Annotated in this window: 47 protein-coding genes and 1 pseudogene (1 of these 48 running past the window's edge); 20 read left to right on the forward strand and 28 right to left on the reverse strand. The window is 72.2% G+C overall.

Going from position 1 to position 56,542, the window contains the following annotated elements; translation table 11 throughout:
• From PSEJ35_RS0111625 to hemH, 3 genes are all read right to left on the reverse strand, one after another.
• On the reverse strand, positions 1–511 hold the 5' portion of the coding sequence (locus PSEJ35_RS0111625) for an NAD(P)-dependent oxidoreductase (RefSeq protein WP_028917945.1). Its footprint begins 500 nt before the window's first position; the window shows 511 of its 1,011 coding nt (coding positions 1–511); it begins with the start codon at positions 509–511; its stop codon lies off the left edge, out of view.
• 78 nt (positions 512–589) lie between these two features.
• On the reverse strand, positions 590–1,438 hold the full coding sequence (locus PSEJ35_RS0111630) for an alpha/beta hydrolase (protein ID WP_051412662.1): 849 nt from the start codon (positions 1,436–1,438) through the stop codon (positions 590–592).
• A 4-nt stretch (positions 1,439–1,442) separates the two neighbouring features.
• The gene (gene hemH / locus PSEJ35_RS0111635) at positions 1,443–2,402 is read right to left on the reverse strand and encodes a ferrochelatase (RefSeq protein WP_028917947.1); all 960 of its coding nucleotides are present in this window, start codon (positions 2,400–2,402) and stop codon (positions 1,443–1,445) included.
• Between the two features lie 143 nt (positions 2,403–2,545).
• On the opposite strand from hemH, the gene PSEJ35_RS0111640 reads away from it, so the two are divergent.
• The 4 genes and pseudogenes from PSEJ35_RS0111640 to tatC all read left to right on the forward strand — a co-directional run bounded on the left by PSEJ35_RS0111640 (position 2,546) and on the right by tatC (position 4,879).
• Complete coding sequence (locus PSEJ35_RS0111640) at positions 2,546–3,418, forward strand: lipid-binding SYLF domain-containing protein (protein WP_028917948.1); 873 nt, start codon at positions 2,546–2,548, stop codon at positions 3,416–3,418.
• 44 nt (positions 3,419–3,462) lie between these two features.
• Complete coding sequence (gene tatA / locus PSEJ35_RS0111645; RefSeq protein ID WP_028917949.1) at positions 3,463–3,681, forward strand: Sec-independent protein translocase subunit TatA; 219 nt, start codon at positions 3,463–3,465, stop codon at positions 3,679–3,681.
• A gap of 21 nt (positions 3,682–3,702) precedes the next feature.
• Positions 3,703–4,023, forward strand: a pseudogene (gene tatB, locus PSEJ35_RS16130) (Sec-independent protein translocase protein TatB); the annotation flags it as partial.
• A gap of 100 nt (positions 4,024–4,123) precedes the next feature.
• The gene (tatC, locus tag PSEJ35_RS0111655; RefSeq protein WP_028917950.1) at positions 4,124–4,879 is read left to right on the forward strand and encodes a twin-arginine translocase subunit TatC; all 756 of its coding nucleotides are present in this window, start codon (positions 4,124–4,126) and stop codon (positions 4,877–4,879) included.
• A 9-nt stretch (positions 4,880–4,888) separates the two neighbouring features.
• On the opposite strand, the gene PSEJ35_RS0111660 is transcribed toward tatC, so the two are convergent.
• Positions 4,889–5,779: a BPSS1780 family membrane protein gene (locus PSEJ35_RS0111660; RefSeq protein WP_028917951.1), complete on the reverse strand. Its 891-nt coding sequence runs from the start codon at positions 5,777–5,779 to the stop codon at positions 4,889–4,891.
• A gap of 93 nt (positions 5,780–5,872) precedes the next feature.
• Complete coding sequence (locus PSEJ35_RS0111665) at positions 5,873–6,625, reverse strand: glutamine amidotransferase (protein ID WP_028917952.1); 753 nt, start codon at positions 6,623–6,625, stop codon at positions 5,873–5,875.
• Between the two features lie 106 nt (positions 6,626–6,731).
• Between PSEJ35_RS0111665 and glyQ the strand changes: the two genes are divergently transcribed.
• The 7 genes from glyQ to PSEJ35_RS0111700 all read left to right on the forward strand — a co-directional run bounded on the left by glyQ (position 6,732) and on the right by PSEJ35_RS0111700 (position 20,739).
• Positions 6,732–7,631 carry a glycine--tRNA ligase subunit alpha gene (glyQ, locus tag PSEJ35_RS0111670; protein WP_028917953.1) on the forward strand — a complete coding sequence of 300 codons (900 nt, stop codon included), beginning with the start codon at positions 6,732–6,734 and terminating at the stop codon, positions 7,629–7,631.
• A 118-nt stretch (positions 7,632–7,749) separates the two neighbouring features.
• Positions 7,750–9,846, forward strand: coding sequence for a glycine--tRNA ligase subunit beta (gene glyS, locus PSEJ35_RS0111675; RefSeq protein WP_028917954.1), 2,097 nt, complete (start codon positions 7,750–7,752; stop codon positions 9,844–9,846).
• Between the two features lie 53 nt (positions 9,847–9,899).
• Positions 9,900–11,672, forward strand: coding sequence for an autotransporter assembly complex family protein (locus PSEJ35_RS0111680; RefSeq protein ID WP_028917955.1), 1,773 nt, complete (start codon positions 9,900–9,902; stop codon positions 11,670–11,672).
• Entirely contained in the window at positions 11,669–15,457 is a 3,789-nt protein-coding gene (locus PSEJ35_RS0111685; protein ID WP_028917956.1) for a translocation/assembly module TamB domain-containing protein, read from the forward strand. The genes PSEJ35_RS0111680 and PSEJ35_RS0111685 overlap by 4 nt, the downstream gene beginning before the upstream one ends.
• A 69-nt stretch (positions 15,458–15,526) precedes the next feature.
• A complete protein-coding gene (locus PSEJ35_RS0111690; protein ID WP_028917957.1) occupies positions 15,527–17,671 on the forward strand; it encodes a S46 family peptidase in 2,145 nt (714 codons plus the stop codon).
• 46 nt (positions 17,672–17,717) lie between these two features.
• Positions 17,718–18,272, forward strand: a complete 555-nt coding sequence (locus tag PSEJ35_RS17265) for a hypothetical protein (RefSeq protein WP_051412658.1) — start codon at positions 17,718–17,720, stop codon at positions 18,270–18,272.
• Positions 18,273–18,378: 106 nt separating this feature from the next.
• Complete coding sequence (locus PSEJ35_RS0111700) at positions 18,379–20,739, forward strand: Tex family protein (protein WP_028917959.1); 2,361 nt, start codon at positions 18,379–18,381, stop codon at positions 20,737–20,739.
• A gap of 69 nt (positions 20,740–20,808) precedes the next feature.
• Here the strand turns inward: PSEJ35_RS0111700 and PSEJ35_RS0111705 are convergent, their stop codons facing one another.
• Positions 20,809–21,168: a carboxymuconolactone decarboxylase family protein gene (locus tag PSEJ35_RS0111705; RefSeq protein WP_028917960.1), complete on the reverse strand. Its 360-nt coding sequence runs from the start codon at positions 21,166–21,168 to the stop codon at positions 20,809–20,811.
• A gap of 74 nt (positions 21,169–21,242) precedes the next feature.
• On the opposite strand from PSEJ35_RS0111705, the gene PSEJ35_RS0111710 reads away from it, so the two are divergent.
• Positions 21,243–21,560 carry a metalloregulator ArsR/SmtB family transcription factor gene (locus PSEJ35_RS0111710; protein ID WP_028917961.1) on the forward strand — a complete coding sequence of 106 codons (318 nt, stop codon included), beginning with the start codon at positions 21,243–21,245 and terminating at the stop codon, positions 21,558–21,560.
• A gap of 8 nt (positions 21,561–21,568) precedes the next feature.
• A complete protein-coding gene (locus tag PSEJ35_RS0111715) occupies positions 21,569–22,093 on the forward strand; it encodes a rhodanese family protein (protein ID WP_028917962.1) in 525 nt (174 codons plus the stop codon).
• A gap of 48 nt (positions 22,094–22,141) precedes the next feature.
• Here the strand turns inward: PSEJ35_RS0111715 and PSEJ35_RS0111720 are convergent, their stop codons facing one another.
• The 4 genes from PSEJ35_RS0111720 to PSEJ35_RS16705 all read right to left on the reverse strand — a co-directional run bounded on the left by PSEJ35_RS0111720 (position 22,142) and on the right by PSEJ35_RS16705 (position 26,900).
• Positions 22,142–22,618 carry a transposase gene (locus PSEJ35_RS0111720; RefSeq protein ID WP_051412659.1) on the reverse strand — a complete coding sequence of 159 codons (477 nt, stop codon included), beginning with the start codon at positions 22,616–22,618 and terminating at the stop codon, positions 22,142–22,144.
• A gap of 170 nt (positions 22,619–22,788) precedes the next feature.
• A complete protein-coding gene (locus PSEJ35_RS16135; RefSeq protein WP_343122516.1) occupies positions 22,789–23,715 on the reverse strand; it encodes a cation transporter in 927 nt (308 codons plus the stop codon).
• 57 nt (positions 23,716–23,772) lie between these two features.
• Positions 23,773–25,662: a tRNA uridine-5-carboxymethylaminomethyl(34) synthesis enzyme MnmG gene (mnmG, locus tag PSEJ35_RS0111730; protein ID WP_028917964.1), complete on the reverse strand. Its 1,890-nt coding sequence runs from the start codon at positions 25,660–25,662 to the stop codon at positions 23,773–23,775.
• 440 nt (positions 25,663–26,102) lie between these two features.
• On the reverse strand, positions 26,103–26,900 hold the full coding sequence (locus PSEJ35_RS16705; protein ID WP_156924806.1) for a hypothetical protein: 798 nt from the start codon (positions 26,898–26,900) through the stop codon (positions 26,103–26,105).
• A gap of 135 nt (positions 26,901–27,035) precedes the next feature.
• Here PSEJ35_RS16705 and PSEJ35_RS17270 point away from each other — a divergent pair, with 135 nt between their 5' ends.
• Genes PSEJ35_RS17270 through PSEJ35_RS0111750 form a run of 3 tightly spaced genes read left to right on the forward strand, consistent with a single transcriptional unit; the run spans position 27,036 to position 29,078 of the window.
• On the forward strand, positions 27,036–27,992 hold the full coding sequence (locus PSEJ35_RS17270; RefSeq protein ID WP_028917965.1) for a pyridoxal-phosphate dependent enzyme: 957 nt from the start codon (positions 27,036–27,038) through the stop codon (positions 27,990–27,992).
• The gene (locus tag PSEJ35_RS17275; protein WP_024869647.1) at positions 27,989–28,594 is read left to right on the forward strand and encodes a YdcF family protein; all 606 of its coding nucleotides are present in this window, start codon (positions 27,989–27,991) and stop codon (positions 28,592–28,594) included. The genes PSEJ35_RS17270 and PSEJ35_RS17275 overlap by 4 nt, the downstream gene beginning before the upstream one ends.
• Before the next feature lie 55 nt (positions 28,595–28,649).
• Complete coding sequence (locus PSEJ35_RS0111750; protein ID WP_028917966.1) at positions 28,650–29,078, forward strand: ketosteroid isomerase-related protein; 429 nt, start codon at positions 28,650–28,652, stop codon at positions 29,076–29,078.
• A 113-nt stretch (positions 29,079–29,191) separates the two neighbouring features.
• Here the strand turns inward: PSEJ35_RS0111750 and bioC are convergent, their stop codons facing one another.
• From bioC to PSEJ35_RS0111805, 11 genes are all read right to left on the reverse strand, one after another.
• Positions 29,192–30,079: a malonyl-ACP O-methyltransferase BioC gene (gene bioC, locus PSEJ35_RS0111755; protein ID WP_028917967.1), complete on the reverse strand. Its 888-nt coding sequence runs from the start codon at positions 30,077–30,079 to the stop codon at positions 29,192–29,194.
• Between the two features lie 16 nt (positions 30,080–30,095).
• Positions 30,096–30,860 carry a pimeloyl-ACP methyl ester esterase BioH gene (gene bioH, locus PSEJ35_RS0111760; protein ID WP_028917968.1) on the reverse strand — a complete coding sequence of 255 codons (765 nt, stop codon included), beginning with the start codon at positions 30,858–30,860 and terminating at the stop codon, positions 30,096–30,098.
• Positions 30,861–30,884: 24 nt separating this feature from the next.
• On the reverse strand, positions 30,885–31,499 hold the full coding sequence (locus tag PSEJ35_RS0111765) for a YbhB/YbcL family Raf kinase inhibitor-like protein (protein WP_028917969.1): 615 nt from the start codon (positions 31,497–31,499) through the stop codon (positions 30,885–30,887).
• A 19-nt stretch (positions 31,500–31,518) separates the two neighbouring features.
• Positions 31,519–33,579: a tetratricopeptide repeat protein gene (locus PSEJ35_RS0111770; RefSeq protein WP_028917970.1), complete on the reverse strand. Its 2,061-nt coding sequence runs from the start codon at positions 33,577–33,579 to the stop codon at positions 31,519–31,521.
• Between the two features lie 63 nt (positions 33,580–33,642).
• Positions 33,643–34,638 carry an alpha/beta fold hydrolase gene (locus tag PSEJ35_RS0111775; protein ID WP_028917971.1) on the reverse strand — a complete coding sequence of 332 codons (996 nt, stop codon included), beginning with the start codon at positions 34,636–34,638 and terminating at the stop codon, positions 33,643–33,645.
• A gap of 51 nt (positions 34,639–34,689) precedes the next feature.
• The gene (locus PSEJ35_RS0111780) at positions 34,690–35,484 is read right to left on the reverse strand and encodes a lysophospholipid acyltransferase family protein (protein ID WP_028917972.1); all 795 of its coding nucleotides are present in this window, start codon (positions 35,482–35,484) and stop codon (positions 34,690–34,692) included.
• 125 nt (positions 35,485–35,609) lie between these two features.
• Positions 35,610–36,041, reverse strand: a complete 432-nt coding sequence (locus PSEJ35_RS0111785) for a hotdog fold thioesterase (RefSeq protein ID WP_028917973.1) — start codon at positions 36,039–36,041, stop codon at positions 35,610–35,612.
• 70 nt (positions 36,042–36,111) lie between these two features.
• Positions 36,112–38,082, reverse strand: coding sequence for a phospholipase D family protein (locus tag PSEJ35_RS0111790; protein WP_028917974.1), 1,971 nt, complete (start codon positions 38,080–38,082; stop codon positions 36,112–36,114).
• Positions 38,079–38,660, reverse strand: coding sequence for a YceI family protein (locus tag PSEJ35_RS16145; RefSeq protein WP_037083190.1), 582 nt, complete (start codon positions 38,658–38,660; stop codon positions 38,079–38,081). Before PSEJ35_RS16145 ends, PSEJ35_RS0111790 begins: the two co-directional genes overlap by 4 nt.
• A gap of 4 nt (positions 38,661–38,664) precedes the next feature.
• Positions 38,665–39,141, reverse strand: coding sequence for a histidine phosphatase family protein (locus tag PSEJ35_RS0111800; RefSeq protein ID WP_024869636.1), 477 nt, complete (start codon positions 39,139–39,141; stop codon positions 38,665–38,667).
• Positions 39,142–39,158: 17 nt separating this feature from the next.
• Entirely contained in the window at positions 39,159–39,788 is a 630-nt protein-coding gene (locus PSEJ35_RS0111805; RefSeq protein ID WP_028917975.1) for a ParA family protein, read from the reverse strand.
• Between the two features lie 113 nt (positions 39,789–39,901).
• Between PSEJ35_RS0111805 and PSEJ35_RS0111810 the strand changes: the two genes are divergently transcribed.
• Positions 39,902–41,380, forward strand: coding sequence for an AAA family ATPase (locus PSEJ35_RS0111810; protein WP_028917976.1), 1,479 nt, complete (start codon positions 39,902–39,904; stop codon positions 41,378–41,380).
• A gap of 44 nt (positions 41,381–41,424) precedes the next feature.
• On the opposite strand, the gene PSEJ35_RS0111815 is transcribed toward PSEJ35_RS0111810, so the two are convergent.
• The 3 genes from PSEJ35_RS0111815 to PSEJ35_RS0111825 form a co-directional block, all read right to left on the reverse strand.
• Positions 41,425–42,342 (reverse strand): AEC family transporter, encoded by a 918-nt coding sequence (locus PSEJ35_RS0111815; protein ID WP_028917977.1) that lies wholly within the window; start codon positions 42,340–42,342, stop codon positions 41,425–41,427.
• A 9-nt stretch (positions 42,343–42,351) separates the two neighbouring features.
• Complete coding sequence (locus tag PSEJ35_RS16150) at positions 42,352–43,056, reverse strand: 2OG-Fe(II) oxygenase family protein (protein ID WP_037083192.1); 705 nt, start codon at positions 43,054–43,056, stop codon at positions 42,352–42,354.
• A 75-nt stretch (positions 43,057–43,131) separates the two neighbouring features.
• Positions 43,132–43,761 carry a hypothetical protein gene (locus tag PSEJ35_RS0111825; RefSeq protein ID WP_028917978.1) on the reverse strand — a complete coding sequence of 210 codons (630 nt, stop codon included), beginning with the start codon at positions 43,759–43,761 and terminating at the stop codon, positions 43,132–43,134.
• Between the two features lie 149 nt (positions 43,762–43,910).
• Here PSEJ35_RS0111825 and PSEJ35_RS0111830 point away from each other — a divergent pair, with 149 nt between their 5' ends.
• Positions 43,911–47,651 carry an indolepyruvate ferredoxin oxidoreductase family protein gene (locus tag PSEJ35_RS0111830; protein WP_028917979.1) on the forward strand — a complete coding sequence of 1,247 codons (3,741 nt, stop codon included), beginning with the start codon at positions 43,911–43,913 and terminating at the stop codon, positions 47,649–47,651.
• A gap of 72 nt (positions 47,652–47,723) precedes the next feature.
• Here the strand turns inward: PSEJ35_RS0111830 and PSEJ35_RS0111835 are convergent, their stop codons facing one another.
• From PSEJ35_RS0111835 to PSEJ35_RS0111850, 4 genes are all read right to left on the reverse strand, one after another.
• Positions 47,724–48,146, reverse strand: coding sequence for a hypothetical protein (locus PSEJ35_RS0111835; RefSeq protein WP_156924807.1), 423 nt, complete (start codon positions 48,144–48,146; stop codon positions 47,724–47,726).
• Positions 48,147–48,325: 179 nt separating this feature from the next.
• On the reverse strand, positions 48,326–49,336 hold the full coding sequence (locus tag PSEJ35_RS0111840; RefSeq protein ID WP_037083198.1) for a LacI family DNA-binding transcriptional regulator: 1,011 nt from the start codon (positions 49,334–49,336) through the stop codon (positions 48,326–48,328).
• Positions 49,337–49,395: 59 nt separating this feature from the next.
• Positions 49,396–50,958, reverse strand: coding sequence for a sodium/sugar symporter (locus PSEJ35_RS0111845; protein WP_028917982.1), 1,563 nt, complete (start codon positions 50,956–50,958; stop codon positions 49,396–49,398).
• A gap of 134 nt (positions 50,959–51,092) precedes the next feature.
• Positions 51,093–53,672, reverse strand: a complete 2,580-nt coding sequence (locus PSEJ35_RS0111850) for a glycoside hydrolase family 3 protein (RefSeq protein ID WP_028917983.1) — start codon at positions 53,670–53,672, stop codon at positions 51,093–51,095.
• A gap of 473 nt (positions 53,673–54,145) precedes the next feature.
• On the opposite strand from PSEJ35_RS0111850, the gene PSEJ35_RS0111855 reads away from it, so the two are divergent.
• Positions 54,146–54,661, forward strand: a complete 516-nt coding sequence (locus PSEJ35_RS0111855; RefSeq protein ID WP_028917984.1) for a c-type cytochrome — start codon at positions 54,146–54,148, stop codon at positions 54,659–54,661.
• Positions 54,662–54,729: 68 nt separating this feature from the next.
• Positions 54,730–56,445 (forward strand): ExeM/NucH family extracellular endonuclease, encoded by a 1,716-nt coding sequence (locus tag PSEJ35_RS0111860; RefSeq protein WP_232207651.1) that lies wholly within the window; start codon positions 54,730–54,732, stop codon positions 56,443–56,445.
• Positions 56,446–56,542: the final 97 nt, after the last annotated feature.

Below are 56,542 nucleotides of genomic sequence, written 5' to 3' on the forward strand. Positions count from 1 at the left end.
GCAGGCGCTCGCGGATGCGTTCGCGGTGGCGTCCGAACAGGGCCGCCAGCGTGCCCAGCGAAGGCTCGAGCAGGGTTTCCAGGCGCTCGCGCACGCGGCGTGCGAGCATCGGTGCCGAGCCGGCGGAGGAAACGGCCACCACCAGCGGGGCCCGGTCGACGACCGCGGGAACCTGGAAGGTGGACAGGGCCGCGTCATCGACCACGTTCACCAGGCGCCGGCGGCGGCCGGCCTCGGCGGCCAGGCCGGCATTGAAGGCAACGTCGTCGGTGGCGGCGACCACCAGCCACACCGCATCGAGCCAGCCCGGGTCGAAGTCGCCGGCCAGGCGCTCGATGCGGCCGGCATCGAGCGCCTCGCGCAGTTCGGGATGCAGCACCTCATGCGCATGCAGGCGGACCAGGGCGCCGGCCTTGAGCAGCGCGGTGACCTTGCGCGCGGCGACTTCGCCGCCGCCCACCACCAGCACTTCGCGTCCTTCCAGTTCTGCGAACAGGGGATACAGCGCCATGCGGCCCAGCCCTTGCGGAGACAGGCGCATCCTGTGGGCTGCGCGGGCGAATGTCGATGCCGCGCGCGGCGGAAGCGCTCAACCGGCGAGGAAACCACCCAGCCAGGCGGCGACGCGCGGCGCCTGGTCCATATGCAGGTGGTGGCCACCCGGCAGCACGGTCGCCTCGGCGTGGGGCACTGCATCCAGGTGCGCGCGCCGCAGCGGATCCGGGAAGTACGGCTGCGCCGGATCGGCGTAGAGGATGCGCAGCGGGCAGGTGACCGCGCCCAGCAGGTCCTGCACCTGCGCTTCGTCCAGGCGGGTCGCCGCCGGCAGGGTGAGGCGCGGATCGCTGGACCAGACGTGGCCGCCGGGGACCTCGCGGGTGCCGCGTTCGACCAGCAGGCGCGCATTGGCTTCGTCCAGCTGGCTGGCCTGCATGCGCGCGCGCACCGCTACGGCCAGGTCGGGGAAGACGCGCAGCGACTTCCCGGGCAGCGCGCGGGCGGCAGCCACGGCGTTGTGCAGGCGGCTGGCGGTGTTCTCCGGCGCTTCGGCCAGCGGACCGAGGTTTTCGATGAGCGCGAGCCGGTCCACCCGCGCCGGTGCGGCCGCGGCGACCAGGGTCGCGATCGCCGCCCCCATGGAATGGCCGAGCAGGGCGAAACGGTCCCAGCCCAGCGCATCGGCAGCGTCGAGGGTAGCGTGCAGATGGGTGGCCAGGCCGTACTCGGCGCCTGCCGGCAGGTGCGTGCTGCGGCCGTGGCCGGGCAGGTCGAGCAGCAGCAGGTCCAGTTCCGGCAGGTGCGGCAGCAGCGGCAGGAAGCTGGCAGCGTTGTCGAGCCAGCCATGCAGGGCGATCACCCGCGGCCTGCCGGGACGCTCCAGACGCAGGCCGGCCAGCTCGCCCCACGCCACCGGCAGGCGCAGTTCCCTCGGGTTCACCGGGTCACGGCTCGCAGGCGACGCGGCGCGCCAGCTGGGCCAGCGCGTCGGCATGCGACGGGTGGTCGTTCAGGCAGGGAATGTAGGACAGGCGCCCGCCCTTGGACTGGAAGTGTTCGGCCAGGCCGAGGGCCACCTCTTCCAGGGTCTCGATGCAGTCCACGGCGAAACCCGGGCAGACCACGTCGACCTCGCGCACGCCGGCATCGGCCAGGCGGTCCAGCTCGGCGAGGGTCGACGGCTCCAGCCAGCGTTCGCGGCCGAAGCGCGACTGGAACGACATCGACCACTGCGACGGCTCCAGGCCCAGGCTGGCCGCCACCGCGTTGGCGCTGTCCGTGCAGCGCTGCGGGTACGGGTCGCCGGCATCGGCCAGCCGCTGCGGGATGCCGTGGAAGGAGAACAGGAGGTGGCGGCCGGCGCCGTGCTGGTGCCGGTAGCGGTTGACCGAGGCGGCCACCGCGGCCACCCAGGCCGGATCGGTCGAATAGTCCTCGACCAGGGTCACGTCCATGCCCTGGGTTTCCTCGGCGACCACGTCGGCGACCGAGGCGGTGGTGGTGGTGGAGTACTGCGGGTACAGCGGCAGCACGACCAGGCGGCGGACGCCTTCGGCGCGCAGCGCGCGCAGGGCGCCGCGCAGGGCCGGTGCGCCGTAGCGCATCGCCGACAGCACCCGCCACTGCGGCAGGCGCGCGGCCACCGCCTCCGCCAGGCGCTGGGTGTAGACCAGCAGCGGCGAACCCTCGTCCAGCCAGATCCTGGCGTAGTTGGCCGCCGAGCGCGGACCGCGCAGCGGCAGGATCAGCCCGTGCAGCAGCGGCTTCCACAGCAGCGGCGGGATCGACACCACCCGCGGATCGCCAAGGAACTCGGCCAGGTACCGGCGCACGGCCGGCGCGGTGGGCGCGTCGGGCGTGCCCAGGTTGACCACGATCAGCGCGGTGTCGGGTGCGTCGGCCATGGCCCATTCTGACAGAGAGGCCGCGCCGGGTCGCGGCCCCCTGTACGGACGGCGTGGCGTCATGGACGATTCATCGCCCGCTCATTAGCTTCGGTCGCATCCGCGGCCGGGGAGCCGCATCAAGTCCATTCCGGAGCCATCGCATGCCGCGTCTTCCGAAGATCCTCCTGGCGCTGACCCTCCTGTTCGCCGCCGGCCACGTCGCCGCCGCGCCGTCGGAGGACGAGCGCGCACGCAACGCGGTGCGGGTGCTGGCCGAGATCCAGCAGATTCCCGAGCAGGCGATCCCGGACAAGCTGCTGGACGAGGCCCGCGCCATCGTGGTCATTCCCGACACGATCAAGGCCGGCCTGGTGCTCGGCGGCCGCCGCGGCCACGGCCTGATGTCGGTGAAGGCCGCCGACGGCACCTGGTCCAACCCGGTATTCGTGACCCTCACCGGCGGCAGCATCGGCTTCCAGGCCGGCGTGCAGTCGGCCGACGTGGTGCTGGTGTTCCGCAACGACCGCAGCCTCGACAACGTGGTCAACGGCAAGTTCACCCTCGGCGCCGACGCCGGCGTGGCGGCCGGCCCGGTCGGGCGCAACGCCGCCGCGGCCACCGACGGCCAGCTCAAGGCCGAGATCTGGTCGTGGTCGCGCGCCCGCGGCCTGTTCGCCGGCGTGTCGCTGGACGGCGCGGTGCTGCAGATCGACCGCGACGCCCAGGCCCGCATCTACGGACCCAACACCACCCCGCGCATGGTCTTCGAAGGCCGCGCCCAGGTCGCGCCGTCCGATGCGGTGGTCGCGTTCCGCGACCAGCTGGAGGAAGCCACCCACAACGCGCGGGTCGCCCGTTCCGGCGGCGGCAGCGCCGCGGCGGCGCCCGCGCCCGTCAACCGGGTCGCCCAGCCGGTCGACACCGCGCAGACCCTGCCGGCGGTACCGGCGCAGCCGGCCGCCAACGCCCCGGCGCCGAGCCAGGGTTTCCAGCCGGTGGAAGACAGCGGCACCCGGACCGAACCGCTGCCGTGAGCCTGCGCTATCCTGTCCGCCCTCTCTAATTCTGCGAGCTTGCCATGGGCGGTCTGAGCATCTGGCATTGGATCATTGTGCTGGTGGTGGTGCTGCTGGTGTTCGGCACCAAGCGCCTGCGCAATGCCGGCCGCGACCTGGGCGAAGCGGTCAAGGGCTTCAAAGAAGGCATGCGCGATCCGGAGAAGCCGGCCGGCCAGATCGGCGACGAGCGCCGGTCCGAGGAAAAGGCCGAGTCCGAGCGCGATCGCGCCCAGCACTGATCCCGCGTCGGTCACGCGCGGATGTTCGATATCGGCTTCGGCGAACTGCTGCTGATCGCAGTGGTCGCGCTGGTGGTGCTTGGTCCGGAGCGGCTGCCCAAGGCAGCCCGCTTCGCCGGGCTGTGGGTGCGTCGCGCCCGCGCGCAGTGGTATTCGGTCAAGGCCGAACTGGAGCGCGAACTGGAGGCCGTGGAACTCAAGCGCAGCGTGCAGGAGACCCAGGCCGCCCTGAAGCAGGCGCAGGCGCGCCTGCAGGACGAGCTGGGCCAGGTGCAGGCCCCGGTGCAGGAAGGCCTGGACAGCGCCGGCCGGCAGCTGGACGAGGTCCGGCGCCAGGTCGAGGACGCGCCCCCGGCCGCCGCCGATGCCGGCAGCGCGCCAGCCGGCGATCGCGCCCTCCCGGACGCAGGCGCCATCCCCCCACCGGACACGGAGCATGGCGATGAACCACGCCGGCCCTGAGTCCGATACCGAAAGCAGCCTGATGGAGCATCTGCTGGAGCTGCGCACGCGCCTGCTGCGCGGGCTGGCCGGGCTGGTGCTGGTGCTGCTGCTGTTGCTGCCGTTCGCCAACAGGCTCTACGCCTGGCTGGCGGCGCCGCTGCTGGACAAGCTGCCGGCCGGCGGCCAGCTCATCGCGGTGCAGGTGGCCTCGCCGTTCTTCACCCCGCTCAAGCTGGCGTTCTTCGTCGCCCTGCTGGTGTCGGCGCCGTGGCTGCTGTACCAGGCCTGGGCCTTCGTCGCGCCGGGCCTGTACCAGCGCGAGAAACGCCTGGCGATGCCGCTGCTGGTGTCGGCGGTGACCCTGTTCTACGCCGGCTGCGCCTTCGCCTTCTTCGTGGTGCTGCCGGCGGTGTTCGGCTTCCTCGCCGCGATCAAGCCCGAGGGCGTGGCGATGATGACCGACATCAACGCCTACCTGGACTTCGTGCTGGTGATCTTCCTGGCCTTCGGCGCCAGCTTCCAGCTGCCGGTGGCGCTGGTGATCCTGGTGGCGCTGGGCTGGGTCACGCCCGACCAGCTGCGCGCCGGGCGCGGCTACGCGATCGTCGGCATCTTCGTCCTGGCGGCGATCATCACCCCGCCGGACGTGGTCTCGCAGCTGCTGCTGGCCGTGCCGATGTGCCTGCTATACGAGGCCGGCATCGTCGCCTCGCGGGTGGTCGCGCGGCGCCACGCCGCGGACGCCGCCGACTGAGGCCGGGCCTCAGGCCTCGAACTGGCTGCTGGCCACCGCCGTCGCGACCGGCGCCGCCTGCCCGAACAGCTGGCTCCAGGCGGTGTGAACCGCACCGGCCAGCAGCGGCATCAGCACCGCCATCATAAGCATCTGCGCGATCCACATCGCGACCACCGGCCCGGCCAGCAGCTGCACCACCAGGGTCAGCACCAGCACGCCGAAATAGATCGCGAAGATCGCGACCATCACCAGCAGCAGGAACACCGCCAGCGCCGGCAGGTTGCGCAGGCAGGCGCGCAGGCTGTCGCCCATCGCCGCCAGGCCGTCGCGGCGGTCGAACAGGATCCGCGGCACCGCCACGAACACGGTCATCGCCACCGCCACCGCGGCGGCCAGGCCCAGCAGCAGCCACAGCAGGATGCGCCCGGAGGGCAGGCCGGCGACCAGCGCCTCGACTTCCTCGGGCGTTGGCTGCTGCCCGGCCTGGGCCATCGCATTGAGCTCCTCGCTGGCCTGGGCCAGCTGCTGCAGCTGCTGCGGCCCGACCAGGACCAGCAGCATCACGCCCAGCAGCAGGCCGGCGGCCACCTGCGGCAACAGGGTGGCCAGCAGCTGCGGCCAGCGGCCCTCGGTCCAGCCCTGCAGCAGGTGCCCCGGCAGGGCCGGGCGTCCGTGCGCGACCTCGCGCACCGCCCACAGCAGGCCGGCGAACAGCACCGGGCCGGCCAGCGCCACCAGCAGCTGCAGGATCGTGCCCAGCGCCGGCACCGCCAAGCCCAGGGTCACCACCAGCGAGGCCAGCAGGCCCCACAGCGCGCCCAGCGTGCCCAGCGCGACCGGCGCGCGGCGCAGCAGGGCGAAGCCACCCAGCACCCATTCGGCGCCGGCCGAAGCCGGCAGCTTGCGTATCGTGTCCATCCTGTTCCCGTTGAGGCGCGGTCGCGAACCGGACGCGCGCCATGGATTATCGGTGATCGGCCGTCGGAATGCCGTGGCCGCGCGGGGTGTCCTTCAGGCCTGCGGCGCCGGCCGCCCCGCGCTGCCGCGCGCGTGCTGGACGAAGCGCCGCAGCAGGCGCCGGGCCTGCGGCGCGGCGCTGACCTCGCGGGCCACGGTGCGCGGGCAGCGGCCGTGGTTACGCAGGCATTCGGCGCGGGCATGCACGTAGCCGCGCATGTGGTGGGTGGCGAACTCGGGGTGGAACTGCACGCCCCAGGCCCGCTCGCCCCAGCGGAAGGCGTGGCAGCCGTCCTGTTCGGAACGGGCCAGCACCGTGGCGCCCTCCGGCGGCCGCAGCACGGTCTGCAGGTGGGTGGCATGGGCGGCGAAGCGCGGCGGCATCCCCGCGAACAGCGGGTCCTCGAACGCCGGCGGGTGCAGGTCGATGAACACGGTGCCGGACTCGCGCCCGGCCGGGTTGTAGTCGACCTCGCCACCCAGCGCGTGGGCCAGCAGCTGGTGGCCGTAGCAGATGCCCAGCAGCGGGGTGCCGTCCTGGACCGCCTCGCGGATCCAGCCGGCGGTGCGCTCGCTCCACTCGGCGCGGTCGGTGACGAAGGCGGCCGAGCCGCTGACGATCACCCCGGCCACGCTGGACGCCTCCGGCAGCGGGTCGCCGCGTTCGGCGTTGACCTCGACCACCTCGCCCGCGCGCAGCCCGGCGGCGACCCGGATCCAGTGCGGGAAGCGCCCGTAACGCTTGAGGCTGCCCACCGGCTGGCCGGTTTCGACGATGAGGAAGGGCGCACGGCGGGCGGCATTCACGGGGGCGGGGACCGGCAGGAAAAAGTAGCTTCTGAAACGGTGGAAACCCGCATGGCGCGGGGCCGGCCCTATACTAGCCCGCTTTTCCGCACCGCAATAAAAGCCGATGACCGGACCGACCTTCCAGGGACTGATCCAGGCGCTGAACGCCTACTGGGCCGAACAGGGCTGCGTGCTCATCCAGCCGCTCGACCTCGAGGTCGGCGCCGGCACCTTCCACCCGGCCACCTTCCTGCGCGCGCTCGGTCCGGAGCCGTGGAACGCCGCCTACGTGCAGCCGTCCCGCCGCCCCACCGACGGCCGCTATGGCGAGAACCCCAACCGCCTGCAGCGCTACTACCAGTACCAGGTGGTGATGAAGCCCAACCCGGACAACATCCAGGAGCTGTACCTGGGTTCGCTGAAGGCGCTGGGCATCGATCCGCGCGTGCACGACCTGCGCTTCGTCGAGGACAACTGGGAATCGCCGACCCTCGGCGCCTGGGGCCTGGGCTGGGAGGTCTGGCTCAACGGCATGGAAGTGACCCAGTTCACCTACTTCCAGCAGGCCGGCGGCCTGGAGTGCAAGCCGGTGCTCGGCGAGATCACCTACGGCCTCGAGCGCCTGTGCATGTACCTGCAGAACGTGGACAACGTCTACGACCTTATCTGGACGATCGGCCCGCAGGGTCCGGTGACCTACGGCGACGTGTACCACCAGAACGAGGTCGAGCAGAGCACCTACAACTTCGAGTACGCCGACGTCGCCGAGCTGTTCCACCGCTTCGACGCCTGCGAGGCCGAGGCGCTGAAGCTGGTCGAGGCCGGCCTGCCGCTGCCGGCCTACGAGCAGGTGTGCAAGGCCTCGCACTCGTTCAACCTGCTCGACGCGCGCCGCGCGATCTCGGTGACCGAGCGCCAGCGCTACATCCTGCGGGTGCGCCGGCTGGCCCAGGCCGTGGCCGAGGCCTACTACGCCCAGCGCGAGAAGCTCGGTTTCCCCGGGCTGAAGGGCCAGGCCAGCTGAGCCCCTCGCCGCCTGCGGGCCAGGCGGACCGCGAAAGCGGCGCCCGGCCCGAGCCGAAACGTCATCCGGCGCGATGCGCCACCTTCTCCCGGGAGAAGGGCAAGCCTGAGGTCACGAAATGAGCGAACAGAAACCCCTGCTGATCGAACTGGGCACCGAGGAGCTGCCGGTCAAGGCGCTGCCGGGCCTGGCCCAGGCCTTCTTCGACGGCGTGGTCGCGGCGCTGGGCAAGCGCGGCGTCGGCATGGAAGTGGGCGACGCCCGTCCGCTGTACACCCCGCGGCGCCTGGCGGTGCTGCTGCCGGGGGTGGCCACCGAACAGCCGGAGCAGCGCTCCGAGGTGCTCGGCCCCTACCTGAACATCGCGCTGGATGGCGAAGGCCGCCCGACCAAGGCGCTGGAAGGCTTCGCCGCCAAGGCCGGCCTGGACTGGACCGCGCTGGAGCGCACCACCGACGCCAAGGGCGAGCGCTTCGTGCACCGTTCGGTGAAGCCGGGCGCGCGCACCGTCGAGCTGCTGCCGGAGATCATCGCCGAGGCCATCGCGGGCATGCCGATCCCCAAGCCGATGCGCTGGGGCGGCCACGACTACGCCTTCGCCCGGCCGGTGCACTGGCTGGTGGTGCTGCTGGGCGGCGACGTGGTCGACGTGGAAGTGCTGGGCGTGAAGTCCGACCGGATGAGCCGCGGCCATCGCTTCGAGCACGACAAGCCGGTATGGATCGGCCAGCCGGGGGACTACATGGACGCGCTGCAGGGCGCGCGCGTGCTGGTCGACCCGCAGGAGCGCCGCGCGCGCATCGTCGCCGAAGCGCGGAAGGCGGCTGGACAGGCCGGCGGCACCGCCCGCATCACCGAGGACAACCTCGAGCAGGTCGTGTGCCTGACCGAATGGCCGTCGGCCGTGCTGTGCAGCTTCGAGCGCGACTTCCTCGCCGTGCCGCAGGAAGCGCTGATCGAGACGATGGAGATCAACCAGAAGTTCTTCCCGGTGCTGGACGCCGGCGGCAGGCTGACCGAGCACTTCATCGGCATCGCCAACATCGAGTCGAAGGACGTGGCCGAGGTGCGCAAGGGCTACGAGCGCGTGATCCGCCCGCGCTTCGCCGACGCCAAGTTCTTCTTCGACGAGGACCTCAAGCAGGGCCTGCTGGCGATGGGCGAGGGCCTGAAGACCGTCACCTACCAGGCCAGGCTGGGCACGGTGGCCGACAAGGTCGCGCGCGTGGCCGCGCTGGCCGAGGCGATCGCCGCGCAGGTCGGTGCCGATCCGGGGCAGGCGCGCCGCGCCGCGCAGCTGGGCAAGAACGACCTGCAGTCGCGCATGGTCAACGAGTTCCCCGAGCTGCAGGGCATCGCGGGCCGCCACTACGCGCTGGCCGCCGGCGAGCCCACGGAAATCGCCATCGCCATCGACGAGGCGTACCAGCCGCGCTTCGCCGGCGACGACATCGCCCTGTCGCCGCTGGGCAAGGTGCTGGCCATCGCCGAGCGCCTTGACACCCTGGCCGGCGGTTTCGCCGCGGGCCTGAAGCCGACCGGCAACAAGGACCCGTTCGCCCTGCGCCGCAACGCGCTGGGCCTGGCGCGGACGCTGATCGAAAGCGGCTTCGACCTGTCGCTCAAGGACCTGCTGGCGAAGGCGGTGGAAGCCATCGGCCCGCTGCCCACCGGCAAGGACGGCGCGACCACGTCCGCCGACGCCGGCGAGCTGTACGACTTCATCCTCGACCGCCTGCGCGGCTACTACGCCGACAAGGGCGTGCCGGCCGCGCACTTCAACGCGGTGGCGGAACTCAAGCCCGCCTCGCTGGCCGACTTCGACACCCGCATCGACGCGATCGGCACCTTCGCCGCGCTGCCGGAAGCCGAAGCCCTGGCCGCGGCCAACAAGCGCATCGGCAACATCCTGAAGAAGGCCGACGTCGCCATCCCGGCGATGGAAGACCCGGCGCTGTTCACCGAACCGGCCGAGCGCGCGCTCGGCGAGGCGGTGGAAGCGGCGCTGGGCGATACCGACGCGGCCCTGCACCAGCGCGACTACGTGCGCGTGCTCGAGCGCCTGGCACGGGTGCGTCCGCAGGTCGACGCGTTCTTCGACCAGGTCATGGTCAACGCCGAGCAGCCCGAGGTCCGCGCCAACCGCCTGGCCCTGCTCAAGCGCCTGGCCGACCGCTTCGGCGCGGTCGCGGCGATCGGCCACCTGTCGAACTGAACGAGGTGATGGAGGGTTAACGGGGCCTTGATCGGCCCCGTTATCCTGAGCGCATGCGCCCTCGCCTGCTCCTCGCCCTGCTCCTGTGCCTGGTGGCCTGCCCCGCCTGGGCGCGGGGCACCATCGACCGCGTCGAGATCCGCGGTCTCGAGGACCACGAGGCCATGGAGCACAACGTGCGCCTGGCGCTGGGCCTCACCGCGTCCATCGGCCAGGTGCAGGGCGAATCGCGGCTGGAGTTCCTGCTGCTGAGCGCCGAGCGCGAGGCGCGCCAGGCGCTGGAACCGTTCGGCTACTACTCGCCGGACATCGCCATCGACTCCACGCGCGACGCCGACAACCGCATCGTGGTGACGGTGAACGTCGGCCTGGGCGAACCGGTGCGCGTGCGCGATGCCAACGTCGCCATCGCCGGCCCCGGCGGCGAGGATCCCTACCTGGGCGAGGACCTGGCCAAGTTCCGCCCCGCCGTGGGCGAGGCGTTCGACCACACCACCTACGAGGCCAGCCGCGATGCCATCACCCGGCGCCTGGCCGAGCGTGGCTACTTCGACGCCGACTTCCTCGAGCGCGAGGTGCGGGTCACCCGCGCCGACCATGCCGCCGACATCGACCTGGTCTGGGACAGCGGCTTCCGCTACGACATGGGCCCGACCACCTTCCACCAGGACTACTTCCGCCCCGGCCTGCTGGAGAAGCTGGTGACCTGGGAGGAAGGCAGCTACTTCCACCAGGGCAAGCTGGACCGGCTGCGCACCTCGCTGGTCAAGCTCGACTACTTCAGCGCGATCGACATCCAGCCGCGGCCGGACGACGCCACCGACGACCTGCGCGTGCCGATCGACGTCACCCTGGTGCGGGCCAAGCGCAACGTCTACACCGCCGGCCTCAGCTACGGCACCGAGAGCGGCATGGGCGTGCGCTTCGGCGTCGAACGGCGCTACGTCAACGACCGCGGCCACAAGCTGCTGTGGGACCTGGACTGGGCGCAGAACCGCAAGAACCTGCTGCTGCAGTACCGCATCCCCGCCTTCGCCTGGCTGGACGGCTGGTACACCGGCGCGCTGGGCGCCTACGACGAGCAGACCGACTACATCGACCTGCGCAACATCAAGCTGATCGCCAGCCGCAGTGGCGAGATCACCGAACGGCTGACCGCGGTGGCCTCGCTCAACGCGCTGCGCGAGCGCTGGAGCTACGACATGGACGTGGACACCGGCCAGCGCCTGTACACGTACTCCACCCTGCTGTACCCGGAGGTCACCGCCAACTACATCGGCGTGGACGACCGCCTGTTCCCGCGCAAGGGCATCAGCGGCAGCGTGTCGCTGCGCGGCGGCATCGGCGGCGCGGGTTCGGACACCAGCTTCCTGCAGGGCTGGGCCAGCGCCACCTGGTTCCAGGGCGTGGGTGCGGCGGACCGCTTCATCGTGCGCGGCGAAGCGGGCGCGACCTGGACCGACGACCTGATCGCGATGCCGCCGAGCCTGCGCTTCTTCGCCGGCGGCGACCGCAGCATCCGCGGCTACGCCTGGCGCGAGGTGGGCCCGCGCACGCCGCCGCCGGACAACTTCGCCACCGGCGCGCGCTACGTGCTCACCGGTTCGGTCGAGTACGAGCACTACTTCAACGCCGGGCCGTGGGGCATGGCCGCGTTCATCGACGGCGGCGACGCCTTCGACGACAAGTTCGACCTGCACCTGGGCGTGGGCGTGGGTGCGCGCTGGCGCTCGCCGGTGGGCGCGGTGCGCATCGACATCGCCCACGGCCTGGATGACCCGGATTCCGGCTTCCAGCTGTACCTGAGCCTCGGGGCCAACCTGTGAGCGCGCCGGCCACGCCTCCGCCAGCGCCGCGTCCGCGCTTCTACCGGCGCCGGCGTTTCTGGGCCTGGTCGGGGCTGGGCGTGCTGGCCATGGTGGTCGGCGCGGTGGTGCTGCTGTACTGGCTGCTGCAGACCGTGGCCGGCCGCGACGTGCTGCTGGCGCAGGTGATCTCGCGCCTGCCGGTGGGGGCCACGCTGACCTGGGAGAAGGCCGAAGGCCCGCTGGCCGGGCCGCTGACCCTGCACAACCTGGATTTCCGCTACCAGGATTACCGCTTCACCGCGCGGCGCGCGCACCTGGATCCGGACATCCGTCCGCTGCTCGGCCGGCGCCTGCGCCTGGACGCCTTCGAGATCGAGGGTGCCACGCTCAACCTGATGCGCAGCGACGAGCCGTTCGAGCTGCCGCGCTGGCCCGAATCGCTGCCGGCGATCGAGATGCCGCTGGCGATCCAGGCCGACCGCATCGTCATCGACGGCCTCACCGTCAGCTCCGGCGGCGAGCACGTGATCGACATCCGCCACCTGCGCGGCGGCATCGACATCGCCAACGGCTTCCTGCACGCCGGGCAGCTGAAGATCGACAGCGACCTCGGCCTGTTCTCGGTACACGGCAACTACGAGCCGGTGAACGACTACCGCAGCGACCTGCTGGTCACCGCGGTGCTGCCGGTGGCGCACGGGCACAGCGCGCCGCGCTTCGGGCTGCTGGCACACGGCGACCTGTCGGGCATGGAAGTCGGCATCGGCGGCCGCGCGCCGAAGCCGCTGCGCGCCACGCTGACGCTCGGCGGCAACGAGGAAGCCCCCACCTGGCACCTGCTCGCGCGCAGCGAGGGCCTGGACCCGGCGCTGCTGACCACCGGCGAGCCGTCTTCGAACCCGGTGGAATTCGAGGTGCAGGCCAATGGCACCGGCGGCGCGGCCGACCTCTCCGGCCGGATCGGCTTCGCCGACCAGCAGGTGACCATCGCGCCCTCGCACGTGCGCCTGCACGAGCAGGTGCTGGAGGTGGCGCCGCTGGCGCTGGAGCTGTATGGCGGCACCGCCCGCCTGCGCGGCCGCGCCGACTTCACCGATCCGGAGGACGGCCGGTTCCGCTTCGCCCTGGACGCGCGCGGCCTGGTGTTCGAAGCGGACGATCCGGCGACGCCGGCGATCGGCGTGGATGCGGCGCTGGGCCTGGCCGGTTCGATGAAGAACTGGGCCGCCTACGGCGACGCCAGCCTGCGCCGCGACGGCCAGCAGGCCGACCTGGTGCTGGACGTGCGCGGCGACGAGCGTCGCGCGCGCATCCACTCGCTGCAGGCGAGCATGCCCACCGGCACCCTGCGCGCCACCGGCGAGGCCGGCTGGGACCCGGTGCTGGACTGGGACCTGGCCCTGGCGCTGGACGGCTTCGACCCGGGCTACTTCGCGCCCGGCTGGGACGGCAACGTCAACGGCCGCATCGCCACCACCGGCCGTGCGCGTGATGGCGGCGGCTTCGATGCGGATGCGCAGGTGCAGTCGCTCGGTGGCCGCCTGCGCGGGCGCGCGCTGTCCGGCAACGGCCGCTTCAGCCTGCGTGGCGAGGAAGGCGAGGGCGAACTGGCGCTGGGCCTGGGCCAGAGCCGCGTGCGGGCCAGCGGCCGCGTCGGCAACCGCATCGACGTGACCGCGCAGCTGGCGCCGCTGCGCATCGATGATGTGCTGCCCGACGGCGCCGGCGAGGTACAGGGTTCGCTGCAGCTGACCGGCACCCGCCAGGCGCCCGACCTGCAGGCCGACATACAGGCCCGCGGCGTGCGCTGGGAGGACTGGAGCGCCGGGGCGGTCGACCTGCGTGGCCGGCTGCCGTGGCGCGGCGCGCGCGGCGACCTGGTCCTGCAGGGCCGCGAACTGGAAATCGGCATCCCGCTGCGCCAGCTCGACGTGCATGCCCGTGGCGCGGTCGAGGACCTCGAGCTGCAGGTTTCCGCCGACAGCCCCGACGCGGCCGGGTTGCAGCTGGCCGGCCAGGTGCAACGGCGCGGCGCCGCCTGGCAGGGCTCGCTGGACCGCATCCGGATCGAACCTGCGCGTGGCAATGCCTGGACCCTGGACGCGCCGGCGGCCTTCAACGTGCAGGGCCAGCGCTGGCAGCTGCAGCCGGCCTGCCTGTCGACCCGCGGCTTCGGCGACGGGCAGCTGTGCGCACGCGCCGACTGGCCGCGCGAGGGACTGGTGGTGCACAGCGACCGCCTGCCGCTGACCCTGCTGCAGCCGTGGCTGCCCGACCAGGGCGGCCGCGCGCTGGTCCTGCGCGGCGAGCTGAGCCTGGACGCCAGCATCCGCCCGCAGGGCAACCGCTGGACCGGCGGCGTGCACCTGGCCTCGCTCGAAGGCGGCCTGCGCCTGGGCAACAACGCGCGCCGGGAGATGTTCCGCTACGACCAGTTCAGCCTCGACCTGGACTTCGACCCGCAGAAGATCCACGGCCGCCTCGGCAGCGGCTTCCAGGGCAACGGCTACGTCGACGCGACCTTCGACACCGGCTGGGAACCGCATTCGCCGCTGACCGGCGAGCTGTACACCTACATCTCGCAGCTGTTCTGGCTGGAGCTGTTCTCGCCGGACCTGGTGCGCCCGCGCGGCGTGATCCGCGGGCACATGAGCCTCCGCGGCACGCGCAGCGAACCACTGATGGGCGGGCAGCTGCTGCTGGAGGATTTCCAGGGCGAACTGCCCGCACTGGGCCTGAGCCTCAGCGACGGCAAGGGCAGCGTCGACGCACAGCCGGATGGCTCGGCGACGGTGTCCGCCTCGGTCAACACCGGCGAGAAGCCGCTGATGCTCGACGGCCGCCTGTCCTGGTTCGGCCAGGCCACGCCGCTGGAGCTGCGCATCCACGGCCAGGACGTGCTGATCGCCGACACGCCGATGCTCAACGCCACCGCCAACCCGGACCTGCAGTTCAGCATGGACGGGCCGACCATGGTCCTGCGCGGCGAGGTCGAGGTGACCCGGGCGAAGGTCAACCTCGAGCGCTTCGAGCAGGGCGTGTCCGCCTCCGAGGACGTGGTGGTGGTCGATCCGGTGGATCCGGAGGAACAGCGCAGCGCGCCGCTGGACATGGAGCTGACCCTGGCCATCGCCGACAACGTCACCATCACCGGCTACGGCCTCAACGGCACGATGAGCGGCCAGTTGCAGGTGCGTTCGCGGCCGGGCCACGAGATGTTCGCCACCGGCGCGCTGTCGGTCGGCGGCCGCTACCGCGCCTACGGCCAGGACCTGACCATCACCAACGGCCAGCTGACCTGGAGCAACGACCAGATCGCCGACCCGCGCATCAACCTGCGCGCCGAGCGCCCCATCGACGACGTGCTCGCCGGCATCGACGTGTCCGGCAGCGCCACCGCGCCGCAGCTCAACGTGTGGTCCAACCCGGCGATGCCGCAGTCGGAGGCGCTGGCCTACCTGATGCTGGGCCGCAGCCTGGAAGGCGTCACCCGCAGCCAGGCGCAGCAGGTCACCGCCACCTCCGCCGCGCTGTCGGCCGGCACCGGCCTGCTCGCCGCGCAGCTGGGCACGCGGCTGGGCTTCGACGACGCCGGGGTGATGCATTCGCGCGCGCTGGGCGGTTCGGTGGTCGGCATCGGCAAGTACCTGTCGCCGCGCATCTACGTCGGCTACGGCGTGTCGATGGTCGGCGCCGGCCAGGTGGTGGTGCTGAAGTTCCTGCTCAACCGCGGCTTCGACGTGGAACTGGAATCGAGCACGGTGGAAACGCGCGGCTCGGTCAACTGGCGCACCGAGCGCTGAGCGGCGCATGACCTGCGGCGGTTGTCGCCGGCGCCGCCGGCGGGCTAACGTCGGCGGTTTCCTCGATCCATGGAACCCTCGATGAAGCCGATCCGGACCGCCCTGGCCCTTGCCTGCCTCGCCGCGCTGCCCGCCGCCCATGCCGACGAAGGCATGTGGATGCCCTCGCAGCTGCCGCAGATCGCCGCGCAGATGCGCCAGGCCGGTTTCGCCGGCGACCCGGCCGGGCTGGCCGACCTCACCGCCGCGCCGCTCAACGCGGTGGTGCGCGCCGGCGGCGGCACCGGCGCCTTCGTCTCCGCCGACGGCCTGGTGCTGACCAACCACCACGTCGCCTACGGCGTGATCCAGTACAACAGCAGCCCGCAGCGCAACCTGATCGACAACGGCTACATCGCCGCCGACCGCGCCGCCGAGCTGCCGGCCAACCCGGACTTCCGCGTACTGGTCACCGTCGGCTTCGACCGGGTCACCGACGAGGTGCTGGCGCAGGCCCGCGGCAAGCAGGGTCGCGCCTACTACGACGCGGTCGACGCGGCCAGCAAGCGCATCGTCGCCGAGTGCGAGCGCGAGGCCGGCTACCGCTGCAGCATCGCCAACATGTACGCCGGCACCGACTTCTACCGGATCCGCCAGCTGGAGCTGCGCGACCTGCGCCTGGTCTATGCGCCGCCGCGCGCGATCGGCAACTACGGCGACGAGGTCGACAACTTCATGTGGCCGCGCCACAGCGGCGACTTCACCCTGCTGCGCGCCTATGTCGGCCCCGATGGCAAGCCGGCGGCCTATTCGCCGGACAACGTGCCGTTCCAGCCGCCGTCGCACCTGCAGCTGGCGAAGGACGGCCCGCGCGAGGGCGACTTCGCCATGCTCGCCGGCTATCCGGGCGTGACCTTCCGCCACCGCACCGCCGCCGAGTTCGCCGAGCAGGTGGAATGGACGTTGCCGGCACGCGTGGAGGTGATGGACGCGCTGCTGGCCGCGATCGACGCCTCCACCCGCGGCAATGCCGAGGCCGCCACGCGCTACGCCTCGCAGGTGCAGAGCCTGAAGAACAACCGCAAGCGCGCCGCCGGCGAGCTGGAAGGCCTGCGCCGCAGCGACGCGGTGCGCCAGCGCGCGCAGGACGAGAAGGCGATGCTGGCCGCCACCAGCGCCGCCGACCGCAGGCAGATCCAGGCGCTGGCCGAGGTCCTCGCCGCCGCCTCGGCCAGCCGCGAGCGCGACCTGCTGCTGGGCCTGGTCGCCTCGCAGACCCAGCTGCTGCGCTCGGCGCTGCAGCTGGAACGCCTGCGCATCGAATCGGCCAGGCCGGACGCCGAACGCGAGAAGGGTTTCCAGGCGCGCGACGTGGCGCTGATCGAAGGCATGCTGCGCCAGGTCCAGCGCCGCTTCGATCCGCAGGTGGAGAAGGCGCTGCTGCGTGAACTGCTGGGTCGCTACCTGGCGCTGCCGCAGGCGCAGCGCGTGCCCGAGTTCGACGAGGCCTTCGGCCGCACCCCGGCCGAGCTGGAGCAGACTCTGGAGCGCCTGTACGCGGCCACCGCCCTGGGTGGGGAAGCGGCGCGCCTGTCGCGGCTGGAGGCCGCCCGCCAGGGCCAGGCGATGGAAGCCGACCCGATGCTGGAACTGGCCGCGCGGCTGGTGCCGGCGCAGATCCGCCTGGAGGCCGAGCAGAAGGCCCGCGAGGGCGAACAGCTGCGCCTGCGCCCGGCCTACATGCACGCACTGGCGGCGTGGCGCGGGAAACAGGGTCGCCCGCTCTACCCCGACGCCAACGGCACCCTGCGGGTCAGTTACGGCAGCCTGCAGGGCCTGGAGCCGCGCGACGCGGTGAGCTACGCGCCGGTGACCACGGTGGCCGGCATCGTCCAGAAGAACACCGGGCAGGTCCCGTTCGACGCGCCGCAGCCGCTGCTGGACGCCATCGCGCGCGGCGACTTCGGCGACACCGCCGATCCGGCGCTGGGCACGCAGACGGTCAACTTCCTCACCAACCTCGACACTACCGGCGGCAACTCCGGCTCGCCGGTGCTCAACGCCCGCGGCGAGCTGATCGGCCTGAACTTCGACAGCAACTGGGAAGCGGTCAGCGCCAGCTGGTGGTTCGACCCGCGCTACAAGCGCGCCGTCCACGTCGACATGCGCTACATGCGCTGGCTGATGGAAACGGTCTACCCTGCACCGCACGTGCTGCGGGAAATGGGGCTGTAAGCCATTCCTCCTCCCTGTCGGCACCCACCGCCAACAGGGAGGCCGCATGCGCAGCTTCTTCTTCCTCGCCCTGCTGTTACTGGCGCCGGTCAGGCTGGCCACCGCCACGCCCGCGGACATCGCCGACAACCCGCGCATGTGGGAGATCTTCCTGGCCGACCAGCAGGATCGCGGCCAGGACCAGGTCGACCGGGCGGCGGTGCGACGGCAGGACCAGGCACATCGCGACGAGGTGCTGGCGATGCTGCGCGCAGGCACCCTGCGCACCTCGATCGACTACTTCAATGCCGGCATCGTGTTCCAGCATGGCGACACGATGGAGGATTCCCGCCTCGCGCTGGCATTGGCCCAGGTCGCGGTCGCACTCGATCCGGACAACGGACCCGCGCTGTGGCTGACCGCGGCGGCCTGGGACCGGCTGCTGATGAAGCGCGGTCTGCCGCAGTGGTACGGCACCCAGTACCACCAGCCCACGCCAGGCGGCCCGCCGGAGCTCTACCCGGTGGACGAGGCGGTGGTCAGCGACGAGGAGCGGGTCCGCCTCAACGTGCCGACCCTGGCCGAGGCACGCGCCCGCGCGGCGGCGATGGGCGCGGACTGAGGCGGATCGGGGGGCCAGGCGGGCGGCGCTTGTCAACGGCTTACATCGCCGGCGGCAGGGGGCGACAATCGGTTTTCCGAATCTTTCCCCGCGAAAACCGCAGTCCATGACCGAGATTTCACCCGCGCTCGCGCGCAAGATCGCCCAGACCATCGCCGAGGAGATCGGCGCGCAGACACAGCAGGTGCAGGCCGCCGTCGCGCTGCTCGACGAAGGCGCGACCGTGCCGTTCATCGCGCGCTACCGCAAGGAGGTCACCGGCGGCCTGGACGACACCCAGCTGCGCAACCTCGAGGTGCGCCTGGGCTACCTGCGCGAGATGGAGGACCGCCGCGCGGCGATCCTGACGAGCATCGAGGAGCAGGGCAAGCTCACCGACGAACTGCGCGCGCAGATCGAGGAGGCCGACAGCAAGTCGCGCCTGGAAGACCTGTACCTGCCTTACAAGCAGAAGCGCCGTACCCGCGCGCAGATCGCCCGCGAAGCCGGGCTGGAGCCGCTGGCCGACGGCCTGGTCGAGGATCCGACCCGCGTTCCGGAGGAATTCGCCGCCGGCTTCGTCGACGCCGGGAAGGGCGTGGCCGACGCCAGGGCCGCGCTGGAAGGCGCGCGCGCGATCCTGATCGAGCGCTGGGGCGAGGACGCGACCCTGCTCGGTGAGCTGCGCGCGTGGCTGGAACGCGAAGGCGTGATCCGCTCCAAGGTGGTCGAGGGCAAGGAAGCGGCCGGCGAGAAGTACCGCGACTACTTCAACCACGCCGAACCGCTGGCGAAGATCCCCTCGCACCGCCTGCTGGCGTTGTTCCGCGGCCGCCGCGAGGAATTCCTGCAGCTGGACCTGGAGGCCGGCGCCGACGCGGACGCGGGCACCGCCTACGCCGAGGGCCGCATCGCCCTGCACGCCGGCATCGCCGACAGGGGCCGCCCGGCCGACGCCTGGCTGCGCAACGCCTGCCGCCTGGCCTGGCGCGCCAAGATCCACCTGCACCTGATGCTGGACCTGTTCAACCAGGCGCGCGAGAAGGCCGAGGCCGAAGCCATCGCCGTGTTCGGCGACAACCTCAAGGACCTGCTGCTGGCCGCGCCGGCCGGCCCGAAGGCGGTGCTGGGTCTGGACCCGGGCCTGCGCACCGGCGTCAAGGTCGCCGTGGTCGATCCCACCGGCAAGCTGGTCGCCACCGACACCATCTACCCGCATGAGCCCAAGCGGCAGTGGGACCAGTCGCTGGCCACGCTGCGCAGGCTGTGCCTCGCCCACGGCGTGCAGCTGGTCGCGATCGGCAACGGCACCGCCTCGCGCGAGACCGACAAGCTCGCCGGCGATCTGCTCAAGCTGGTGCCCGAGCTGAGGATGCAGAAGATCGTGGTCAGCGAGGCCGGCGCCTCGGTGTACTCGGCTTCGGAACTGGCGGCGAAGGAGTTCCCGAACCTGGACGTGTCGCTGCGTGGCGCGGTGTCGATCGCGCGGCGCCTGCAGGATCCGCTGGCGGAGCTGGTGAAGATCGAGCCCAAGGCGATCGGTGTCGGCCAGTACCAGCACGACGTCGACCAGTTCCGCCTGGCGCGCGCGCTCGACGCCAAGGTCGAGGACTGCGTGAACGCGGTCGGCGTGGACGTGAACACCGCTTCGGCCGCGCTGCTGGCACGCGTGTCCGGCCTGACCCCGACCGTGGCCGAGAACATCGTCGCCTTCCGCGACCAGAACGGCGCCTTCCCCTCGCGCAAGGCCCTGCTCAAGGTGCCGCGCCTGGGCGAGAAGACCTTCGAGCAGTGCGCCGGCTTCCTGCGCATCGCCGACGGCGAGCAGCCGCTGGACGCGTCGGCGGTGCACCCGGAAGCCTATCCGGTGGTCGAGCGCATCCTTGCCGGCAGCGGCAAGCAGGTGAAGCAGATCATCGGCGACACCGCGTTCCTGCGCTCGCTCAAGCCGGAGCAGTTCACCGACGAGAAGTTCGGCCTGCCGACGGTGCGCGACATCCTGAAGGAGCTGGAGAAGCCCGGCCGCGACCCGCGCCCCGAATTCAAGGCGGCGAAGTTCGCCGACGGCGTGGAGGACATCAAGGACCTGCGCCCGGGCATGATCCTCGAGGGCGTGGTCAGCAACGTCGCCGCGTTCGGTGCCTTCGTCGACATCGGCGTGCACCAGGACGGCCTGGTCCACATCTCCGCGCTGAGCGACCGCTACGTCAAGGACCCGCGCGACGTGGTCAAGGCCGGCGACATCGTCAAGGTGAAGGTGCTGGAGGTGGACGTGGCGCGCAAGCGCATCGCCCTCACCTGCCGCATGAGCGACGAACCGGGCCAGGCCAGCGCGCGCGACGCGCGTGGCGGCGACCGCGATGCGCGCGGTCCGCGTGGCGGCAACGACCGCGGCCGCGGCGGCAACGCCGGCCGTGGGCCGCAGCAGCAGGCCGCGCCGTTCAACAGCGCCATGGCCGACGCGCTGAAGAACCTGCGCCGCAACTGACCGGCCGCAACAGGCGGAAGGGCCGGCATTGCCGGCCCTTCCGCCATCCAGGCGCCTCGCGACGGCGTCTTACGCCGCTTCGGCCGCCTTGCGGAACTCGTCGTAGGCGGCCTGGGCATTGGCCGCGTACATCAGCGACGGGCCACCGCCCATGTACACCGCCACACCCAGCATCTCGCGGAACTCCTCCGGGGTGGTGCCCAGGCGCACCAGCGCCCTGGCGTGGAAGCCCAGGCAGCCGTCGCAGCGGTTGGCTACGCCGATGGCCATGGCGATCAGCTCCTTGGTCTTCCCGTCCAGCACGCCTGGCGCCATCGCCGCCTTGCTGAGGTCTCCAAAGCCCTGCATTACATCGGCGTTGTGGGTGCGCAGCGCGGTCAGGTTGCGGGAGATGTCGCGGGTCAGTTCGGTATAGCTGGCGGCATTCATGGCGATGTCCGGTGTGGAAGTGGCGCCAGTATATTAGTCATTGCTAATTTAGCAATACCTGATATGATGCCCGCATGAGCCAACCGTTCACTTCGAAGGACCGTGCCTTCCTCCGCCAGGGCGCCGGCGAGGCCGCGGCCATGCTGCGCACCCTCGGCCACGAGCAGCGCCTGCTGGTGCTGTGCCTGCTGATCGGCCATGGCGAGCTCAACGTCAGCCAGCTGCTGGAGCAGGTGGAGCTGAGCCAGTCGGCGCTGTCCCAGCATCTGGCGCGGATGCGCGCCGACGGCCTGGTCGACTGCCGGCGCGAAGGCCAGGCCGTCTACTACCGCATCGCCGACCCGCGCGTGGCCACCCTGGTGGGCGCGCTCAAGTCCGTGTTCTGCCCCTGAGGAACCCCATGAGAACCATCGATGCCCGCACCGCCCGTTCCCTGCTCGACCAGGGCGCGCTGCTGGTGGACATCCGCGAACCCGACGAACACGCGCGCGAGCGCATTCCCGGTGCCTGCTGCATTCCGCTGGCCCGGCTCGCCTCGGCGCCGGAACTGGCCGGCACGCGGGGGCGCGCCGTGGTGTTCCACTGCCGCTCCGGCATGCGTACCCGGGCCAACTCCGAGGTTCTGGAAGCGGCCGCCGGTGGCTGCGACGCCTACGTGGTCGAGGGTGGTCTGGATGCCTGGAAGCAGGCCGGCCTGCCCGTGCAGCGCGACGCCCGCGCGCCGCTGGAGTTGATGCGCCAGGTACAGATCGCCGCCGGCGGGCTGGCCCTGTCCGGCACGGTGCTGGCGGCCTCGGTCTCGCCGTGGTTCCTGCTGGTGCCGGGCATGGTCGGGCTGGGCCTGGTGTTCGCCGGGCTCACCGGCTTCTGCGGCATGGCCCACCTGCTGGCGCGCATGCCCTGGAACCGCGCCCGGCCGATGTAGCCGGCGCCTGCAACTTCCCGTGCGCGCCGGGAAAACCGCCGCGGCGCGCTACACCCAGGCGCAGTCCCAGAACGGGTAGTCGCGGATGTCATCCACCAGGCGCGCGCGCAGCGGCTCGGCGATGATGTAGCGGGCCACGGTACGCAGGTCGTCCTCGCGGCGCAGCTGCCGGTCGTGGAAGGCCGGTTCCCATAACGGGCCGGCGCGCGACAGCACGCGGTTCACCTGCACGCCGGTGACCGACTTCATCCGCTGCACCACCTTCTCCAGTGGATCGCGCTGCCCGACCTGCAGCAGCCAGTGCGCCTGGTCGGGCATCAGCACCCAGGCCAGCAGCGTGGCGTCGCCGTGCGCCAGCGGCTGGCGGAAAGCGCGCACCGCCTCGCAACCGACATGGAAGTTCGAGAACCAGGCCTGGCGGTCGCGGGTGGCGACGCTGACGTGGTAGGCCTGCCCGGGGATGGACAGCCCGCGCTGCCGCACCACGCGCAATCCCTGGAACCGGTCCTCGGTATGCATGTCCATGGACCGCATCCTTGCAAGCGGCCCGTGGGCGGAACAGCGGACTGGTCCGCAATCCGCTGTAGGAATTTTCCACGGCGGAAAGTTGCGGGCGAAAAGGTCCACCGCGAGCACAGGGCGCACGGCCCCGCAGGCTTACTCGGCCCACTCCTGGTCGGTGGTGAACACGATCGTCAGCCAGCGGTCCGCCGACTCCGGGCCGATCGCCTCGCCGACTTCGTCGCGCAGCGGTCCCAGGCTTCCAGTGCCCGCGGCGGTGCGCCGCGCGGCACGATGAAGTACAGCTCGATCTGGCGGCCGCGACCGACCCGCGCCACGTACGACCGGAACGACAGGAAGCCTTCGCGGCGCACCACCTCCGCTGCCACCGCGTCGACCTGCTGCTTCAGCTCCAGCGGCGTGACCAGCAGGATGTCGGCGATCGCGCTGCGCACCGCACCCAGCGGCACCGGGATCACCACCAGGCACACCAGCGCCAGCACCGCCGGATCCACGTATGGCGCCATCCATGCCCAGCGCGTGCCCTGCATCGTCTTGCCGATGGCGAAGACCGCCAGCAGCGCGCCGCTGATCGCCGCCGACACCAGCCAGCCGCGTGCCTCCATCGCCACCGGCTGCGAACCGATGCGGCGGTTCGCGCGCAGCGCATAGGCGGCCATCGCGATGCTGATCGCGACCGTGGCCACGGCATAGACGATGGCCTGGCCGAAGTGCAGCTCGCGGCCGCCATCGAGGAAGCTGCCGATGGCGTTGACCAGCGCGTACGCGGCCGCGGCGGACATCAGCAAGCCGGTGGCACCCAGCACCATCGGTTCCAGGTGCCAGAAGCCCATGGTGAAGCGCTCGGCGAGGCGGCGGTCCTGCGGATCGTCGGCGGCGTAGCCGGCGATGAGGCGCGCGACCAGCAGCGCCGCGGCGCTGGTGATGCCGTCGGCCAGCGAGTAGATGCCGTCGAACACGATCGCGTACGAACCGGACAGCAGGCCGACGACGATGCCCACCGCCGCGACCAGGCCGGTGGCCGCGATCGAGCGGCGCAGGACGCGCTGTTCACCGCCACCGGGCGGCGGCTCCTGCACGGGGCCGGACGCTTCGCTCATGGGGCGCAGCCTGCACCTTGCGGCGCCGTGGCGCCACTGCGTCGCGCCGGGCGGCGGTCAGGCCACCCGGCTGCGACGCAGGCGTTCCAGATGCACCAGCAGCAGCGAGATCGCCGCCGGTGTCATGCCGGGGATGCGTTGGGCCTGCCCGATCGTCTGCGGCCGCACCCGCTCCAGTTTCTGCTGCACTTCCGCGGACAGGCCGCGTACGGCGGCGTAGTCGAAGTCCGCGGGGATGGCGGTGTCCTCGTGGCGCTGCTGGCGCGCGATCTCGTCGCGCTGGCGGTCGAGGTAGCCGGCGTACTTCACCGCGATCTCGACCTGCTCGGCCACCTGCGCGTCGTCCACGCCCGGGCCCAGCGCCGGCACCCGCATCAGCGCGGCATAGCCGAGCTCCGGGCGCTTGATCAGGTCCAGCGCGCTGGTCTCGCGGCTCACCGCCACGCCCAGCACCGCCTCGACCTCGCGGCCGATGGCGTTGGCCGGCGTCGCCCACAGCGCGCGCAGGCGCGCGGTCTCGCGCTCGATCGCCTCGCGCTTGGCCTCGAAGCGCGACCAGCGCGCGTCGTCGACCACGCCCAGCTCGCGGCCGCGCGGGGTCAGGCGCAGGTCGGCGTTGTCTTCGCGCAGCTGCAGCCGGTACTCGGCGCGGCTGGTGAACATGCGGTACGGCTCGTTGGTGCCGTGGGTGATCAGGTCGTCGACCAGCACGCCCAGGTAGGCCTCGTCGCGGCGCGGCGCCCAGCCTTCCTGGTCGCGTACGTGGCGGGCGGCGTTGATGCCGGCCAGCAGCCCCTGCGCGGCCGCCTCCTCATAGCCGGTGGTGCCGTTGATCTGCCCGGCGAAGAACAGGCCGGACACGGCCTTGGTCTCCAGCGTGGCCTTCAGCCCACGCGGGTCGAAGAAGTCGTATTCGATCGCGTAGCCGGGACGGGTGATGTGCGCGTTCCCGAAGCCGCGGATCGAACGCACCAGCTCCAGCTGCACGTCGAACGGCAGCGATGTGGAGATGCCGTTGGGATAGATCTCCACCACGTCCAGCCCCTCCGGCTCGACGAAGATCTGGTGGCTGGGCTTGTCGGCGAAGCGCACCACCTTGTCCTCGATCGAGGGGCAGTAGCGCGGGCCGATGCCCTCGATCTGGCCGGTGTACAGCGGCGAGCGGTCCAGCGCGCCGCGGATGATCTCGTGGGTGCGCTCGGTGGTGTGGGTGATCCAGCACGAAACCTGGCGCGGGTGGTCGGCCACGTCGCCGAGGAACGACATCACCGGCATCGGGTCGTCGCCGGACTGCTCGTCCATCACCGCGTAGTCGAGCGTGCGCCCGTCGATGCGCGGCGGGGTGCCGGTCTTGAGCCGGTCCACCACGAACGGGCGCTCGCGCAGGCGCGCGGCCAGGGTGGCCGACGGCGGGTCGCCCATGCGCCCGGCGGCGTAGGTGGTCGGACCGATGTGGACCTTGCCGGCGAGGAACGTACCGGCGGTCAGGACCACGGCCGGCGCGTCGAAGCGCAGGCCGGTCTGGGTGATCGCGCCGCGCACGGCGTCGCCCTCGATCACGAGGTCGTCGACCGCCGCCTGGAACACGGTCAGGTTGGGCTGGTTCTCGACCATGCGCCGGATCGCCGCACGGTACAGCGCGCGGTCGGCCTGGCAGCGGGTCGCGCGCACCGCCGGGCCCTTGGACGCGTTGAGCGTGCGCCACTGGATGCCGGCCAGGTCGGCGGCGCGGGCCATGGCTCCGCCGAGGGCGTCGATCTCCTTGACCAGGTGGCCCTTGCCGATGCCGCCGATTGCCGGGTTGCAGCTCATCGCGCCCACGGTCTCGATGTTGTGGGTCAGCAGCAGGGTGCGCGCGCCGGAGCGGGCCGAGGCCAGCGCGGCTTCGGTGCCGGCGTGGCCGCCGCCGATCACGATGACGTCGTACTGGTGGAAGGAGCGGGTCATGCGGGTATCCGGGAAGCGCCTGGGGGGCCGGCGCCGGACGGCAATTCTACGCCCGGGGGTGTCCGTGGACTTGGCACGCTTCCTGCGATAGCCATCACGTGCACCCATCGCGGCAATGCGTCGGGGGCGCGGGCTGGAATTGGAACAGGGGCCAGCCACGCGCGCGATGGGGAAGCCGAGGGGCCGGCAGTCGGGGGACTGCCGGCCCCGTTTTTTTGCCCGGCGCCAGCCAAACCGTGACCGGGTCCGCAAAAAGCGACAGCCCGGCCAGGGGACCGGGCTGTCTTGGGGGCGCCGATGTCCGACAGGGCCGGAACAGGGGGGATCCAGATTTCCCTGCCGGACATCGACGTGGACTTGCCGGGCAGGTCACAACCTGACGTGCCCTGTCACGTGCGGGCTAAGCTTGCGTCCACCGTCCCGGCAACGCAAGCGCTTTTTCAGGGCTCATTCGTGTCGCGCGTCCCACTACGCTGCGGTCGCGAGTTGCCACTGGGCGCCGGGCGCGGGGCCGGGGCACTGCGCGGGGCCGCATCGCTGCGCGGCGCCTGGCGGAACTCGCCGCCGCTGCGGGGCTGCGGCTGCGGCGAGACCGGACGCGTCGCCACCGGCGCGACGTTGCCGCCATTGCCCGGGAAACGGCGGCGGACCGCGGTGTCGGTACCACCCTGCGGCGGATCGACCCGGTAACCGGTGCCGGTCGGCGGCACCGGTCGCATGCCGCCACCCGTGTACGGGCCCGGGCCACCGCCCATCCCCGGCTGCGGAGCGGCGATGCTGCCGGTTCCCGGCTGCGGGCGCCGCCGCGGCTGGTCCTCCTCGCTGCCGCGGCGCAGCCGCTCCAGATCGCGCCATGGCGCGCGGTTGAGCGGGGGCGGCGTATGGCCGGCCGTCGGCGGCGGCCGGTCGGGGCGGCCGTCATGGTCGCCGCCGTGGTGGCCGGGCCCCGGCGGAGCCGGCGCATGCGGGTGGTAGTGCGGCGGACGGTAGTAGTAACCGGGATAGCCGTACCCGTAGTAATAGGAGGGATGGCCGTAGCCCAGGCCGAACGACCAGCCGGGCCGGTAGCGGTAGGCGTAGGGCACGCCGTATCCGTAACCGTAGCTGCCGTAGACCGTGCCGTACCCGGAGTAGTCGTAACCGGTGTAGTAACCGCCGCCATCGTCGACGTACCCGTAGGTGGTGCAGCCGGCCAGGGCCAGCGCACAGGCCAGGCCGGTAAACACTCGCAGTTTCATGGCGGTTCCCCCCCTCGGGCTTGGATGGCCAGCTTCGTGGCGGCGCTTTGAATCCGTGCTTAACCCGGCCGGGTGCCCCGTCGTTTCGCCACACGATGACGGGTCCGGCCGTGGTCGATACGTTAACCTTGGCCCATGCCAGTCGACCTTCCCGCTGCCGACGACGTCCTCGCCGCCGCTGCCCGGATCGCCGGCCATGCCAGCGTCACCCCCGTGCTGCGTTCGCGCGTGCTCGACGGCATGGCCGGCTGCGAACTGCACTTCAAGGCCGAACACCTGCAGCGCGGCGGCGCCTTCAAGTTCCGCGGCGCCTGCAATGCCGTGTGGTCGCTTTCCGACGGGGAGGCCGCACGCGGCGTGGTCACCCATTCCTCGGGCAACCATGGCGCGGCGCTGGCGCTGGCCGCGCGCAGCCGCGGTATTCCCTGCCACGTGGTCGTGCCCGAAGGCGCGGTGGCAGCCAAGCTGGCCAACATCGAACGCCATGGCGCGACCGTGTGGCGCTGCGAAGCCACCCTCGCCGCGCGCGAGGCGACCTGTGCGCGGATCCAGGCGGAGACGGGCGCGCAGCTGGTCCATCCCTACGCCGATGCGCGGGTGATCGCCGGCCAGGGCACGGCCACGGTCGAGCTGGTCGGCCAGGCCGGCGCGCTGGACACCCTCGTGGTCCCGGTGGGCGGTGGAGGCCTGGCCGCGGGCACCGCGCTGGCGCTGGCCACGGTCGCGCCGCGCTGCCGGCTGGTGCTGGCCGAACCGGCCGGCGCCGACGACACCGCCCGTTCGCTGGCCGCCGGCGAGCGCCAGACCGACCTGGTCCCCGATACCGTCTGCGACGGCCTGCGTGCCAGCCTCGGCGCGCCCAACTTCGCCCTGTTGCGGGCCTGGGGCACCGAGGCGGTGGTGGTCGACGACGCCGCCACGATCGCGGCGATGCGGCTGGCCTGGCAGGTGCTCAAGCAGGTCGTCGAACCGTCCTCGGCGATCGCCCTGGCGGCGGTGCTGGCACAGCCGGCGCGCTTCGCCGGCCAGCGCGTCGGCGTGGTCTTCACCGGCGGCAACGTCGACCTGGGGGCGTTGCCGTGGCGCGGCTGAGCCGCGGCCGCAAGGCGCGGCGCGGCTTCTTCGGCTGGCTGTGGCGGCTGGCGCTGCTGGCGCTGCTGTGGCTTGCCGGCGTGGCCGCCTGGATCGTCTGGGTCGGCCAGCGCGACCAGGCCACGCGCGCCGACGCGATCATCGTGCTCGGCGCCGCCGCGTACCACAAGAATCCCTCGCCCGTGTTCCGCGAGCGCATCCGCCACGGCCTGGACCTGTACCGCCGCGGCTATGCGCCGGTGCTGGTGTTCACCGGCGGCTACGGCAACGGCGCGCCGTTCGCCGAATCGCAGGTGGCGCGCCGCTACGCGCTGCAGCAGGGCATTCCCGAGTCGGCGATCCTGATCGAATCGGCCTCGCGCAACACCCGCGAGAACCTGTTGCAGGCGCGCATGCTGATGCAGCAGAACGACCTGCACCGGGTCATCGTGGTCAGCGATCCGCTGCACATGGCACGCGCGCTGCGGCTGTCGCGGCGGCTGGGCATCGACGCGGTCGGCTCGCCCACGCCCAGCACCCGCTTCCGCACGGTGCAGACGCAGTGGCGCTTCCTGCTGCAGGAGGTCTACTTCTTCCACCGCGACCTGGTGCTGCGCGACTGATCCCGCGGGCGGCCGCGGCGTATCATGGCCGCCCCCGCAGAACCGGAATCCCCCGATGAAGATCGACGGCACCCGCCGCCAGGACCGCGCGATCGAGCTGGTGCTCGCCTACTACGCCGCGTTCAACCGCGGCGACCGCGAGGCGATGCTCGCGCTGCTCGCCGACGACGTCGTCCACGACCTCAACCAGGGCGCCCGCGAGACCGGCAAGGAAGCATTCGCCGCCTTCATGCGGCGCATGGACGCCAGCTACCGCGAGCAGCTGCACGATATCGTGGTGATGGCAACCCAGGACGGCGGCCGCGCCGCCGCCGAATACGTGGTCCACGGCGAGTACCTGCGCGACGACGAAGGCCTGCCGCCGGCCCGCGGCCAGAAGTACGTGCTGCCCGGCGGCGCGTTCTTCGACATCCGCGACGACCGCATCGCGCGGGTCAGCAACTACTACAACCTGCAGGACTGGATCGCGCAGGTTGGGGGGTGAGAGCCGGGATTGGGGATTCGTAAGAGCCCCTAGCCCGGACAGGCGGAGCGCATCCGGGTGGCCTCTCCCGGACCCCCACCCTGCTGGGCGATGGGCTTGCGGAGCCGCAGGCCTCAGGGGGTGTTGCGGCGGCGGATCGGGATCTTCGACAGCGGCACCGCGGCGATCTCGTGGCCGCCCTCGCGGATCGGCGCGCCCGGCGCCGGCGCCCAGGCCTGCGCGTAGATCACTTCCCAGGTGCTGGGCAGGCGCCCGTCGGCGTCGCGCAGCGGTTCGTAGGCCGCGGCCGCGGCGGCGAAACGCGCGCGCCCGGTGAGGCTGCGCCGGCGCGAGGCCAGCGCGTTGGTCGCGCCGATCGCGCGCAGCTCGCGCATCAGCGCCGGCAGGTCCGGATAGGTCAGGGTGAACAGGTCGCGGTCCAGCACCGGGTCGCGGAAGCCGGCCGCCATCAGCGCATCGCCGAACTGCGCGATCGAGGCGAACGGGCTCACGTGCGGCGCCGCGTCGGCCCCGGCGAAGGCGCCGCGCAGCTCGGACAGCGTCTCCGGGCCGAAACTCGAGCACAGCAGCAGGCCTTCGGGCTTGAGCACGCGGCGGAAGCCGGCGAACACCGCCGGCAGGTCGTCGACCCACTGCAGGCACAGGTTGCTGAAGATCACGTCGACGCTGCCCTCGGCCAGCGGCAGCGCGCGCGCATCGGCGCAGACGCGCGCGAACGGCTTCCACCAGCCGGCCTGGCGCTTCGCCTCGCGCAGCATCGGCAGGGCCAGGTCCAGCGCGATCACCCGCGCCTTCGGCCAGCGCTTGCGGATCGCCGCGGCGGCATGGCCGGTGCCGCTGCCGACGTCGAGCACGACTTCCGGCTGGCGGTCGTCGAGGTAGTCGAGCGAACCGAGCAGGCGCGTGCGCACCTCGGCCTGCAGCGCCGCGGCCGCGTCGTAGCCGGCGGCCGCGCGCGAGAAGGCGCGGCGCACGTGGCGGGGGTCGAACAGCGGGTCCATGGGCGGCACGGCGACGTCAGGGGGCGCCATTGTCGGCGAAAGCACGCAGCTCCGCCGCGACCGCGTCCACATGGCCGAGGAACGGTGCGTGCCCGGCGCCGGCCAGTTCGACGAAGCGCGATTGCGGCGCCAGCGCGGCGGCGGCGGCCATGCCGCGCGGATCGACCAGGCGGTCGCGGCGGCCGGCCAGCCACAGGCTGGGCACGCGCAGGCGCGGCAGGCTGCGGCGCAGGTCGGTGCCGTCGAGCAGGGCCAGGCCGTCGCGCAGCGCCTGCGGATCCGGCTGGCCGCGCGCGCGCAGCAGTTCGCGCAGGGTCTTCAGTTCGGCGCGGCCATGCTCGGAGCCGAGCGTGTCCAGGGCGATGAAGCGGTCCAGCGTGCCGGCGTAGTCCTCGGCCAGGTCGTGGCCGAAGCGTTCGAACACCTCGCGCGGCACCGCATGCGGCCAGTCATCGCCGTGCACGAAGCGCGGCGTCGCCGCGACCATCACCAGCCCGCGCACGGTCGGCAGGGTCGCCGCCGCGCGCAGCGCGAACAGCCCGCCCAGCGACCAGCCCAGCCAGATCGCCGGCGGCGTGCGGCTGGCAACCGTGCTGGCTACCAGGGCCAGGTCCAGGCGCTCGTCCGGATCGCGGCTCAGCCCGTGCCCCGGCAGGTCGACCAGGTGCAGGCGGAAGTGCGGCGCCAGGCGCTCGGCCAACGGCGCGAACACGCCGCCGTGCAGCGCCCAGCCATGGATCAGGACCAGGTCCGGGCCGCTGCCGAGGGTTTCGATATGCATGCGTCGCGGCGGCGTCGCGCGGCCTCAGCCGCGCAGCGCCTGGTTGAGCGTGTAGGTGCCGTACACCGCGGCCTCGCCCAGCACGTGGCCCTGCATCGCCCGCAGCACGTCGGCGGCGGTGAAGCGCGCCGGCAGCTGCAGCGCCGGCACGTCCAGGGCGAACAGGCGGAAGAAATAGCGGTGCACGCGCAGGTCGTTGAACGGCGGATACGGGCCGTCGTAGCCGAAGTAGTCGCCGCGCATCTGCGCGTCGCCGGCGAACCAGCCGGTGTAATCGTTCAGGCCCTGGCGCGAACCGGCGGGGCCGGCCGGCTGCTGCTTGCCGCCGGTGGTGACGCCGTCGCTGCAGCTGCCGGCGGCGATTTCGCGCACGTCCGCGGCGATGTCGGCCACCACCCAGTGGATGAAGTCGCCGCGCGGCTGCTCGACCGGGATCTGCAGGTCCTCGCGACCCACGGTTTCCGGCACCGTCGGTGCGTCCGGATCGATGCACAGCAGGGCGAAGGAACGGGTGCCCCCGGGCACGCCGTCCCAGGCCAGGTGCGGGTTGCGGTTGCCGGCGAAGCCATCGGGCTGGCCCATGGCGAACTCGGCCGGGATCGCCGCCCGCGCTTCGAAACTGTCGCTCCAGATACGCATGCGTGGCTCCTCTGCGGGATCAGGATTCAACGTAGCCCAGGCGCACGGCGACCGGGGTCAACCGCGCGAACGGCGCGGCGAGCTGGTCGGCGTAGGCGCGCCAGCGGCCCGGCGGCAGGCGCCGCTGCGCGGCCGGCGGTGGCGCCAGCTTGAGGCCGCCGAGCGCCTTGCCGAGCACCTCGGCCAGCGCCTGCTGCGCGTCGACGATGCCGTCCACGCGCAGCAGCACGTGCGGATACAGGTCCTGCTCGTCGAGGTCGGCCAGCTGCTCCAGGCCCTGCGCCAGCCATTCGGCCGCCGCGTCGGGGTTCTCCAGCGCCAGCGGCACCGGAGACCCGGTGGCCAGCCAGTCCAGCAGCATGTCGCGCGGGTCGCGCACCACCGCCAGCAGCAGGCCTTCGGGCAGGTGCGGGCGCAGCGCCAGCAGCAGTGCGTTGTCCCACCAGGTCAGCCAGTCGACGGCGTTGCCGCCGGCGGCGCCGCGCGCCGGCAGGTGTTCGCGCCAGCGCGCGACCAGCGCGGCCGGATCGGCGCTGCCGTTGCGCAGCGCGTGCGCGGCCTGCGGGCTGCGCAGCGGGTCTTCCGGCGCCTGCGGGGTGTAGCGGTCGCGCAGGACCGCGGCGCCAAGCGTGTCCACCACCCGTTCCACGCCCGAGCCGGGCAGGCCCCAGACCAGGATCGGCCGCGGCGCGTCCGGGGTGGGCGTGGCCAGCGCCGGCCACTCCTCGACGGCCGGGGCCAGCGGGGGCAGCGCCAGGCGGCTGGCACGCATGCCGTCGTGCAGCGACTGCCATTGCGCCACCGCCTCGGCGGTGCGGCCGGCGCGGTCGAGCAGGCGCCCGACCCAGCTGCCCATCGCGGCGCGGCTGGCCGGATCCTGCGGGCGCGCGGCGATGGCGCGGGCGCGGGCGATGGCGGCATCCGGATCGCGCGACAGCAGCGCCTCCACCAGGAACTGTTCGGCCAGCGCATGGCCCGGCTGCACTTGCAGCAGGCGTTCGGCCAGGCGCATCGCCCCGTCCAGATCGGCGGCGCGGTCGCGCGCGACCATCGCCGTCTCCAGCGCCATGATGCTGCCCGGCAGGGCCTCGAGCCAGCGCGACAGCACCGCCTCGCCGTCCTCGCTGCCCGGTTCCTCCATGGACAGCCGCACCGCCCACAGGTCGTTGACCAGCGGATGCCGGGCCAGTGCTTCCTCGAGGGTCGCCTGGGCCACGGCGCGGTCGTCGCGGCCGGCCCACAGCTGCATCAGCGCCTGCAGGACGAAACGGTCCGGCGCGTGCAGCAGGCTCTCCTGCAGCAGCTCCAGGGCCTGTTCCGCACGGCCGGCGCGGAACGCGTAAAGGCCGGCCAGGCGGCGCAGCGACGGGTTGGACAGCTTCGGGTCGTCCAGCAGCGGCGCAAGCAGTTCGACGGCCTCCCCGGGGCGGTCCTGCCCGGCGGCCAGCTGCGCCAGCAGCGGCTGCAGCGCGCGCGCATCCGGCAGCAGCGCGGAGACCTTGCGGAAAGCCTGCTCGGCGAAGGCCCAGTGGGACTTGGCCAGGTAGGCGAAGCCCAGCACCGACAGCAGCTGCGGATCGTCCGGCAGCACCTTGCTGGCCGAGGACGCCAGCGCCAGCGCGCGGTCCGGGTTGCCGCGGCGCAGCGCCAGCAGCGCGTCCAACCCGAGCAGGCGCGGATCGTCCTCGGCGGCGATGCGGGCGGCGGTGCGGCTCAGCCGCTCGGCCTCGTCCAGGTCACCGCGGGCCAGGGCGACGTGGGCCTTGGCCAGGTAGGACGGCAGGTGGTTCGGATCCAGCTCCAGGCCCTGGGCCAGCGCATCACCGGCCTCGGCCACGCCGCCGCTGCGCAGCAGCAGGCTGGCGCGCTCGAAGTGCAGGCCCGCGTCCTCCGGCGCCAGCAGGATCGCCTGGTCCAGCGCGAACAGGGCGGCGGCCGGGTCGCCGGCGCGGGCCAGGGCCAGCGCCAGGGTGCGCTGCGCCACGGCGTCGTCCGGGGCGCGGGCGGCCCAGTCCTGGGCCAGGGCCAGCGCTTCGTCGACGGCATCGCGCCGCAGCGCGTCTTGGATACGGTCCAGCATCGGGGGCGTTCGTTCCGGGGAAAACCCGCAGTTTACCCCGGCCCCGGCCCGCCGCCGCCCGCTTCAGCCCGGCGGCAGCGCCGCGCCCAGGCGGTCGGCCACCCAGCGCTCGGCGAAACCGTCGCCGGCCAGGTTCTCGACGAAGGCGCAATGGCCGCCCCAGCGCGCCAGCTCCAGCTCGACGGTGGCCGGCAGGCGCCACTGGCGGAAGTGTTCGACCGGGATCACCGGGTCGTCCTCGGCCATGAGGATGCTCGCCGGCACCGCCAGCCCGGCCAGCCGGTCGCCGGCGATGGAATAGCTCTCGAAGTACTCCTCGACCGTGCCGAAGCCGGCGTGCTGGCGGGCCAGCCAGCCGATCAGGCCGCGCATGTCCATCGCCAGGGTCGCGTCGTCATAGCCGAAGCGTTCCGGGAACAGCTCGCGCTTGCGCACCAGCGAGCTGCGCCACTTGCGGCGGAAGTACCAGTCGTAGAACTGCGGCGCGCGCTCCATGCTGTCCATGGTCGCGGCCGGGTCGACCAGCGGGCAGACCACGGCGATGTGGCGCAGCGGCAGGCCGGCGTCGGCGGCGCGCAGGCCCAGGCGCAGGGCGTGGTTGCCGCCCAGCGAGAAGCCGGCCACCACCAGGTCGCGTACCTGCAGGCGGCGGACCATGTCCACGGCCGCGTGCACCACCTCGCCGATCCGGTTGGAGTGGAACAGTTCCTCGTTGAGGTGGTGGGTGTCGCCATGGTCGCGGAAGTTCAGGCGGAACACGTCCAGGCCGTCGGCCAGCAGGCGCGCGGCGGTCAGGCGCATGTAGCCGGACTCGGCGCTGCCTTCCCAGCCGTGCAGCAGCAGCGCGGTACCGCGCGGGCGCCGCCCGGGGACGGTGCTGTGCCAGCCCTGCAGGCGCGCGCCGTTGCCGCCATCGAGGATGTGCTCGGTGGTGGTGGCGCCGAGCGCCGACAGCGCGCGCAGGCCGCGGCGCTGGCGCAGGCCGCAGGAACCGAGCACCGACTGCAGGTGCGGATTGCGCAGGAGGCGGGGCGGCTGGTAGTCGGTGGCCTTGAGCATCGCCCCAAATCTTGCACCGCAACATGCGCGGCGCAAGTGCGGAAGCCTGATTCAGCTTTCCATTGCCGCGACGATACGCTCGCGGGACAGCTCGGCGATGCGGCGGCGGCCTTCCACGTTCCCCGGCAGGATCGGCTCGAGGAAGTGCACCTCGGCCAGCCGTGCGCGCCCGCCGAGCAGGCGCAGGAAGTTCTGCAGGAAGTTCTCGCGCGGGGCGAAGGCCACGGTGGTCTGGGCCGAGCCCTTCTCGCCGTAGCGCAGCGCCACCGGCTGCACCGGCACCTGAGCCTCGACCGCGGCCATGAAGATGCGGGCGTGGAACGGGCCGACCTCGCGCCCGTCGCGGGTGCGGCCTTCCGGGAACACGCCCACCGAGCGGCCCTCGCGCAGGCGCTGCGTCATCGCCTCGAGTACGCCGCTGAGCGAATCGGAGCTGCCGCGCTGGTGGTAGATGGTCTGGCCGAGGGTGGCCAGCCAGCCGACCAGCGGCCAGCTGGCGATCTCGCGCTTGGCGACGAAGCCCATCATCCGCTGGCTGTGCAGGATCTCAATGTCCAGCCAGCTGACGTGGTTGGCCACGAACAGGGTGGCGCCCGGCAGCGGCTGGCCGAAGCGGCGCAGGCGGAAGCCGAACACGCGCATCAGCCCGGCCGACCAGGCCCGCACCGCACGGTCGCCCAGGGTTTCCGGCCCCCACGGGATGCGCGCCAGCACCGGGATCTGGCAGACCAGGGTCGGCGGCAGCAGCACCAGCAGGTGCAGCAGCAGCAGCGGGACGCGGTAGAGGTAACGGAAGGCGCGCGCGAGGCCGGAATCGCCGGCGGCGCGTGGGGAGGCGTGATCCATGGACGCGCACGATACCGGATGGCCGGGCGCCCTGCGCAGTCCCCCGCGGCGCGGCGGCGCCCACCGCGGCCGCGGCCCGGAGGCTTGCGGGGTGGCAGGATCGCGTTCCACGTCCGGCCCCCGGCTCAGGCCTGCGCGGCCACCGGCACCACCGCCAGGGTCAGCCGCGAGACGCAGACCAGGCGCCCACGCCCGTCCTCGATGCGGATGTCCCAGACCTGGGTGCTGCGCCCCACGTGCACCGCCTTGGCCGTGCCGGTCACCGTGCCCTCGCGCACCGCGCGCAGGTGGTTGGCATTGATCTCCAGCCCCACCGCCTGCTGCAGCCGGGTGTCCAGGCACAGGTTTCCGGCGCTGCTGCCGAGGGTCTCGGCGAGCACCACCGAGGCGCCGCCATGCAGCAGCCCGTACGGCTGGCGGGTGCGCGCGTCGACCGGCATCGTCGCCTGCACCCAGTCCGGGCCGGCGGCGGTGAAGACGATGCCCAGGTGCTCGATCAGGGTGCCCTGGCTGAGCCGGTTGAGTTCCTCGATCTGGACGGGGGCTCGGAAGACCATGGTAGGGCCTGTCGCGGGAGGGGGCGGGATTATCGCCGGGGCCCCGCGCCGGTGTCGCGCGGCGGGGCCTTCAGAGGATGGGAACGAGGCCGGCGCCAAAGGCGGTCAGCATCCGCGTGAGGATCGACTTCGGGCCGAGGCTGACCTCGGGGAAGTCGCCGACCGGCGCGTAGCAGCGGTGGAAGTCCGGATCGCGGCGCGGCAGCGGCGCCGGGCACTCCGGGCCGGGCTGGAACTCGTAGTTGGTGGCATAGCGCCACGGCCACAGGTCCAGCACCGGCGAAGCCTCCAGCACCTTGCCCATGCTGTAGTTGAGGCCGGACAGCACCGGCGGCCGCGCGCGCGGACCCACCGTCCAGGAATTGGCCGGGGCGATGTCGCGCTCGATGCTGCGCGCCAGCGCCTCGGCGAAGACGGGATCCTCGATCACCACCACCGCCTCGGTGTTGTAGTTCTCGCTGCGCGGATCGAAGTTGTGGGTGCCGACCACGGCGATGCGGCGGTCGATCACCATCGACTTGGCGTGCACGCCCATGCGCGGGCCGTCGCCGCGCACCGGCACCGGGCGGTTGGCCGGCGCGCTGGTGCGCAGCAGCGACGGACGCGTCTCGGTACGCAGCTTGTCCTCGACGCGGCCGTCGTCGCCGCGGCCTGGGCCCGAGCCGGATCCGGAACCGGACCCGGCGAGGCTGCCCAGGCTGCCGGGCACCTCGCTGCGCGCGGTGGTCGGCGTGGGCGCGGACGGATCGCCCGGCCACCACGCCCCCAGCGACACCGCCACCGGCGGATCGGCCGGGAACGGCTTGTATTCGAAGATGTCGAAGCCCAGCTCGCGCACGTTGCGGCGCTTGTACTTGTAGGTGAGCGCGTAGACGATCGGGTTGTCGGTCGCCGCCAGGCTGTTGGTCGACACCACCACGCGCGGCGGTTCGGCGGCCTTGCGCAGGCCGCGGAACACCTCCAGCGCGCTGTCCGACAGCACCAGGTACGGCGTCTGCAGCAGGATCTCGCTGCGCGCGTTGGCCAGCAGTTCGGCCAGCCCGGGCGCACCGGCTTCCGGATCCGGGCCTTCGTGGTGCTTGGCCGGCAGGTCGGCCAGGTAGGAGACCTTGCCCACCGGCAGCGCGCGGCTGACGAGGCGTTCGCGCACCAGGTCCTGGTCGGCGGCGGCCTGCGACATCAGCTCGACCCGCTCCGGCACCGCCGGCCGCGACGGCGGCATCTCCGGCACGCCCTGCTGCAGCAGCACCTTCGCCACGTCGTCCAGCCGCTCCACCGGCACGCTGCGCGGGTCGGTCCAGTACTCGGCGAAGTTGCGCTCCATGCCGCGCACCACCGGCCCGGCAACCAGCACGTCGCGGTCGCGGAAGTTGTACTCGGCGTCCCAGTCGTAATAGTCGTCCTGGTAGTTGCGCCCCCCGGTGATCGCCACCGCGCCGTCCACCACCAGCAGCTTGTTGTGCATGCGCTGGTTGAAGCGGCGGAAGCAGCACAGCACGCTGGCCGCGTAGTGCATGTAGTTCGGCTTGGCGCGGTTGAAGGTCGGGTTGTAGATGCGCAGCTCCAGGTTCGAGTGCGCGCCGGACAGCGCCGCCAGGATCTGCAGGTCGGCGATCGCCGACAGCTGGTCGATCAGCAGCCGCACCTTCACTCCGCGCCGCGCCGCGGCCAGCAGCTCGTCGATGACCAGGCGCGCGCTGTCGTCCTTGTCGAAGATGTAGGTCTGCAGGTCGATGCGGCGGGTGGCGCTGCGCAGCAGGTTGATCCGGGCCAGCAGCGCGTCGCCGCCGGTGTCCAGGATCAGCGCGTAGTGGCGCGGGCCCTGCCCGGGCCTGGCCTGCGACTGGGCGAAGGCGGATCCGGCGAGGGCGTGCAGTTCCGAGGGCGTGGCGCAGCGGTCGGCGCGGTCGCATTCCACGGCGGTGTCGCGCGCGGACACGGCGATCGCGGCGGCGCGCTCGTGCTGGGCGGGGCCGATCGTGCTGCAGGCGGTGGCCGACAACAGCAGGAGCAGGCCGAGCAGTCGGGCCGCGAGGTTCACTCCGCGCGTTCCTGCAACTGCAGGCTGGCCAGCAGCCAGACCTTGTCGGCGAGCGCCACCTGCCATTCGCGCATGCCGTAGTCGCTGCGCTGGATGCTGCCGCTGACCTGGATCGGGCAGTCGCGGCCCGGCCGGGCGCAGGCCGACGGCGCGATCTCCAGCGACTGCGGCCGGGTAACGCCGCGCAGGGTCAGTTCGCCGCGCAGCGTGCCACCGTCGCGCAGCAGGTCGGACGTGTAGGATTCGGACACGAATTCCATCCACGGATGGCGCACGGTGTCGAAGAAACTGGCTCCGCGCATCCATGCAGTGTAGCGCGGGCGCTCCGGGATCATCGCCTCGGAGGTGGCCACCTGCAGCCGGACGCGGTGCCGCCCGTCCGGCAGGTGTTCGACCACGCCGTCGAAGCGCGGGAATTCGCCGGCGATGCGCTGGCCGAAGCGGGTCCGTACCTCGAAGCCCAGCCAGCTCTGCCCGTGGTTGAAGGTGGAAGGCGCGGGCGCGTCCTGCGCCCGGGCCAGGGCTGCGACCAGCACCAGGGCCGCTACCGCCAGCCTCGCCCCCTTCCACGCGCGCATGGAATCAGGGCCACCAGAACGCCGCCAGGCGGCCCACGCCCGGTTCGATGGGGGGACCGGCCGGCAGGGAGAGCACCGCCACGGCTGCCGCCGGCATGCCGCGGTAATCGCCGGACTGGCCGCTGTGCAGCAGCGCCACCAGCCGTTCCAGGCCGGGGTTGTGCCCGACCACCAGCAGCCGCTCGACCTCGGCGTGGGCCTGCAGCAGGCCGAACAGGGTGCCGGGCGTGGCCTCGTAGATCGACGGCTCCAGCCGCTGCTCGGCGTAGCCGGTGATCGCCAGCACCGCCTCGAGGGTCTCTCGGGTGCGCCGCGCGGGCGAGCACAGGACCCGGTCCGGCACCAGCCCGCGTTCGGCCAGCCAGCGCCCGGCGGCTTCGGCTTCGGCCAGGCCCTGCGCCGACAGCGGACGGTCGATGTCGGCCTGGCCGGGCGCGGCGGGCTCGGCGTGGGCGTGTCGCAGCAGGATCAGTTCGCGCACCGGGAGGGTTCCTTCGTTCATGCCTTCAACCACTTCAACAGGGGCTCCCAGTCGGCCTGGTGCTCGCGTACCTGGGCCGATTGGTAGTCGAACAGGCTGCGGCCGAGGCCGACCATGACCACGTAGGCCTGGGTATCGCGCAGCTGCGCCACCACCGGATACGGCCAGGTCTGCAGCATCGCCAGCGCCTGCTGGCTGGCATTGGTCCAGGGCTTGCTGCGGTTGAGTACCAGCCCCACCGGCAGCTTGCGCTGGTGGATCCGCGGCACCTTGGCCATGGTGTTGAGGAAGGCGACCGTGGCCTCGATGTCCAGCGCCGAGGGCTGCACCGGTACCACCACCGCGTCGGCGTGCTGGAGGAACCCGTCCAGGTCCTCGGCCAGGGCGCCGGCGGGGGCGTCGACCACCACCCGGTCGGCATCGTCCGGCAGCCAGCTGCGCCAGGCGCGGCGGCGGCTGCCGTCGATCGGCAGCACCGCGCTGTCCAGTCCGGCGCGACGTTCCGCCCAGCGCGTCGCCGAGCGCTGCGGGTCGGCGTCCACCAGCACGGTGCGCAGGCCCTGCAGGGCCGAGTGCGCGGCAAGATGGGTGGCGATGGTGGTCTTGCCCACTCCCCCCTTGGAACCGGCCACCAGGATCGTCTTCATGCGGTCGCTGCCTCCGGATTGGCTGCCCGCAGGGTACACCGGCCCCTCGTGGAGGCGATAGGAAGGCCCGCCCCGGCGCTGCTATCGTGATCCGGCGCCGTCCAGGAAACCCCATGAGCCAACTGCAGGACCTGACCGCCCTGATCCGGGCCAACACCCCGCTGATTGTGATCGAGACCCGCGACGAGGAGCGGGTGGTGGAACTGTTCCGGCAGTCGCTTCTGCACGTGTGGCGCGCCCTGCACCGCTGGACGATCACCGAGGGTCTGCGCCGCCTGGACCTGGACCGGGAGGACCCGGCCGAGGGTCCGCCCGACGCCTCCTACGCGCTGCGCGCCATCCAGGCCGCGGAGCAGCGCGGCATCTACCTGCTGCTCGATTTCCACCCCTACCTCGGCTATGCCAGCCACCAGCGCCTGCTGCGGGACATCGTCCAGCGCCGCGGCTGCGAACCGCACGTGCTGGTGCTGGTCGGCGCGAAGGTGGAACTGCCGGCCGAACTGGAAGCGCTGGCGGTGCGTTTCCGCCCGCGCATGCCCGACCAGGCGGCGCTGCTGAAGCTGGTGCGCGAGGAGGCCGTCGCCTACGCGAAGGAACACGGCGGCCGCCGGGTGGAGGCCGAGGAAGATGCCGTGCGCCAGATCGTGCGCCACCTGCAGGGCCTGGACCTGCACGACGCGCGCCGCATCACCCGCCAGCTGATCCACGGCGACGGCGCACTCACCGCCTCGGACCTGCCGCAGCTGGCCCAGCTGAAGTTCGAGCTGCTCAACCGCAGCGGCCACCTGCATTACGAATACGACACCGCCGGCTTCGACGACGTGGCCGGCGCGCGCCGGCTCAAGCGCTGGATCTCGCAGCGCCGCGCCGCCTTCGCCGGCAACCCGCCGCCGGGGCTGGATCCGCCGCGCGGGGTGCTGCTGCTGGGCGTGCAGGGCTGCGGCAAGTCACTGCTGGCCAAGGCCATCGCCGGCGGCTTCGGCGTGCCGCTGCTGCGTCTGGACTTCGGCACCCTCTACGCCAAGTACCACGGCGAGACCGAGCAGAACCTGCGCGCCGCGCTGGCCTCGGCCGACCAGCTCGCGCCCTGCGTGCTGTGGATCGACGAGATCGAGAAGGGCGTGGCCGCCGACGCCGGCGATGGCGGGGTGTCGCGCCGCGTGCTCGGCTACCTGCTGACCTGGATGGCCGAGCGCAGGTCGCCGGTGTTCCTGGTCTCCACCGCCAACCAGGTCCGGCACCTGCCGGCGGAACTGCTGCGCAAGGGCCGTTTCGACGAGATCTTCTTCGTCGACCTGCCCGATCCGGACACGCGCGTGGAACTGCTGCGCCTGCACCTGGCCTCGCGCGGACTGGAGCCGGAGGGCTTCGCCCTGCCGGCGCTGGCCGCGGCGGCCAATGGCTTTTCCGGCGCGGAAATCGAGCAGGCCATCGTCTCCGGCCTGTACGCGGCACACGCCGAACAGCGCGCGCTGGACACCGACCTGTTGATGCAGGAGATCCGCGGCACCCGTCCGCTGTCGGTGCTGATGGCCGAACAGGTCGCCGCGCTGCGCGCCTGGGCGCTGGAACGGACGGTGCCGGCGGACTGAGCCACCGGCGCTGCACCCGGGCGGCGGGCGTGGAAGCTCGCGCCTCAGCCGACCACGCGGCCCAGCAGCCAGGCCCAGGCCGGCAGGGTCAGCAGGCACAGCACGATGCCGTAGCCGACCAGGGCCGCGCACAGCCGCGGGGCCAGGCCGTGGGCCATCGCCAGCGCCGCGGCCGAGACCATGGTCGGCATCGCCGATTCGAGCACGTTGGCCTGCAGCATCAGCGGTGGCATGCCGAACAGCAGCGACAGCGGCAACGCGATCGCCGGCATCACCAGCAGCTTCAGCGCCAGGCCGGTGGCCAGCGGGCCGAGTTCCTCGCGCGGCAGGCGCAGGCGGATCGACAGGCCCACCGCCAGCATCACCAGCGGCAGCATCGCGTCGGCCAGGCGCTGCAGGCCGGAACCGATCCAGTGCGGCGGCTGTTCCGGCATCACCGTCAGGCCCAGCAGCAGCGCCCACACCGGCGGGAAGCGGGCGATGCGCAGGGCGACCTGGCGCGGCCCCGGCGGTGCGTCGCCGCTGTAGCGCGCACAGATGTACAGGCCCACCGTCGACAGCAGCATGAAGGTGCCGAACTGGTCGTACACCACCGCGTACTGGACCGCGTCCTCGCCCAGCAGCGCGCGCATCATCGGGTAGCCGAGGAAGCTGGAGTTGCACAGCCCCACGCACAGCAGCAGCACCGCGTACTGCTCGCGCCCGAAGTTCCACAGCCGTGCCGCCGCGGTCACCAGCGCCCAGGTGGCGCCCATCAGGATCCACGGGGTCAGCGCCACGCCCAGCAGCGACCACTGCAGGTGCAGCTGCGGCACGTAGATCAGCACCGCCGCCGGCAGGCACACGTACAGCACCACCAGGTTCAGCACCTCGGAGGCGTTGTGCGGCAGCAGGGTGGTCCTGCCCATGGCCATGCCCAGGGCGAGCATGGCCAGGATCAGCGCGAATGCATCGAAAGCCATCGTTCCGGCTCAGCCGCGGCGCAGCCACCCGGTGATGCTGTAGCGCGGGCAGCCCGCCCAGGGCGCCACCAGGCTGACCTCGTGCGGTTGCGGCACGCGGAACAGGCTCAGCGAGTTCCACAGCGGGGTGAAGGTGTCGATCACCCGGCTCTCCGTGGGATCGAGGAAATGCAGCAGGCCGCCCCAGTCCGGCTTCCAGCCGTGCGACAGGTTGATCACGTAGGCGAAGGCGCGGTCCTCGTCGCTGGCGTGGTCGCTGTGCGAACGCAGGAAGTGGCCGTGGCGGTAGCGCACGCCGATCGCGCTGGTCATGCGGATTTCCGCGTCGCCGGTCAGCTGGCGAGCGAAGGCGATGAACTCGGGGCTGTTGAGGAAATCCAGCACCGCGTGCAGGACCAGCTGCGGGTCGCGGCCCTCGCGGCGCGCGTCGATCATCCGGTAGCGGTCGAAATAGAACTCGAAGCCGTCGCGCGCGCGCGCGGTGGCGGCCTGCAGCAGGCGCGCGTCGTCCCCGCTGCCCGGCGCCGCCTCGCGCGGCAGTCCCGGCGGCAGCTCGGCGCCGGTGCGCTGGGCGATCTCCCACGGCACCTCGTCGCGCAGGCACTGGTGCAGGCGTGCGGCGGCGTCTTCCTGCAGGAAACCCGGGATCTGCACCCGGCCGTGGGCGCGCAGGCGCGCGCGCCAGGGCTCGAGCTGGAGGTCGTTGCTGATCATGGTCGCGCCGGACCGCGCCTGCGTGGTGGAAACGCGCCTATTGTCGCACGCGCCCCGCGGGGCGCGGCCCGGCGGTCAGGGCCAGGCCGGCGGATTGGCCTGCCAGTAGGCCTGCACTTCGGCCAGGGTCGCGCGGTCTTCCTCGCGCCAGTCCGGCAGCAGGCGGGCATAGGCGGACGTGCCGGACCACTGCTGCGGCTCGGTGCGCACCGCGGCGGCGTACCAGCTGGCCGCTTCGGCCTTGCGGCCCACCTTCCAAAGCGCCATCGCCAGGGTCGGCGGCTGCCACGACGGCGTACTCGGCCAGCCGCCGAGCAGCGACTGCCACTGTTCCAGGGCGCGCCCGGGCTCGCCGGCGCGGTACAGGTCCCAGGCGTAGTTCCAGGTCACCGCGCGGGCCAGGCGCTGGTTGCTGGCGGCGGCCTTCTGCGCGGCGCGGTACAGCTCCTCGCCCAGCTCCATGCGGCCGGAACGCATCGCCACGCGCGCCAGCTGCGCGCGCGACTCCACGTCCGAAGACCTGCGCGCGATGTTGGCGGCGAGCCGATCCACCACCGCGTCGCCGTCGCCCTGCACGGCGACGATGGCGCGGGTCGTGTGTGGATCCTCGTCGAAGTAGAACTCCTTCGGTGCCGGCAGGCTCTGCGCCTGCGCCAGCAGCGCGCACAGGGCCAAGGCGGCCGCGAGCGGTAAACGCAACTTCATGACTTCATCCCCGGGAACTGACTGCCTCCCCTTGCCTGCATCCTAACCGCTGCAACGCACAGTGGACGAGTGCGGCTCATCACAGAATGGCGCTTGTTATGATGCGGCGCCGGGCCGGCGAGGCCCGGTTCCGCCAGACAGGGCCCGCCATGACCAGTACTGCCGAACTGACCTCGCCTTCTTCCGCGAACCTGCCCGGCCTGGACACGTTCGACGCCGACTACACCCTCGAGCACAAGTACACGCGCCGCGACGGCCGCATCTACCTCAGCGGCGTGCAGGCGCTGGTGCGGCTGCCGCTGATGCAGCAGCTGCGCGATGCCGCCGCGGGCCTGGATACCGCCGGTTTCATCAGCGGTTACCGGGGCAGCCCGCTGGGCGGTTTCGACCTGGAACTGTGGCGCGCGCGCAGGCACCTGGAGGCGGCGAAGGTGCGCTTCCAGCCCGGCCTCAACGAGGACCTGGGCGCGACCATGGTCTGGGGCACGCAGCAGACCAACCTGTTCCCCGGGGCCAGGGTCGATGGCGTCTACGCCATGTGGTACGGCAAGGGCCCGGGCGTGGACCGCTGCGGCGACGTGTTCAAGCACGGCAATGCCGCCGGCACCTCGAGACATGGCGGCGTGCTGGCGCTGGCCGCCGACGACCACGCCTGCCGCAGCTCGACCCTGCCGCATGGCAGCGAGGACGAGTTCGTCAGCGCGATGATGCCGGTGCTCAACCCCGCCGGCGTGCAGGACATCCTCGACCTGGGCCTGGTCGGCTGGGCGATGAGCCGCTATACCGGCCGCTGGATCGGCTTCAAGACCATCGCCGAGACGGTGGAGTCCTCCGCCTCGGTGGACGTGGACCCGTTCGCGCGCCGGATCGTGCTGCCGGAGGATTTCGAGCTGCCGCCGGGCGGGCTCAACATCCGTTGGCCGGATCCGCCGCTGGAGCAGGAGATGCGCCTGCACCGCTACGCGATCCGCGCCGCGCAGGCCTTCGCCCGCGCCAACCGCATCGACCGGATCGTGCTGGATTCGCCGCGCGCGCGGCTGGGCATCGTCACCACCGGCAAGAGCTACCTGGACGTGCTGCAGGCCCTGGAATACCTGGGCCTGGACGAGGAAGCCTGCCGCGACATCGGCATCCGCGTGTACAAGGTCGGCATGACCTGGCCGCTGGAGCCGCAGGGCATCGCCGCCTTCGCCCGCGGGCTGGAGGACATCGTCGTGGTGGAGGAAAAGCGGGCCTTCATCGAGCGGCAGATGAAGGAGCAGTTCTACAACTGGCCGGAGGCCTGGGGCCGGCGCCCGAGCATCGTCGGCAAGTACGACGAGGCCGGGGAGTGGATCCTGCCGTCCACCGGCGAGCTGACCCCGGCCACCATCGCCGGGGTGATCGGCCGCCGCATCCAGCGCTTTTTCACGACCGAATCCATCGAGCAGCGCCTGCGCTGGATGGAGGAGAAGGAGGCGGAGATGGCGCTGCCGCGCGCCAACTTCCCGCGCGTGCCGCACTACTGTTCCGGCTGCCCGCACAACACCAGCACCCGCGTGCCGGAAGGCTCTCGCGCGCTGGCGGGCATCGGCTGCCACTACATGGTCACGTGGATGGACCGCTCCACCGACACCTTCACCCACATGGGCGGCGAAGGCGTCACCTGGGCCGGGCAGGCGCCATTCACCGACACGCCGCACGTGTTCCAGAACCTCGGCGACGGCACCTATTTCCACAGCGGCTCGCTGGCGATCCGCCAGGCGGTCGCCGCGAAGGTGAACATCACCTACAAGATCCTCTACAACGACGCGGTGGCGATGACCGGCGGTCAGCCGGTGGACGGCCAGCTGAGCGTGCCGGACATCGCCTGGCAGATGCGCGCCGAGGGCATCGACACGATCGTCCTGGTCAGCGACGACATCGGCAAGTGGTCCAGGCGCGAGCTGTTCCCCGCCGGCGTCGAGTTCCACGACCGCAGCGAGCTGGACGCGGTGCAGAAGCGCCTGCGCGAGGTGAAGGGCGTCTCGATCCTGATCTACGACCAGACCTGCGCCACCGAGAAGCGCCGCCGCCGCAAGCGCGGCAAGCTCGAGGACCCGGCCAAGCGGGTGATGGTCAACACCCTGGTCTGCGAAGGCTGCGGCGACTGCGGGCAGAAGAGCTTCTGCGTGTCGGTGCTGCCGAAGGAAACCGAGTTCGGACGCAAGCGCGAGATCGACCAGTCCAACTGCAACAAGGACTACTCCTGCGTGCAGGGCTTCTGCCCCAGCTTCGTCACCTTGCACGGCGGCAAGCCGCGCAAGGGGCCGCGCGCCGAGGCCGCGGCGCTGCTGCAGGACCTGCCCGAACCGGCGTTCCGCACGCGCCTGGACCGGCCCTGGAACATCCTGATCACCGGCGTCGGCGGCACCGGCGTGGTCACCATCGGCGCGCTGCTGGGCATGGCCGGGCACCTGGAAGGCAAGGGTGCCACCGTCCTCGACCAGACCGGCCTGGCGCAGAAGGGCGGCGCGGTGACCACCCACGTGCGCCTGGCGCGCACCCCGGAAGACATCCACGCCGTGCGCATCGCCGCCGGCGAGGCCGACCTGGTGCTGGGCTGCGACATGGTCGTGGTCAACGACTACTGGGCGCTGTCCAAGGTGCGCGGCGAACGCTCGGAGGTGGTGCTCAACACCTACGAGGCGATGCCCGGCACCTTCACCACGCGCCCGGACCTGCACTTCCCGGCGGCGGACATCATCGCCGGCGTGCGCCTGGCCCTGGGCGGGCGCGAACCGCGCCTGCTCGACGCCACCCAGCTGGCCACCGCCCTGCTCGGCGACGCCATCGCCAGCAACCTGTTCATGCTCGGCTACGCCTGGCAGCTGGGCCTGGTGCCGGTGTCGCACGGCGCGCTGATGCGGGCGATCGAACTCAACGGCGCCGCCGTGGAGATGAACCGCCAGGCCTTCGCCTGGGGCCGCCTGGCCGCGGTCGATCCGCACGCGGTGGCCAAGGCCGCCGGCCTGGTCAGCAACCCGATGACCGGGGACGAGCGCAGCGCCGACGGCCTGCACCAGCTGCCGCCGGGCGACTGGGAAGGCAGCGAGTTCGGCAGCATCAGCGCGCCGCGCCCGGCGCGTGCCGACCGCAACCTGCGCGGCCTGCCCGAACGCGGCGCCGCCGCGGCCGAAGGCGCCTCGCCGCTGGATGCGGCGACCGGCGAGGTCACCGCCCTGCCGCTGGACGACCTGCGCCTGTCGCGCAGCCTCGACGAACTCATCGCGCGCCGCGAACGCTTCCTCACCGACTACCAGGACGCCGCCTATGCGCGCCGCTACAGCGAGATGGTGGCGAAGGTGCGCGCCGCCGAGAACCTGAAGGCGCCGGGCTCCACCGCGCTCACCGAGGCGGTGGCGCGCTACGCGTTCAAGCTGATGGCGTACAAGGACGAGTACGAGGTGGCGCGGCTGTACACCAGCGGCGATTTCCAGCGCCGCCTGCAGCAGCAGTTCGAGGGCGACTACACCCTGCGTTTCCACCTGGCGCCGCCGCTGCTGGCGAAGAAGGACGCGCAGGGCCGCCTGGTCAAGCGCGAGTACGGGCCGTGGATGTTCACCGCGTTCCGCTGGCTGGCGAAACTGCGATTCCTGCGCGGCACCGCGTTCGATCCGTTCGGCCGCACAGCCGAACGGCGCATGGAGCGCCAGCTGGTCGCCGACTACTTCGCCATCGTCGAGCGCCTGCTCGCCCGCCTCGACGCCGGCAACCTGGAGCTGGCCACGCGCATCGCCAGCATCCCCGAGCAGATCCGCGGCTACGGCCACGTCAAGGAAGCGCACCTGCACAGGGCCAAGGCGCGCGAGGCCGAACTGCTGCAGGACTGGGACAGCCGGCTGCGGGTGGTCAGCCGCGACGCGGCCTAGGCCGCGCCGGCGCCGCTCCGGGAGCGTGGCGCGGGTCCGCGCCGGAGCGGCGGGAGGCCACGCCTGCCGCCCTCAGTCGCCGGCTTCCGGCCGGGCGCCGTCCGGCGCCGCCGGGGCGCCCCGGTCGAGGCCGTCCAGCAGCGCCTGGCCGGCCTCGGCCATGTCCGCCTCCCAGGCCTGCCAGTCGGCCCGCGTCCGCATCGCGCCGTGGACATTGCGAAGGAACCGGACCGCGACCAGCGGGTCCCTGGCGGCCTCCTTGCGGGCGAAGGCCCAGCGCTTGGCGTAGCCGGGCCAGGCCTCCTGCAGCCGCTGCACGGGCGCGGGCAAGGTGGCGACATCCACCGGCTCGATGACCACCATGCGGATCTGCAGCGGGGCATCCGGAGCGGTTGCCGGCAGCAGCCCCGGGCTTCCGAACGCGAACGCCAGCACGGCGCCCGCGATGACGGCCCTGCCGCGCCTGGCGGGAGCTGGCCTGGGTGACTTGTACATCTCTCGCTTCCGTTGCGGAGTCGTTCCCACACCCCGGTTGTCGCACCTGCGCCAGGGTCGGGGAACCAGAATTATCGCGAACTGGAAGCCTACCCACACTCGGGTGAAGTCCCAATGCAACCCGACGCGGGCCACCAGGAAGACCGGGGGCGGGCCTCCCGGGCCCGGTTGCGGGGGCCTCAGCCCGCGGGCACCGGACCGGTCGACTGGCGCAGCTGCAGCGAGTACGGCATCCGCACCATGCGCCCGGCGCTGCGGTCGCGGATGGCGTTGAGCAGCTGCACCGTGGCCACCTGGCCCATGTCGCGGGTGGGCTGCTGCACGGTGGTGATGGCCGGGAAGATCTGCTGCGAGATCGGGGTATTGTCGAAACCGCACACCGACACGTCGGCCGGCACTCGCAGGCCCAGCTCGCTGGCCGCACGCATCACACCGGCGGCCATGTCGTCGTTGGCGGCGAAGATCGCGGTGGGCCGCTCCGGCAGGGTCAGCAGGTGGCGGCCGGCGGCCAGGCCCGAATCGAACGAGAACTCGCCGTCGACCACCAGGCCCGGGTCGTAGCGCAGGCCAGCGCGGCGCAGCGCGGTGCGGTAGCCGGCCAGGCGCCATTCGCTGGCACCATGGTCCGGATGGCCGCGGACGTGGGCGATGCGCTGGTGGCCCAGGGCGATCAGGTGGGCCATGAGCTCGCACACCGCCTCGTGCTCGTCCAGGGTGACGCCGGTGCGGCCCTCGCGGTCCTTCGGCGAGATGCACGAGAACGGGATCCCGCGCTGGTCGAGGCGGTCGAGCAGGGCCTGGCTGTCGGTCAGCGGCGGGGTGAGGATCAGCCCGTCCAGGCGCGAGGCCACCACCAGCGCATCGACCGTGTCGAGGAAGTCCGGGCTGCGGTAGCTGACCGGCTGCATCACCATGCCGTAGTGGTGACTCTCGCAGGCCTCCACTACGCCGGTGAGGATCTCCATCAGGTAGTTCGGCGAAGGGTTGTCGTACAGCAGCGCGACCAGGTACGAGCGGTTGCCGGCGAGGCTGCGCGCGGACGGATCGGGCCGGTAGTTGAGCGCGCCCACCGTCTCCAGGACCCGTGCGCGGGTGGCATCGCGCACCCCGGGCTCGTTGTTGAGCACCCGCGACACCGTCTTCATGGAGACGCCCGCCTGCCTGGCGACGTCCTCGATCCTGACCCGCATCACCCCCTCCATCCATGGCCGGCAACGGGCCGGCGCTGGCGCCGGCCGCGGCCGCCACGTCACCAGAACAGTGCGTAGAGCGCGGCCAGGATCGCGACGACCCCGAGCGCGGCGATATTGAAACCGGCTGACGTCGAATAGTCGACATCGGCGGTCTGGATCAGGCCGCTGCCGGCCTGCTGCGGACGCGTCGCCAGCGACACCACCACCGCCAGCGCCAGCGCCAGCAGGAACACCAGGCCGACGCGGTCGATGAACGGCAGCGCCGGCCAGGCCAGCTTCAGCACCACCGACAGCGCGAACGAGCCGATCGCCGCGGCCAGCGCGCCGGCTTCGTTGGCGCGCTTCCAGAACAGGCCCAGCACGAAGATCACCACGATGCCGGGGGTGAAGAAGCCGGTGTACTCCTGGATGTACTGGAAGGCCTGGTCGAAGCTGCCCAGCAGCGGCCGCGCGGCCAGGATCGCCGCCAGCACCGACACCGCCGCGGCGACGCGACCCACCCGCACCAGGTGCGCCTGGCCGGCCTGCGGCCGCGACTTGGCGTAGAAGTCCAGGGTGAAGATGGTCGCCACCGAATTGATCTTGGAGGCCAGCGAGGCCACGATCGCCCCCACCAGCGCGGCGAACACCAGGCCGAGCACGCCGCCGGGCAGCAGCCGCATCATCGTCGGATAGGCCTGGTCGGGCTTGGCCAGTTCCGGCGCCAGCACCACCGCGGCGATGCCCGGCAGCACCACCACCAGCGGCATCAGCAGCTTCAGGAACGCGGCGAACACCACGCCCTTCTGCGCTTCGCGGATGTCCTTCGCCGCCAGCGCACGCTGGATGATGTACTGGTTGAAGCCCCAGTAACTGATGTTCATGATCCACATGCCGCCGACCAGCACGCTGATGCCCGGCAGGTCCTTGTAGAACGGGTTGTCCCGGTCGAGGATCATCTCGAAGTGGCCGGGGTGTTCGGCCCACAGCCTCGAGAAACCGGCCACGACGCTGCCGTCGCCGATGTGGTCGAGCGTGATCCCGGTGACCAGCAGGCCGCCGAGCACCAGCAGGGTCACCTGCACGATGTCGGTCAGCGCCACCGCCTTGAGGCCGCCGTACAGCTGGTAGGCCAGCGCGAACAGGCCCAGCAGGGCCAGCGCCAGCATCTGCTCCATGCCGGTCACCTGCGCCACCGCGATCGAACCCAGCCACAGGATCGAGGTCAGGTTCACGAACACGTACAGGCCCAGCCAGAACACCGCCATCAGCGTGCGGATGCGCGTGCCGTAACGTTCCTCGAGGAACTGCGGCATGGTGTAGATGCGGTTGCGCAGGAAGACCGGCAGGAAGAACTTGCCGACGATCAGCAGCGTCGCCGCCGCCATCCACTCGTAGGAGGCGATCGCCAGGCCGATGGCATAGCCGGACCCGGACATGCCGATGATCTGCTCGGCGGAGATGTTCGCCGCGATCAGCGAGGCGCCGATCGCCCACCACGGCAGCGAACGGCTGGCGAGGAAGTAGTCGGTGGTCGATTTCTGGTGCCCGGCCTTCTCGCGCGAAACCCACTGCGCCAGCACGAAGATGCCCGCCAGGTAGGCGAGCACGATCACCATGTCCAGTGTTGCCAGCTTCATCCGCGTCCTCTCCCCGGTTGCGAGCGGTAGGCCTGGGAGAGGGCACGGGCGCAGCGACGCGCGACGGTGTCGCGGCACCGCGGAGAACCGGCCCGCGCCGCCGCCCTCCCGGGACGGCGCGGGCCTTCAGGCGGTTACTGCGGGCAGGACAGGGTGTGCTCGACCTCGCCGACCGCGGCCAGCGACACCTGCGATACCGACAGCGTGGTCGCCGCGTCGCTGCGCAGGCGCAGCAGCACGTCGAGGCTGGCGGTGTCCGCGCCGGCGGCAGCGAAGCACTTCAGCGGGATGCCCAGCGTGGTCCACTGCCCGGCCGGGAGCGCCGCCAGCGTCTCGCGCAGCGGCAACGGCTGGCTGGCGCCGGCGGCGGCGGTGATCGAGCCGCTGGCCGGGATCGCGTCCGGGCGCAGGGTCAGCGCCAGCATCACGTCGCCGTTGGTCTCGCGGGCCAGGTCCTGCGCCGGCGTGGCGGCGATCGCCACCGCCGCCGGCTGCGCGCCGGACCAGGTGAAGCGGCGCGCGTCTTCCTGGCGCTGGTGGTCGACCGCGGCCACGGCGAGGCTGCCATCGGCCAGCGCCGTCGGCACGGTGGCCACCGGCGTGGCCTGGCCCTGCGCGTCCTCCAGTTGCAGCGCCAGGCCGCTGGCGAGCTGGCCGCGGGCGAAGTACACGCCGGCCGGCGCCTGCAGGCCCTGGATGCCGGAGTCTTCCGGCAGCGGCGCCAGGTCGCCGTTGTCGGCGTAGGTCAGGCCGTAACCGAAGGCGAACTGCGGCTGGTAGCCGGGCCTGTTGACCGCCGCGTCCACCGCGTTGCGCGGCCAGGAGAAGCTGAGCTTGCCCTTGAAGTCGTGGTTGACGCTGCCGTCGGGCTTGCGCAGCAGCACGTCGGCCACGCCGGCACCCTCGGAGCCGGGCAGCCACGCCGCGACGAAGGCGTCGGCGGCGTTGATCTCGCGGTTGAGCCACAGCGGCCGGCCGCTGATGAACACCGCCACCACCGGGATGCCGTCGGCCTTGAGCTTGCGGATCAGCTCCAGGTCGCTGTCGTCGCCGGGCTTGAACAGCAGGTTGGGGATGTCGCCCTGGAACTCGGCGTAGGGCTCCTCGCCGAACACGACGATGACCGCGTCGGGCTTCGACCTGTAGTTGCCGTCCACCGCCAGCTCGGCCTTGCCGCCGGCGGCGCGCACGGCGCGCTCGACGCCTTCCCAGATCGTGTCGGCGTTGGGGAAGTCGGCGCGGGTGGTGCCGCTGCCCTGCCAGTTGAGGGTCCAGCCGCCGGTCTGCTTGCTCATGTTGTGGGCGGCGTCGCCGGCCACGAGGATGCGCTGGTTGGCGCGCAACGGCAGCACGCCGCCCTGGTTCTTCAGCAGCACCAGCGACTCGCGCACCGCCTGGCGGGCGACCTCGCGGTGCTCCGGCGCCCCGAGCAGTTCGAACTTGCCGCCCAGCGCGCGCTGCGAGGGCCTGGGCTTGTCGAACAGGCCAAGGTTGAACTTCACCCGCAGGATGCGGCGCACCGCGTCGTCCAGGCGTTCCATCGGCAGGGTGCCGTCGCGCACCGCGGCCAGGGTGCTCTCGTACATGCCCTTCCAGCTGTCCGGCGCCATCGCCATGTCCAGGCCGGCGGCGAAGGTGGCCGGGCAGTTGCTGGCGGTGCAGCCGGGGAGCTGGCCGTGGCCGTTCCAGTCGCCGACGACGAAGCCGCCGAAGGCGAAGCGGCCCTTGAGCACGTCGGTCAGCAGCGGCTTGTGCCCGTGCAGCTTGGTCCCGTGGAAGCTGTTGAACGAGGCCATCACCGACTGCGCACCGGCCTCGATCGCGGTCTTGTAGCCGGCCGCGTGCACGTCGCGCAGCTCGGCCTCGCTGACCTGGGTGTCGCCCTGGTCGCGGCCGCCGCTGGTGCCGCCGTCGCCGACGAAGTGCTTCACCGAGACCATCACGTGGCGGTCGTCGAGGAAGCCCGGCTCGCCCGGCTTGCCCTGCAGGCCTTCGACCATGGCCCTGGCGAACTGCGCGACGACCTCCGGGTTCTCCGAGTAGCCCTCGTAGGCGCGGCCCCAGCGCACATCCTGCGGAACCGCCACGGTCGGGGCGAAAGCCCACTCCATGCCCGTGGTGCGGGTCTCCAGGGCGGTGATCTCGCCGATCCGGCGCAGCAGCTCGGGGTTGCGGGTGGCGCCGAGGCCGACGTTGTGCGGGAACAGGGTGGCGCCGACCACGTTGCTCTGGCCATGCATGGCGTCGATGCCCCAGATCACCGGGATCGGCTTGCCGCCGCCGGAGGTGTCCATCGACGCCTCCCAGAAGGCGTCGGCCAGGGCCAGCCATTCGGCCGGTTTCGCGTTGTACTTGCCGCCCGGGTCGGAGCTGCCGCCGGCGAGGATCGAGCCGAGGCGGTACTTGCGCACGTCGTCCGGGGTGATCGAGGCGATGTCGCCCTGCACGATCTGGCCGACCTTCTCCTCGAGGGTCATCGACGCGAGCAGGTCGTCGACCTTCTTCTCGAGCTCCGGATCGGCCGGCAACGGCCAGGCCAGCTGCGGCCAGGCCTCCGGATGGATGGTGCCGTCGGCGGCGGAAGCGGTGGCATCGGCATCGCCGGCCGCAGCGGCCGGTTCGGGTGCGCGGTCGCAGGCGGCCAGCAGGACCAGGGCCAGGGCGGCGGCCAGGCCATTGCGGATGCGCACGGGCGCGGCGGCTTCGGAACTCATCACGGTCTTCCCTCCGGTCGGTCTCGCGGCGCCTGATGTCCCCGGGCGCACTGGTGGCACTGACGGCCGCAGAGGCTTTGCCACAGATGGCAGCGCTGTCAACCGCACGGCGAGCGCCATGCCCTGCCGTCATGGGGCCGCTGCGGCGACGGCATGCTCCGGCAATGGTGGAAGCGGGCGGAAAAGGCGGAGATTCCGGGCAGATCGGCGGTTGGCGGCGGCCTCGGAGGCTGCAACGGCAAGCGCGTTCGCAGCGGCCCGGGCTGCTGCATCGCAGCAGCCCATTGCGATGGCCGGACCGCCGGCCGCGGCCTGCCCGGTGACCGGCCAGGCCCTGCCTCCCGACCCTGGCCGACCCGGCACGGGCGTGCACGGACGCATGCTTCCGGCTCCGCGGCTTCCGGAGCCGGCTCGTCCCTCTCTATAATCGCCGGCAGCTGTGGCCGGCCGCGCCACTCGCCATAGGATGGGATGTGCGTAACTACGACCTGGAATTCCTGAAGCGCTTCTCGATGGTGATCGGCCTGCTGGGCCTGGTCACCCTGGGCCTGATCCTCCTGGCCAGCCACCTGCACGGCCGGATTCCGCCGGAAGTGTCGCCGACGGCTGCCAAGCGCACCGCCGAGCGCATCGCCCCGGTCGGCGCGGTCTACGCCGGCGACACCGGCGCCGCCGCGCAGGCTGCCGCCGCCGCGGCCGCCGCGGCCAAGGCCGCCTCGCAGGTGGCCTACGGCGGCACCACCGACGGCTCGGTGATCTTCCAGAACCTGTGCGGCGCCTGCCACACCGGTGGCGTGGGCGGCGCCCCGACCCTGGACCGTGGCCACTGGAACGCGCGCATCGCCCAGGGCACCGACACCCTGTACAAGCACGCGATCGAGGGCTTCACCGGTTCGGCCGGCGTGATGCCGCCGAAGGGTGGCAACCCGGCACTGACCGACGAGCAGGTGCAGGCGACGGTCGACTGGATGATCTCCAACCTCAAGTAAGCCGCGTTTCTTCCCGCCAACGCCGCCTCCGGGCGGCGTTGTCGTTTTCAGACATGCAGGATCCGCCCATGCACGCCCCCCGTATCCCGACGGCCCTGTCCCTGCTGCTGGCCTTCGCCCCGGCCATCGCGCTGGCAGGGCCTGCCACCGCCATCGGCCAGCTGCGCGCCAGCGCGGCGGATCCGGCGAAGGTCGCGTTCACCGCGACGGTCAGCGCCGACTTCCGTGAAGGCCTCGGCGGCGTGTTCGTGCAGGACGGCGGCGACGGCGACGGCGACCCGGCCACGCCCGACGGCCTGTTCGTGCGCCCCGCCGAAGGCGTGCAGTTCCCCGACGGCGTGGCCGCCGGGCGCGAGTGCCGCTTCCACGGCCGGCTGGTCGAGGAGAAGCGCGGCGGCAGCCGTGCCACGGTGCTGCTGGCCGAACGCATCGACCGCTGCCGCCCCGCCCAGCCGGTCACGGCGCTCACGCTGGACGCGCTGCCGCAGGACTGGGCCGCGCTGGACGGGATGCGCGTGCGCATCGAGGCGCCGCTGTTCGTGGCCGGCACCGACGCGCTGGCGCGCTACGGCGAGCTGGCGGTGTCCTTCGACGGGCGCCTGTGGCAGCCCAGCGAACTGGCCCGCCCGGGCACGCCGGAACATGCTGGACTGGCCGCGCGCAACGCGCGCGTGCGCCTGCTGCTGGACGACGGCAGCCAGGCGCGCGATCCACGGCAGGTGCCCTATCTCGACGACGGCGCGACGCCGCGCGTCGGCGACGTGGTGCTGGGCGCCGAAGGCGTGGTCGAACAGCGCCACGGCAGCTGGCGCCTGCAGCTGGACCGCCCGCTGCGCTTCGAAGCGGCGCAGCGCCCGGGGCCGCCGCAGGTGCCCGGGAACGTCCGCGTGGCCGCCTTCAACCTGGAGAACCTGTTCAACGGCGACGGCCGCGGCGGCGGTTTCCCGACCCCGCGCGGCGCGAAGACGGAGCAGGCGTTCGAGGCACAGCTGGCCAAGCTGGTCGCCACCGTGCACGGGCTCGATCCGGACGTGGCCGCGCTGATGGAACTGGAGAACGACGGCTACGGCGAGGATTCGAGCATCGCCCGGCTGGTGCGCGAGCTCAACGCCGGAGGCGCGCAGTGGCGCTTCGTCGACGCCGGTCGCGGCCCGGGCGCGGACACGATCCGCGTCGGCATCATCTACCGCGCAGACCGCCTGGTCCCGCGCGGCAAGCCGGCGGTGCTGGAAGGCGGCCCGTTCGGCGAACGCAGCCGCGTGCCGCTGGCCCAGGCGTTCAGGCGCAAGGGCGGCGGCAGGGAATTCGTCGTCGTCGCCAACCACTTCAAGTCCAAGGGCTGCAGCGAGGCGACCGGCGACAACGCCGACCGCAAGGACGGGCAGGGCTGCTGGAACGCGCTGCGCCTGGATTCAGCGCAGCGCCTGCACGCCTGGCTGCAGTCGGCGCCGCTGGGCAAGGGGCGCGAACGCGTGGTGATCCTCGGCGACTTCAACGCCTACGCGATGGAGGACCCGGTGCACTGGCTGCGCGAGGACGCCGGCTGGACCGACGCCTTCGCCGCCGCCGGCGTCGAACGTCCGTGGAGCTACGTATACCAGGGCCTCAGCGGACGCCTGGACCACGCCCTGCTGAGCCCGGCGCTGGTGCCGCACCTGCGCGGCGCGGCCGAATGGCACGTCAACGCCGACGAGCCGGACGACGCCGGCTACGCGGGACGCAACGTCCCCGGGCCGTGGCGCAGCTCGGACCATGATCCGTTGCTGCTGGGGTTCGACCTCTGAGCGTGGGCGGCGCGCTGGCGTAGCAGCGGGCTTGCCGGGCATCCCTGCGGGATGGCCTGGTCGGATGCGAGGCAGCGGGGCAAGCCCCGCTCTACAG

Origin of the sequence: Pseudoxanthomonas sp. J35 (assembly GCF_000513995.1) — a bacterium.
GTDB lineage: Bacteria > Pseudomonadota > Gammaproteobacteria > Xanthomonadales > Xanthomonadaceae > Pseudoxanthomonas.

Bases quoted from the DNA above. Each gene is read 5' to 3' on its own strand.
- PSEJ35_RS0111805 (WP_028917975.1), bottom strand. From the start codon at position 39,788: ATGAAGACGATCCTGGTGGCCGGTTCCAAGGGGGGAGTGGGCAAGACC.
- PSEJ35_RS0111700 (WP_028917959.1), top strand. From the start codon at position 18,379: ATGACCGAGATTTCACCCGCGCTCGCGCGCAAGATCGCCCAGACCATC.
- hemH (WP_028917947.1), bottom strand. From the start codon at position 2,402: ATGGCCGACGCACCCGACACCGCGCTGATCGTGGTCAACCTGGGCACG.
- PSEJ35_RS0111660 (WP_028917951.1), bottom strand. From the start codon at position 5,779: ATGGACACGATACGCAAGCTGCCGGCTTCGGCCGGCGCCGAATGGGTG.
- PSEJ35_RS16705 (WP_156924806.1), bottom strand. From the start codon at position 26,900: ATGAAACTGCGAGTGTTTACCGGCCTGGCCTGTGCGCTGGCCCTGGCC.
- glyQ (WP_028917953.1), top strand. From the start codon at position 6,732: ATGACCGGACCGACCTTCCAGGGACTGATCCAGGCGCTGAACGCCTAC.
- PSEJ35_RS0111770 (WP_028917970.1), bottom strand. From the start codon at position 33,579: ATGCTGGACCGTATCCAAGACGCGCTGCGGCGCGATGCCGTCGACGAA.
- PSEJ35_RS0111785 (WP_028917973.1), bottom strand. From the start codon at position 36,041: ATGGTCTTCCGAGCCCCCGTCCAGATCGAGGAACTCAACCGGCTCAGC.
- PSEJ35_RS0111680 (WP_028917955.1), top strand. From the start codon at position 9,900: ATGCGCCCTCGCCTGCTCCTCGCCCTGCTCCTGTGCCTGGTGGCCTGC.
- PSEJ35_RS0111705 (WP_028917960.1), bottom strand. From the start codon at position 21,168: ATGAATGCCGCCAGCTATACCGAACTGACCCGCGACATCTCCCGCAAC.
- PSEJ35_RS0111825 (WP_028917978.1), bottom strand. From the start codon at position 43,761: ATGAAGTTGCGTTTACCGCTCGCGGCCGCCTTGGCCCTGTGCGCGCTG.
- bioC (WP_028917967.1), bottom strand. From the start codon at position 30,079: ATGGACCCGCTGTTCGACCCCCGCCACGTGCGCCGCGCCTTCTCGCGC.
- PSEJ35_RS0111850 (WP_028917983.1), bottom strand. From the start codon at position 53,672: ATGAGTTCCGAAGCCGCCGCGCCCGTGCGCATCCGCAATGGCCTGGCC.
- bioH (WP_028917968.1), bottom strand. From the start codon at position 30,860: ATGCATATCGAAACCCTCGGCAGCGGCCCGGACCTGGTCCTGATCCAT.
- PSEJ35_RS0111640 (WP_028917948.1), top strand. From the start codon at position 2,546: ATGCCGCGTCTTCCGAAGATCCTCCTGGCGCTGACCCTCCTGTTCGCC.
- PSEJ35_RS0111775 (WP_028917971.1), bottom strand. From the start codon at position 34,638: ATGCTCAAGGCCACCGACTACCAGCCGCCCCGCCTCCTGCGCAATCCG.
- PSEJ35_RS0111765 (WP_028917969.1), bottom strand. From the start codon at position 31,499: ATGCGTATCTGGAGCGACAGTTTCGAAGCGCGGGCGGCGATCCCGGCC.
- PSEJ35_RS0111860 (WP_232207651.1), top strand. From the start codon at position 54,730: ATGCACGCCCCCCGTATCCCGACGGCCCTGTCCCTGCTGCTGGCCTTC.
- mnmG (WP_028917964.1), bottom strand. From the start codon at position 25,662: ATGACCCGCTCCTTCCACCAGTACGACGTCATCGTGATCGGCGGCGGC.
- PSEJ35_RS16150 (WP_037083192.1), bottom strand. From the start codon at position 43,056: ATGATCAGCAACGACCTCCAGCTCGAGCCCTGGCGCGCGCGCCTGCGC.
- PSEJ35_RS0111830 (WP_028917979.1), top strand. From the start codon at position 43,911: ATGACCAGTACTGCCGAACTGACCTCGCCTTCTTCCGCGAACCTGCCC.
- PSEJ35_RS0111780 (WP_028917972.1), bottom strand. From the start codon at position 35,484: ATGGATCACGCCTCCCCACGCGCCGCCGGCGATTCCGGCCTCGCGCGC.
- PSEJ35_RS16135 (WP_343122516.1), bottom strand. From the start codon at position 23,715: ATGAGCGAAGCGTCCGGCCCCGTGCAGGAGCCGCCGCCCGGTGGCGGT.
- PSEJ35_RS0111810 (WP_028917976.1), top strand. From the start codon at position 39,902: ATGAGCCAACTGCAGGACCTGACCGCCCTGATCCGGGCCAACACCCCG.
- PSEJ35_RS0111835 (WP_156924807.1), bottom strand. From the start codon at position 48,146: ATGTACAAGTCACCCAGGCCAGCTCCCGCCAGGCGCGGCAGGGCCGTC.
- glyS (WP_028917954.1), top strand. From the start codon at position 7,750: ATGAGCGAACAGAAACCCCTGCTGATCGAACTGGGCACCGAGGAGCTG.
- PSEJ35_RS17270 (WP_028917965.1), top strand. From the start codon at position 27,036: ATGCCAGTCGACCTTCCCGCTGCCGACGACGTCCTCGCCGCCGCTGCC.
- PSEJ35_RS0111690 (WP_028917957.1), top strand. From the start codon at position 15,527: ATGGAACCCTCGATGAAGCCGATCCGGACCGCCCTGGCCCTTGCCTGC.
- PSEJ35_RS0111840 (WP_037083198.1), bottom strand. From the start codon at position 49,336: ATGCGGGTCAGGATCGAGGACGTCGCCAGGCAGGCGGGCGTCTCCATG.
- PSEJ35_RS0111715 (WP_028917962.1), top strand. From the start codon at position 21,569: ATGAGAACCATCGATGCCCGCACCGCCCGTTCCCTGCTCGACCAGGGC.
- PSEJ35_RS0111710 (WP_028917961.1), top strand. From the start codon at position 21,243: ATGAGCCAACCGTTCACTTCGAAGGACCGTGCCTTCCTCCGCCAGGGC.
- PSEJ35_RS0111750 (WP_028917966.1), top strand. From the start codon at position 28,650: ATGAAGATCGACGGCACCCGCCGCCAGGACCGCGCGATCGAGCTGGTG.
- PSEJ35_RS17265 (WP_051412658.1), top strand. From the start codon at position 17,718: ATGCGCAGCTTCTTCTTCCTCGCCCTGCTGTTACTGGCGCCGGTCAGG.
- tatA (WP_028917949.1), top strand. From the start codon at position 3,463: ATGGGCGGTCTGAGCATCTGGCATTGGATCATTGTGCTGGTGGTGGTG.
- PSEJ35_RS0111845 (WP_028917982.1), bottom strand. From the start codon at position 50,958: ATGAAGCTGGCAACACTGGACATGGTGATCGTGCTCGCCTACCTGGCG.
- PSEJ35_RS0111720 (WP_051412659.1), bottom strand. From the start codon at position 22,618: ATGGACATGCATACCGAGGACCGGTTCCAGGGATTGCGCGTGGTGCGG.
- PSEJ35_RS16145 (WP_037083190.1), bottom strand. From the start codon at position 38,660: ATGCGCGCGTGGAAGGGGGCGAGGCTGGCGGTAGCGGCCCTGGTGCTG.
- tatC (WP_028917950.1), top strand. From the start codon at position 4,124: ATGAACCACGCCGGCCCTGAGTCCGATACCGAAAGCAGCCTGATGGAG.
- PSEJ35_RS0111815 (WP_028917977.1), bottom strand. From the start codon at position 42,342: ATGGCTTTCGATGCATTCGCGCTGATCCTGGCCATGCTCGCCCTGGGC.